Source organism: Baia soyae (genome assembly GCF_004341445.1).
Classification (GTDB): Bacteria; Bacillota; Bacilli; order Thermoactinomycetales; family Thermoactinomycetaceae; genus Baia; species Baia soyae.
In genome coordinates this window covers 1-57671 of sequence record NZ_SLXV01000003.1, presented here as the reverse complement: position 1 = coordinate 57671, position 57671 = coordinate 1, and the positions used below count along the sequence as shown (strand labels likewise).

Here is a 57671-nt window from a genome sequence, read left to right as displayed (position 1 = left end):
TGGTTATGACGGTGCTACACGCAGGCGGTAAATTTGATGGTGAAGGATACAAATTCTCAGGAGGTCTCCACGGAGTTGGGGTATCAGTTGTGAATGCTCTCTCTACTGAACTAGAGGTCCACGTGCACCAGGATGGGAAGATCCACTATCAAAAATATCACCGCGGGGCTCCAGAAGCGGACTTAAAAGTAATCGGTAAAACAGATCTAAGAGGAACTCACATTACGTTTACACCCGATCCAACGATTTTTACCGAAACGACTGAATATGATTTTGATATCCTACAGAATCGCTTACGTGAGCTTGCTTTTTTAAATCGCGGTGTCAACATTACCCTTGAAGATAAACGCGGAGATGGAAAAAAGAAGGAATTTAAGTTTGATGGTGGAATTCAATCATTTGTCGAATATTTGAATCGGAATCGAGAAGCATTGCATGATCCTCCGATTTACGTCGAAGGTGAGCGGGAAGGAATCCCTGTTCAAGTTTCGATGCAATACAATGATTCCTATACCTCGAACATTTATTCGTATGCGAACAACATCCATACACATGAGGGTGGGACGCATGAGTCCGGCTTCAAATCCGCATTAACACGTGTGGTGAATGACTATGCGCGCAGAAATAGTCTGATCAAAGATAGTGATAGCAACCTATCCGGTGATGATGTTCGAGAAGGGCTTACTGCGATCATTAGTGTAAAACTGGCTGATCCACAATTTGAAGGACAGACCAAGACGAAGCTAGGAAATAGCGAAGCTCGTACAGCGACCGAGCAAGTTTTTGGCGAGAAATTGGCTGAATTCCTAGATGAGAATCCGGCTACTGCCAAAAAAGTGATCGGGAAAGCCTTGATGGCCGCTCGTGCCAGGGAAGCTGCCCGAAAAGCGCGTGAACTGACACGACGCAAAAGTGCGCTCGAAGTAAGCTCACTGCCAGGAAAATTGGCTGACTGCACGAGTCGTGATGCGGAGATTAGTGAGATTTACCTAGTAGAGGGAGATTCCGCGGGTGGAACAGCGAAGCAAGGACGCGACCGTATGTTCCAAGCGATCTTACCACTTAGAGGAAAAATCCTTAACGTAGAAAAAGCGCGTTTAGATAAAGCGTTGTCCAACGAAGAAATTCGTACGATGATTACTGCCTTTGGTACAGGAATCTCGGATGATTTCAACATTGAAAAAGCACGGTACCATAAGATTGTGATTATGACTGATGCGGACGTTGACGGAGCTCACATCCGTACTCTGCTTCTTACCTTCTTCTATCGCTACATGAGACCATTGATCGAACATGGTTACGTGTATATTGCACAGCCTCCTTTGTTTAAGATTATGCAAGGGAAAAAGGAATTGTATGCGTACAATGATCGAATGAAAGACGAATTGGTTAAAACCTTAGAAGGAAAAGGGAAAATTGATATTCAGCGTTACAAAGGTTTGGGTGAGATGAACGCTGGACAGCTTTGGGAGACCACGATGGATCCAGAGAGCCGTACCCTTCTTCAAGTATCTCTAGACGATGCGATGGATGCTGATGAAGTATTTGAAATGTTGATGGGAGACCGCGTAGAACCACGTCGTGATTTCATCCAAGAGCATGCAAAACAAGCGAATTTAGACATCTAGAGTGGGTTGATAGAGGAGCGAGGAGTGATGAATTTTGTCAGCAAGTGAACGGGTTCAAGAAATCAATATTAGTCAAGAGATGAAAACATCGTTCCTAGACTATGCGATGAGTGTTATTGTCAGTCGTGCGCTACCGGATGTACGGGATGGACTTAAACCTGTACATCGTCGTATTTTATATGCGATGTATGAAAACGGCATGACACCAGACAAACCTTATAAAAAGTCAGCACACGTAGTGGGAAACGTAATTGCAAAGTATCATCCTCACGGGGATTCCGCTATTTACGATGCGATGGTCCGAATGGCTCAAAATTTCTCCTACCGCTATATGTTGGTAGATGGTCATGGGAACTTTGGTTCTGTCGACGGAGATGCAGCAGCGGCGATGCGTTACACCGAAGCACGTCTAGCACCTATTACGCTAGAGTTGCTTCGTGATATCCAGAAAGATGTTATTGATTATGGTCCGAACTACGATGGTCAATATGAGGAACCGCTTGTATTGCCTGCTAGATTCCCGAATTTGCTCGTAAACGGAGCCGCTGGGATTGCCGTGGGGATGGCGACTAATATCCCACCTCACAACCTGACAGAAGTGATCAATGGATTGTTAATGGTTATCGATAATCCAGAGGTGGAAATAGACGAGCTGATGACAGTTGTCAAAGGACCTGATTTTCCTACCGGTGGGATTATCCTCGGCTATGAAGGAATCCGCAAAGCGTTCCGTACAGGGCGTGGATCCGTACAGATTCGTGCCAAGACGAGAATGGAAGAGGCAAACAACGGTAAGACACGTATTATCGTAGAAGAACTCCCGTATCAAGTAAATAAAGCGAAATTGGTAGAAAAAATCGCAGAGCTTGTACGTGACAAACGGATTGAGGGCATCACTGATTTACGCGACGAGTCAGACCGTAACGGAATGCGTGTGGTCATCGAACTTCGTCGTGATGTGAATCCAATGATCATCTTGAACAATCTTTACAAACATACTACTTTACAAACAAGCTTTGGTGTAAACACATTGGCTTTGGTAAAGGGACAACCGCAAGTCTTAAACCTGAAGCAGATGCTCAGCCACTACCTAGAACACCAAATTGAAGTGATTACGCGCCGTACCCAGTTTGACCTGAATAAAGCTGAAGATCGTGCCCATATCTTAGAAGGTCTTCGAATTGCGCTCGATCAAATCGATGAAGTGATTGCATTGATCCGTGGTTCTCAAACGACTGCTGAAGCTCGTGAAGGCTTGATGGAGAGTTTCGGTCTGTCTGAGAAGCAGGCGAATGCCATTCTCGATATGCGTCTCCAGCGCCTAACTGGACTTGAGCGGGATAAAATCGAAGGCGAGTATCAAGATCTGATCAAACTGATTGCGGAGCTACGTGGGATTTTAGCAGATCCTGCTAAGATATTAGCAATCGTTCGAGAAGAAGCAGTCGAGGTGCAGAAACAGTTTGGTGATGAGCGAAGAACTCGTATCAAGATGGATGAAGGTGTCATTATAGATGAGGACTTGATTCCTCAAGAAGAAGTTTCCATCATGATGACTCATCGTGGTTATATCAAACGGATGCCACTAAACAGCTATCGTGCGCAGAAGCGAGGTGGGCGTGGTGTGACGGGTATGGGAACGAAAGACGATGATTTTGTTCATCATCTATTTGCAACCCATTCCCATAATCATCTCCTCTTCTTCTCTAACAAAGGAAAAGTATATCGCATGAAGGCGTATGAAGTTCCTGAGTTAGGACGAGCTGCTAGAGGAACCCCGATCATTAACTTGATTCAAATTGATCAGGATGAGCGGATTCAGGCAATTATTACAGTAAAAGAGTTTGTTGAGGATAAATATCTCTTCTTTGCTACCCAGCAAGGAGTTGTCAAAAAGACCTCTCTGTCTGAATTTGAAAACATCCGTAAAAATGGTCTCTTTGCGATCAATCTACGTGAAGGGGATGAGCTAATTGGTGTCCACTTAACGGATGGACAGCAAGAAATCTTGATGGGTACGAAGCAAGGAATGTCGATTCGCTTCCCAGAGATGGATGTGCGCATGATGGGTCGTTCTGCTACAGGTGTGAAAGGAATTACCTTAGCTGAAGCTGACAAAGTGATTGATATGGATGTCGTGACCCCGGATCTAGATGTTCTGATTGTCACGAAAAAAGGCTTTGGAAAGCGTACTCCGATCGATGAATACCGTATTCAATCCCGCGGTGGCAAAGGGATTAAAACCATGGGTATCACAGCGAGAAAAGGTGAGGTAATCAGTCACAAAGTCGTCTCTCCAGTAGAAGACTTGATGATTGTTACCCAATCGGGTATCGTGATCCGTCTCAACATCAACGAGATCTCTTCCATGGGCCGTTACGCGCAAGGTGTAAAGCTGATTCGCGTTGATGGTGAGGAAGAAGTGGCGACTGTAGCACGTGTTCAACGTACGGATGATGATGAACTTGAATTGACTCAAGAAAATTCATCAGAAGAAGCTACCGAATAAGGTAAATATACTCCTTGCCGTGTAGTTGATTGAGAATCAGATTGGGAAACTTCCGTTGTACGATGCGAAGCAATTCTTGAATGAGGATTCCTTCCATCGAGGTAGTCGCATCCATTACCTCGGCCCAAAGTGGCGGCTCATAGCGGCTTAGCATGCTTAGGCTAAATAGTAAAAGGTACTCTGCTTCCACTTCCGGAACAGGTTCTACTAGGTGATTATTTCGAATCCAAACGAAATAATCACCTTTTTTATTTCGATATAGATAGGGATGTTTGATCGCTTGATCCTGTTTTCCTGACCAAGTAACCTGAAAATGTTTCTCCTTATCTCCCTCTACCAATAGAAAAAGTCCATCCTGACTCTTGCTGTTTACCCATTCTACAAAACGTTCTTGGCTATATTTATAGTGCTCTAAAACGGCATCTGGAAAGGTAACCAAAACATTTTCCTGAGTGTCCTCGACTCCCACTGGTAAAAAATGATGATACTGTGTAACTTTATATACAGTATCTTGTATATCCGGAATCATCTGCATCAGTTGAATCGGACTGTAGTCTGCTCGATAATGGCTTGAAAAAAGAGCTTGATAGTGAGGAAAAAGCCCATCTTTCTGCACACGTATATCATCCGAAAAGAACCGAAATAGCTCCTTCTTTTTTTTCTTCGTGGAGATTCCGTGTTTTAGAACATGTGAATTTTGCGGATAGTAAGGATCTACCGTTAAAATAAGCGCTTTTAACAAGCTCATCATTCCATAATAAAGATGAGTAGGCTTCATCCAATTCGTGATTTCATGAGCGGACTGAAAGATTTGTCTCGCTTGACGTATGTAAATCAGAAATGGAGTTACATTACGAAAAGAGAGTCGATCAGGATGCTCTACATTCAGTTGTGCGTACTTGTTTTTTAGATAGTCTCGAGCGATCAATTCATTTTCAAAATAAGCTAGTTCTCCCCAGATTGCTCTTTCAGGGGATTCCGTGTATATCTCGACTTTCATGATTAAATCACCTCATCCTCTCTTACTTATCCACATTTATTCACAAGTTATACACAGGGGGACGAAAGAAATATGTGGAACAAAGCTTGGAGTAAGAGATTTTCATTCTTGACGGGGTTAGAACGCTCTGTTAAACTTTCAAAAAATCTTGCTTGCTTCTAGAAAGAAGGGACTTGTAAACATGTGGGATCAGAAATTTACAAAAGAAGGATTAACCTTTGATGATGTGCTATTAATTCCTGCTCGTTCTGAAGTTCTGCCTAACCAGGTAAGTGTTGCAACGAAACTAGGACCTCACATTCAGTTGAATATTCCATTAATTAGTGCAGGGATGGATACGGTTACAGAATCAGCTCTTGCCATCTCGATTGCGAGGCAAGGCGGTTTAGGAATTATCCATAAGAATATGAAGGTAGAGGAGCAAGCAGAAGAAGTAGATCGTGTAAAACGCTCAGAAAGTGGAGTCATTACGAAGCCTTTTTATCTACGTCCGCATCACCAAGTTCATGATGCAGAAGCATTGATGGCCAAGTATCGCATTTCGGGTGTGCCGATCGTAGATGAACAGGTTCGTTTAGTGGGAATCCTGACGAATCGTGATCTGCGATTTATCCACAACTATTCCACATTGATCTCAGATGTGATGACGAAAGATAATTTAGTCACTGCACCGGTAGGGACGACGTTAAAAGCAGCAGAAGACATTTTGCAACGTCATAAGATTGAAAAGCTTCCTCTTGTGGATGATCAAGGAATTCTAAAAGGGCTTATCACCATTAAAGATATAGAGAAAGCGACTCAGTTCCCGAATTCAGCCAAAGATAGTCAAGGAAGGCTTCTAGTAGGAGCAGCAGTAGGTGTATCCAAAGATACGATGAGACGGGTAGAGGCTCTTGTAAAAGCAGAAGTAGATGCAGTCGTTGTCGATACGGCTCACGGGCATTCTATGGGGGTTCTCGAGACCGTTCGCAAGCTACGGGACTTATACCCTGAATTGACCATCATTGCGGGAAATGTGGCTACAGGCGACGGCACAAGAGATCTAATCGAGGCAGGCGCTTCGGTGGTCAAAGTAGGAATTGGACCAGGTTCCATTTGTACGACGCGTGTTGTGGCTGGGATTGGTGTTCCGCAAGTAACAGCCATTTATGATTGTGCTTCCGTGGCCCGTGAGTACGGAGTCCCTATTATTGCAGATGGCGGAATCCGTTACTCAGGAGATATTGTAAAAGCGATCAGTGCAGGCGCAAGTGCTGTGATGTTGGGAAGTATCTTTGCTGGTACGGAGGAAGCCCCAGGGGATACGGAGATTTACCAAGGTCGCCGATTTAAGGTATATCGTGGTATGGGATCGATTGGTGCGATGGAAGCAGGTAGTAAAGATCGCTACTTCCAAGAAAATGAGCGGAAATTGGTACCGGAAGGAATCGAGGGTCGTGTTCCATATAAGGGGCCTCTAGTCGATACAACCTATCAGTTGGTTGGCGGACTTCGCTCAGGTATGGGTTATTGTGGCGCAGCAACGATTCTTGATTTACAGGATAACAGTCGTTTTATTCGGATTACGAGTGCTTCGTTGCGTGAGTCTCATCCACATGATGTGCAGATTACGAAAGAAGCGCCTAATTATCACGGCTAAAAATGTAAGATAAAGATGAGGGTGGGATCTCCCACTCTTTTCTTATTTTCATCGTAAGGAAATTTCGATAGACTGTAATAAAATGGCTATCGGAATAGTAACCCAGCGAGGAAATTTGAACAAATTGCCCTTTTCTAGCTAAAGTCTGGTGGTCAACGAGTGTGATGTTGTAAGATAGTTCTAATTACGTTATTTCGCATTTATATACTTTTATTTTATATTGGAGGACCAATTGTGAAAGTACATCTTAGAAAAAGATACATGAGTCTTACGATTATGCTCCTGCTGATCCTTTGTCCTTATCAGGTATGGGCGGCGCAGTCTCTGTCAACTGTGCAAGCGGAGTCTTATTTCTTAATGGATGCGAAATCGGGTGTCATTTTAGCTGAGAAGGATGCAGAGACCCCGAGACCACCGGCAAGTATGACGAAAATGATGACACATTTTATTGTATTGGACGAGATTAAAAAAGGAACAATAAAGTGGGATGATGTTGTTAAAATAAGTGCTCGTGCAGCGGCGATTAATGAGGGTGGAATTCAACTAGAACCAGATGAAGCGTTAACCGTGAAGGATTTGTTTACCTCTTCTGTGGTGAAGTCGGCGAATGATGCTACGATTGCGTTAGCTGAGCATGTAGCGGGCTCTGAAGCCAAATTTGTAGAGCGGATGAATGCGAAGGCGAAAGAAATAGGGATGAAAAGCACCCATTTCCGAAATACAACCGGCCTGGATATGAAAGATTATGGAATCCATGCACCAGAAGTGCCTGGGGAACATGTGATGGGAGCACAAGATTCTGCCATTCTAGGGGATGCACTCTTAAAGAATCACCCCGAAATTCTAACCTTTACTTCGATTGCGAATCACATCGTTCACAAAGGTCAGAAAGACGTGTCGATCAATAGTTCTAACTTAATGTTACCAGCGCGAAACAAACTGCCTTATGAGGGAGTAGACGGGCTGAAGACGGGTCATACCAGTTTGGCAGGTTACTGCTTTACAAGTACTGCTAAAAAAGGGGATTTACGAGTGATCTCCGTGGTGATGAAAACAAAATCCGATTCAGAGAGATTTGTAGAGACTAAAAAATTATTAGATTATGCGTTTGAGCAATATGAAGAGAAAACGCTTGTGAAAAAAGGCGGGATGGTGCCTGCCCATGAAAATATGGCGTTGCCAAATGGTGTGGATAAGTTCATTGAGGTACAAGCTCAGTCTGATATAACTCTTCCCGTGGAAAAAGGTGCAGATCAAAAGAGCTATGAATATAAAGTAACCTTTACACCCGGTATGAAAGCACCCGTTTCGGCAGGGACCGAAATCGGGAAAGTAGAAGTTCTTCATCAGGGTAAGAGTATACCCGGATTTAAACCAGTCCCATTAGTGGCTTCAAAGAGTGTGGAAGAAGGTAGTTGGGTTCGTCTGTTCTTCCGTTCTATTGGAGACGAGGTATCAAGCTGGTTTTCATAACAGCTTGATCAAAATCTCCTTTTCTTGTCAATGTAGATCATTTCTTATACAATTGATTAATAGTAATGAAGCCAAAAACAATAGTTATATATTTATGTGATAGGTACATACATAGGAGGAAGATACCATGAGTCAAAATCATCAAGTCGGAACAGATCTTGTTAAGCGCGGTATGGCTGAAATGCAAAAAGGCGGCGTTATTATGGACGTTGTGAATGCAGAGCAGGCGAAAATTGCTGAAGCTTCGGGTGCAGTAGCAGTAATGGCTTTGGAACGCGTTCCATCTGATATTCGTAAAGCTGGCGGAGTAGCACGTATGGCTGATCTTCGAATCGTGGAAGAAGTGATGGCGGCGGTATCCATTCCTGTTATGGCAAAAGCTCGTATTGGCCATTTTGTGGAAGCACGTGCTCTAGAAGCGATGGGTGTTGACTACATCGATGAGTCAGAAGTACTCACTCCTGCGGATGAAGTTTATCATATCGATAAAGGGCTATTCACCGTACCTTTCGTGTGTGGTGCTCGTAACCTTGGGGAAGCTCTACGTCGTGTCGGAGAAGGGGCATCGATGCTTCGTACGAAAGGCGAACCAGGAACAGGTAACATTGTAGAAGCAGTTCGTCATATGCGAATGATGCAAAGCCAAATCCGTAAAGTGCAAGGCATGTCCCGTGATGAGCTTATGACAGAAGCAAAAGATCTAGGCGCACCTTATGAGCTACTTCTTCAAATTCATGAGACAGGTAAGCTTCCAGTAGTAAACTTTGCCGCAGGTGGCGTGGCAACCCCAGCAGATGCTGCGCTTATGATGCATCTTGGATCAGACGGTGTATTTGTGGGCTCTGGTATCTTTAAGTCTGAGAATCCAGAGAAATTTGCTCGTGCGATCGTAGAAGCAACCACTCATTACAACGACTATGACCTCATTGTACGTGTATCAAAAGAATTAGGCGGTAGCCCAATGACTGGCTTAGAAATCTCTAAATTACGCCCAGAAGACCGTATGCAAGAGCGTGGCTGGTAAGAGAGACTAGGAGGTACCTTCTTCATGAAAATCGGGGTCCTAGCTCTCCAAGGAGCTGTTCGCGAACATCTAACCCTACTTGAAAAAGTGGGTGTCGAAGCAGTAGCTGTAAAAAAACAAGAACAATTGCAAGATCTGGATGGCCTTATTTTTCCAGGTGGCGAATCAACGACGATGGGAAAGCTAATCCGTAAATATGATCTGCTTGAGCCCATCCGTGACTTTTATCGTCAAGGAAAGCCGTTATTTGGAACTTGTGCGGGTCTCATCTTGTTAGCAAATAAGATCGAAGATGCAGACGAGCCCCATCTGGCTGTGATGGATATGACGGTAAAACGGAATGCCTTTGGTCGCCAAGTGGACAGCTTTGAGGCAAAACTCCCCATCAAAGGGGTCGCGGAGGACTTTCATGCCGTCTTTATACGTGCTCCTCTCATTACCCACGTGGGGAGTGAGGTAGAGGTGCTAGCTGAAGTAAACGGCGAAGTAGTAGCAGCACGGCAAGGTCACATTTTATGCGCTTCCTTCCATCCGGAGCTTACTGACGATGCACGATTCCATCAATTTTTCGTCGATATGGTTCGTGAAGCGGTTGCAATGCGTTAATTTCTGGATATAATAAAATTACGAATCTATATCACAAGAGCGAAGAAGAGACTAGTAACCATTACTTTCAGCCATAGAGAGACGATGTTTGGTGCAAATCGTCCTGAAATGATGGAGAATCCACCTCGGAGCTACACACGATTAAGTGTGATCGGTCTTTGGCCGTTATCTCAATGAAGTGGATGTCGTATTTACGATGTCAATTAGGGTGGCAACGCGGAACCTTTCGTCCCTGGATCGACGAGAGGTTCTTTTTTGTGGAAAAAAGGAGGAAGAATAGCCATGTTAGATTTAAAAGTACTACGAAATCAACCCGAACTGGTACGAGAAGGGTTAAAGAAGCGTAATGCAGACTTATCCGTTCTCGATGACTTTGCAAAGATTGACGATCGACGTCGAGAATTAATCACGTTAACCGAACAATTAAAGAGTGAACGTAATAACGTTTCCCGGGAAATAGCGCAAAAGAAAAAAGCAAAAGAAGATGCAGATGATCTCGTGCTGGAAATGAGAAAAGTAGGGGATCAAATTAAGCAATATGATGACGAAATTCGTCAACTGGACGAGGATTTAGCAGAAATTCTCCTTTCGATTCCTAACATCCCTCACGAAAGTGTCCCAGTAGGCACATCGGAGGAAGAAAATGTGGTCCTTCATCACTGGAGAGAAGGTAAAACACTCGACTTTGAACCAAAGGCCCATTGGGATTTGGCGCAAGAGCTAGACCTACTTGACTTTGAACGTGCGGCAAAAGTAACTGGCTCACGCTTTGTCTTCTACAAAGGATTAGGAGCCAAATTAGAGCGAGCGTTGATGAGTTTTATGCTCGATCTACACACCGAAGAGCATGGCTATACGGAAATGATTCCACCTTTTATCGTAAATGCCAATAGCTTGAAAGGAACAGGGCAATTTCCTAAGTTCAAAGAAGACGTGTTTGCCCTAGCTGACACCAACTATTATCTGATTCCAACTGCCGAAGTCCCTCTTACCAATTATCACGCAGATGAAATCTTATCTGTGGAAGAGCTTCCGAAATACTATGCCGCCTTTAGCGCAAACTTCCGGTCTGAAGCTGGCTCTGCTGGACGTGATACCAGAGGACTCATTCGCCAACATCAATTTAATAAAGTTGAGTTAGTGAAAATTGTGCATCCTGAAGAATCATACGCTGAGCTGGAGAAGCTTTTAGCAAACGCAGAGCGTGTCCTACAAAAGTTAGAGCTCCCATACCGTGTGGCAAGTTTATGTACAGGTGATACAGGGTTTGCATCGGCTAAAACATACGACTTAGAAGTATGGATGCCAAGTGCCGGAACCTATCGGGAGATCTCGTCTTGCTCGAATTTCGAAGACTTCCAGGCACGCCGAGCTAACCTTCGCTTCCGTCCTGATACCAAAGCAAAACCCGAATTTGTTCACACCCTAAATGGATCTGGATTAGCCATCGGACGTACCACCGCTGCGATCATCGAAAACTTCCAACAGGCAGACGGAACCATCTGCATTCCAGAAGTCCTACGCCCTTATCTAGGTGGTCGTGAATATATCGGCAAATAAATGAAAAGAATATAGTTGAGATAGCTTGACAGTTTCTTGTTTTCTACGATACAATAGAAACGTTATTGCTAGACCAACTTTGGAGAGGTGGTCGAGTGGTTGAAGGCAGCGGTCTTGAAAACCGCCGACGTTGCAAGGCGTCCGTGGGTTCGAATCCCACCCTCTCTGCCAAATTAATAATCTAGCCGTTAGCTGGTGAAAAGTGTAATCGGGTTTACTCGGTTACACTTTTTTGATTTATATGAGTCGAATAGGGAGTGGAAGGCCTATGTATGCATACTGAGGGATTTTCTCCCATTCCCAGTCTAGCTTTTGACATAGATAAGAAATTGTTTTTTTCTTACTCACGTTCTTTTTTCCTGTAATGATGTTTCTCATGGTAGCTGTAGTTAATTTTTCATCCATCAGGTCCTTCTGTTTGATCCCCGACTCTTTCATCCGTCTACGAAGCATTATGCAATTTTGTATATTAGCTAGGTGTTTTTATTTGTTTTGGCTTATTTTTCAATTTGCTTTTAGAGTTTCTATAGAATAACCTTTATCTAATGTAAATTAGCATAAAGTATTTGCATCAAATTAGTGATTAAGAAGGTATGTAAAATGATTAAGTGTATATCTAAATTTGTAGATGCTACTGCCGTATCACTCTTTCACTTTAAAAGGAGTAAACAGTCTCAATTCAAGGATGGAGATACAACAAATTATGTATTTTCTACACCTATTTGTCCTGATATCCGATTTCAAGAAAAAGAGAATAGTAGTGGTTATCGATCTGGTTTATATTCTTTTAACAATACTTCCATAAACGGGCTTGTTCGAACTCCAGCCTCTGGCCTTTACTATCAAAAGGAAGATCAAGAAAGCCGAACCCATGTTATTGTGATTCATGGATGGCGCATGGATAATATGGATCGTCTCAAGAATTTATTTCTAGATTCATTTATGGAGTCGGCGTACGAACTATACTTTGTAACGTTACCTTATCACTTTGATCGAGTAGAAGATGGAGATTTCGGTTGGAGAATTTATGGTAACCGCGAATACAAGGCGAACGCTAGAGGCCTTTGGTCAAACTGTTAGCGAAATTCGGTCGTTGATTCGTTATTTAAGGGAGACCTATGGTGAAAAGGTCGTTTTAGTTGGAGTCAGCCTAAGTGGTTTATAGCAAACCTTATAAGTGGAATAGAGGAAGACGTAGACATATTGGTTTCTATTATGTACCCTAATGATTTAGCTCATATAGGTAAATATATTAAGAGAGATCTTGAAGAAAATGGATATAGTTACAGAAGATTGAGAGAAGACCGGAAAGCTTTAGTGGCAGAACATTATAAACCAAATATCTTACTCATATCGGGATTATATGATAAATATATAGACTTAACAGATGCTAATATGCTATGGGAAGCATGGGGAGAGCCTAAGAGGATTTTATATAAGTGTGGACACTCAGGTATTGTGTTAAACCATTCCTCCATTACTGAAGATGTAACTAAGTTTGTTAATGAGAGAATATCCAAAGGAGGACACAGTAAATGCTCATCTTATGGATATTATTGTGGGTGATAGGAACACTACTTCTTACTGCTGATTTTAGAAGTCCAAGCGCTCGGTGGGCCAGTGCAACTACATTTCTTTTTGGTGCAGCAGGAATGTCATTAGTCATTGGAGAACAAATCAAACCGCTTTTTGATAATAATTCGAATATTTTCCAGTATTTCCTTTTAGTAGAAAATATCACATGGTTCATATCTGAATATCTGGCTCCATATGCTTTTATTTTTTTTGCATTAATATACTCTAAACTTATTCCTAGCAAGTATATTAGGGTACTGAAGTTTTTTCTTTTAATTCCCATTATAGGAATGCTTGTGTTTTATCCTGTACATCCGACTTTTATAATCCCGTATCACATCACAACTTTTTGGGTTGTACCCTATATTCTGGTTGGCATTGTACTTCTTATATGGTCCTATATTTTAGAGAAAAATCCTTTCATAAAAAAAAGTAGACTTTCTACTTGTTTGGGCTTTGTCCCTTTTATGATTATTGTATTAATTACTTGTTATTTCCTACGCATTATGGGGATTGAGGAGAGTTGGCGTTATAATTACTGGATTGTGGTTTTCCTTTTCAGTGTTTGCATCACTTCCCTCTTCCGTTTTGGTTTTGTGGGAGCACGTCTGAGAGTCCAACGTCAAAGTCTTAACTATTCCATACAGCGGATTCTAGCAGAAACCTCTGTCATGAACCATGGGGTGAAAAATGATTTAGGGAAGATAAAACTATACTGTGAAAAAATTAAAGAATACGCAATAACTACTAATCAAAGGGAATTACAAGAAAGTATTGATGTCGTTCTTCAAGCGCATGAAAAAATGCAAAAAAACATGATGAGAATACAACAACAAACAAAGGATCAAAAGTTATATATAGAAGAATATCGAGTAATGGATATGGTTGAGAGAAGTTTACATCAATTAGGGATTAAATTAAAATCTACGGATATTGAAGTAGTCAGAAAATGTAGTGATCATTCTCTGACTATGTTGTGCGACCACGTACTGATAGAAGAAGTTATATATAATATTATTTTGAATGCGATTGAAGCTATGCCATGTGGAGGAAAGCTTACTATACAAGTAGATGAGATAAGAAAAGATATTCTTTTAATAATCAAAGACACTGGAATTGGTATATCTAAAGAGCATTTTCCACGGATTTTAGAGCCATTCTTCTCCACAAAATCAAATCCAAGAGAGAACTTTGGTTTAGGTCTTTCCTTTTGCTACAACGTCATAAATAAACATGGCGGAAAAATAGATTTTTATTCAAAAAATAAAAAAGGAACCACTGTATACCTGGCTTTTCCAAAAAAGAAGGGGAGAGTGTTATGGAAAAGATTCGTATCGTAATAGTCGAGGATGATCAGGAGTGGCTAGATGGATTAACTACATATTTAGAGGCGTTTGATGAATTTGAGATTGTAGGACAAGCTCTTTCGAGCGATGAAGCTATTAAAATTGTCTGTCATACATGCCCGGATATTGTATTGATGGACATTATTCTGGAAAATTCCCCGTTAAATGGGATCCAAATTACATCAAAATTAATCGAAGAAAACGAAATAAAAGTAATTATGTTAACTTCGCTGGAAGAGAGTGAATGTATTTATCATTCATATGGATTTGGAGCAGTCGACTATTTGATCAAATCTAATTTTGAAGAAATACCTCATGCTATACGCTCTGCTATTAATGACCAATCGTCAATTCGTCCTAAGATTGCTGAAAAGATCCGCAAGGAACTTAAAAGACTGTTAACATTTGAGAAAAAGACCGAGATAGAAAAGATTCAATCATTACTAACTCCCCAAGAACAGAATATTATTAAGCTTATTGATCAAGGACTTACACAGTCTAAGATAGCAAGGAAATTATTTATTTCGGAAAGGACAGTTAAAAATCATGTAGGGCATATTTTGCGGAAATTAGATGTGAAATCTAGTAGAGAAGCAATTAGAAAATTGAAGGGGAGTGGTGTAATTTAAATTTATATACTATAAAAGTTAGGCTTCTATAAATTGCAATTGGGAGAATGTTGTGATGAAGAGAATAGTAATTATATCATCCATTTTTTTATCGTAATAGTAGGAATGATTATGTATAAAACGATTAACTAATCCTATAGTTATAAAGGATATTAGAAAATTTTATTTAGATCAGCCGGTTTTAGGTAATAAAGAGGTGGCTGTTACCATATTGGAAGTAGGAGATTTCAAGTGTCCATCTTGTCGGGGTTTTAAAGAGGACATATTTCCGCAATTAAAAAAGGACTATATAGAAACTGGGAAGGTTAAAATGGATTTGTTAATTTTCAGTTCTTAGGTGAAGATGCGATTGTAGCAGGTGTTTTTGGAGAAGCGATCGATGTCCAAAATCATGAATTCGAGGAAAAAGTTAGAAGAGACAATCAATTAGTGGAGGAACAAGGTATAAAGAGTGTTCCAGCGCTATTTATTAATGGTACTGAAGTCAGTGCTTCTAGCTACGGAGAAATAAAAAAGGCAATTGATAAAGAAATTGAAAATAATGGTTAGGTTGACAACCCACCCTATCTAATTTTTTGGATTATGATATCTATGTAATTTTAGTAGTTAGAGCAAATATGGACGGTCTTCATTAGAAAATGTCGAATAATCCATTTCTATCAAGGTTGCGCTAAAATACTGAACAGTACCAACCAAAGATAGTACTGTTCTAAATGATAGAAAAATTATATGCTCAAATAAGTAATTAATTTTACAAAAATAGATTTTTTTAAAGAAATACTTAAAGGAGACTAGAAATATGGGCAAAGATGTATTTATGAAAAATCCAGTGCTTAGAAAGAAGGTGTCACCACAGTTTTCTAATCCGAGTGGAGAAGTTCTTGAAGAAGTGAAAGATCACAGTATTGTGGGTGCAGGTTGCACTAAATGGGACTTCTTAGTTACATCACTTGTTTGCTGTGGAGCGAGCTATGTTTTAGGAAATAAAGGGCATTTATGCACTGGAACTGTGGAGTGTCAAAATAACTGTCGTGATTAATTTGTAAGTTATCAGTAGGAGGTGGGTTGTAAGTCTCCTACTGATAAGCAATTACCTCAAGGAGGGGGCTTTTGTGACTAATGAACGAATCGTTTCCTCGATTGATCGAATGGATGTGTTGAATTATTGGTTAGATTTCTATCCGGAGTTGGATAATTCATCAGAACTAGAGGATATCTTACATCGGGTGTCTGGGTCATCGATTAATGAGTTTGTAGAAAGGTTTATGCAAGAAGAATCGGTGGCTTTACGACCTCAATTTAACTATAAAATACATCAATATTTGGAGAGTATGGATTGCGATTTAAATAACTATGTCCCTTTTTATCATTTCTTTACTCCCATTATTAATCATAAATTCGATTTTTTTTACTCCTATATTTCAAATTGTAATATCATCCAAAATACTCCCCTTTTCATAAAGGAAGCGACTAAGTATGTTTTAAATCAAATGTTTGAAATATCATTTCGAACTTTAATCTTAGATGTCCATGTATCGAAAGAAAGAGGCATGCTTTTTGGGGAATCTGCTGAAGGAAGATTTGATTATTACTGTACTAATTTATTAAAAAACCTTGAGCAGATTGATGCGATATACCGTGAAAATCATGTTTTAACTAGTAAACTTTGTGAAATTGTAGATAATTATTTTAATTATGTTATAGAGATTGTTAGAAAAACGAAAAAAAACCTTAAGTCTATAACTGAATCAATAAACAATGGACAAGACTTGGGATACATAGAGAGTATACAAACAGGTTTAGGCGATACACATAAAGGTGGAAAAGCTGTTTCTGTGATTTATTTTACTCATGGGAAAGTAGTTTATAAACCGCGCAGTTTAAATTTGGACTTATCTTTTCAGAAGATGGTTTCTTCACTTGATGATTTAGGGATTACGGATTTAGGGTCTATTCGTCTCTACACTACATCATCGGATGGATGGATGGAGTTCATCGACTACAAAGAATGTTGTAATGTTGAAGAGGTGAAGAGCTTTTATTGCCGTGTTGGTCAATCTATGGCACTGCTCTATGCTTTAAACGCAAAAGATTTTCATTATGAAAATTTAATTGCTCATGGGAGTTCCCCAAGACTCATTGATCTGGAATCTCTATTTCATGCTGAAATTGCTCCTCCTGAAGTTCATGATAAATCATATACAAAAGCTCTACGGATTTTGGAGCATTCTGTTCAATCTACTGGACTCTTGCCTATGAGTTTGCACCAAGAAGTAGATGGGAAGGATGTATCATTAGATGTAGGTGGGATTGGTTTTGATAAAGACCAATTGTCTCCGTTTAAGTCTTTAATGATTGAGAATGGATCATCTGACGATATACGGGTTACCCGAAAAAATGGAATTTTAAAGATCGAGTCGAATATGCCCAAGTTGAATGGCGAAAATGTTAAATCGGAGAAATATGTGCATTCCATTAAAGAAGGATTTGAGAGCGTTTATATCTGGATAATGGAGCATAAAGAAGAGTTTATTAAGATGGTCAACAATCTTTTCCAAAAACTGCAGAGTCGATATATTCATAGGCCAACTTTTTTGTATGGGCAGCTATTAAGAATTGCTAATCACCCTGATATCTTACAGAGTTTTGTCCATCTTGAGGTATTGTTACACCGAATTGGCGTTCATGCTACGGATGATAGCCAGTTGATTTTGAAAGCCGAGTTAGAAGATTTACTGAGATTGGATATTCCATACTTTTTAGCTAATGTAAATCAAACAAGCCTATTTGATTCACAGGGTAGAGAGATTCCAGATGTATTACGACGTAGTCCTATGGAAGATTTTATGGAAAAATTAAGGTCGTTTTCTCGAATTGACTTGTCTAAACAACTTGAGTTTGTTGATATGGCTTTTTTGAATAGAAAAACCAAGGAACAGGACATGACAGAATTGCCCTTTTCTACAGTCTATCATAATAAACTAACTCCAGAAAAATGGTTACATAGGGCTGTAGAGATTGGTGAATACATAACATCGCAAAGTATATATGACCAGGAATCAGAGAAGCCAAGTAGCTTTTGGGTGGGGCCTAGTCTTGTAGGGATAGAGGAAAACATTTGGTCCCCCAATATTCTAAATTTTGATCTTTATAGTGGGAACAGTGGAATTGCCCTGTTTCTGGGATACTTAGGTGAGATTACTCAGAGAAAAGACTTTAAAGAGGCGGCCTATAGGGCCATTCAACCAGTTAAAGAATTTTTTAAGGAAGCAATGGTAAAGCGCCAACCTTTCCTAAATGGAGCACATACAGGCTTAAGTGGTTTTTTGTATTCGCTAGATAAATTGAGTGGTATTTGGGGGGATTACGATCTCGAAAAGTTCGTTGACTCTCGAATTGATTTTTGGGATGATCTTGCACCTAGTGATGAGGTCCTAGACTTTGTCGGAGGTTCTACTGGGAGTATGGCTGTAGCGCTTAGCTTGTGTGAAAGGCGAACAGATGAAGATATAAAGCAAAGAATGATAGAACTTGCAATAAATAATTATGATCACTTGACTAGTAGAGCTAAGTTGACTCCAGAAGGATTATCATGGAAAAAGTCTCCGTTACCAGCTTATGTAGGTTTTTCTCATGGTGTGGCCAGTATGATTGCTTATTTATACAAGTTATATCGCATCACTAAGCGAGAAGATATCTATGAAAATATGAAATTAGCATTAGCCTTTGAAAGAAGTCATTTTTCTACTAGACATAATAATTGGTTTGATTGTGAGAAAAAAGATGGAGTCAGCTATGCTTGGTGTCACGGAGCTCCTGGCATCCTACTAAGCAAATTAATGTTACAGGATAGTGGTTATAAGGATGAGCTTCTGGAGAGGGAAATTCAAATAGGGATTGATATAACGAAATCAAAAGGCTTTGGAAATAATCCGACTTATTGTCACGGTGATTTAGGAAGCTTATCCATTCTAGAGTACGGTGCAAAGGTTTTGGGAGACTCCGAGTTGAAGAACCAATGCTATAGTACTTATCAAAGCCTGTTTGAAGAAGTTTTATCAAAATCTAATTTGAAAGAACGTTTTAGGCATGCACACTCGTATAGTCTGATGATTGGTTTATCTGGATTTGGTTATTCAATGTTACAACACTATGCACCAGATGATGTGCCTGATTTCTTAAGGTTGCAGTAATAAGATAAATTTCTATGAGGAGGTGAGAATAATGACAGAGAAAAATAAAATAGATCTTATAACTGGCTATATTGATGAAAATGAGTTAAATCAATTGGTAGGAGCTGGAGACGTTACTCCCAACTCCACTTGGTGGTGTGCAACTATCGGGATAACCTTAAGTGCAGGCCCTTGTCCAACTTCTGCATGTACTAAAGATTGTTAGTAGTAGGGTTTTGTTTTTAGTGTTGTTTTTACCTTCTGATGAGAGTTTAGTTGCTATCTGAGCTTTCATCAGAAATTCTAGATTAGTAGAGGAAGGAATATTATGGTAAAAATATACAATGAAAAGATAGAAAAAAAAATGGTATCTATCATTTCTAGGTATCTAAATGAAACGAATTCTACTCCGATAGTTGTTAGGAAGATAAGTGATGTTTATAGGGATCGATTTGGTTCGTTTCTTTTACCTTTTCTCACCTATTTCCATGACTGTATAAATAAAATGTTTTGTCAGATTGAAAATAAATCTGATGTTGTCTTTAATAAAAAAGAAATGATAAAAAGCGCTCTTAGTTCTCTTGCTAATGATTTGTTGAATATTAGCATTAGAACATTAATATATGAACTATACTGTCAGAAGAGTATGGGGGAATTAAGGGGGGCAAATCCACATGAACGTTATAAATATTTTAATCAACAACTCATAGAGAGAAAGGTTACTAGGAACATTTTACAAAAATATACTGTGCTTTCTTTTTTGTTATACATAAAAATACATAGTAAATTAGAATATTTGAGTGAAGTTATCATGCATCTAGAGGAAGATGCGTCTCTGATTAAGAAGCATTTCAAAATATCATTTTCAGAAGTAGCCAATATTGAGATGAGTAGTGGAGATTCCCATAATGGTGGGAAGAGTGTACTAATTGTAGTTACAGATGAAGGCAAAATTGTATATAAACCGCATACTCTTTCTCCAGATAGGTTATTTAATGATGTAGTGGATTTTGTAAATGAGAAGAGAGTGTTACGAACCGATTTAAATCAAATTGAGAGCCTAGACTTTGGTTCCTATGGTTGGCAGAAGTATCAGTCACATGATAGATGTAAGACTGTTCAAGAGGTTGAAGATTATTTTTATAGAATTGGCGCACTTCTATGTGTCTTCCACGTATTGAAAACAGAGGATATTCACTGTGAGAATATTATTGCTTCTGGTTCATCTCCTTCTATTATTGATTTAGAGACATTGATTAAGAACGAAAATCAAATTAGGCTTGAACCGAGTTTGCATGAAGTATTTAATAACCATGTGAACAACTCAGTATTGGGAACATTGTTATTGCCCCTTAATCTGAAGTATTCTATGTTCGATTTTGATATGGGGGGAATAGCTAATTCTTCTGATATTTCTGATATATGGAAGTCATTCTATATAAAGGATGAAGGTACGGATGAGATTAGGTTAGAGGAGAAGGCAACTGTACTTGAACAACATAGGAATTGTGTGAATCTAGTGGATGAGGTTATGGAACCTATTGATTATGCGGAGTCCATTCAAGAAGGCTTTAGAGATTGCTATCAGTTATTCTTAAGTAGTGGAGATGAAGTTACAGATATATTAAAAATGAGTGGGGAAGTAGAGATAAGGCAAGTACTGAGAGCTACTAGTGTCTATGGCCGATTTTTAAAAGCATCGACTCACCCTAAATACCTTAAAGCATTTGAAGATAGAGAGAAATTGTTTTCGAAATTATATTTGAACAACGAGTTGAGCCCACTAGATATCAAGAGAGTAGATGCCGAAGTAAAGGCGCTTATAATTGGCGATATACCATACTTTTCTCAGAAAATAAGTTCAGTAGAATTGAAGTGTAATAACAAAGATAGTATTCCTCAATACTATGACCAAGATCTAAATGATGTAGTTCGATATAGAGTAGAAAATTTAAGTGCTGACGGTCTTGAGAAGCAGCTTCATTATATTAGGATGTCATTGCTTACGACAGTAAAGGATCCTTGGGATCAGGATAGTCATCATCTCCCTACTGTAAAATATTTTAATAATAATGATGACTACCTCGGTAAGGCGAGAGAGATTGGCGATTGGTTGAGTAATCGGTCTATTTGGAATATGAACGAAACAGCTGGTACTTGGTTGATCCCTTCTTTATCGTCAATTGGACGTATGAAGCTTTCTCCTGTGGAATCAGGGCTTTATGAAGGTGGAGGTAGTATCTTGTTCCTTGCTCAATTAGGTGCGGAGACAGGGGATAATAAATATCTGCAGTTAGCAAAGGCAGCTTTGGAAGGAATTGAAGAATTTAAAATTGAAAGAAAGAAACATATACTATCTAGTCTTTCCTTATTTGATGGATGGGGTTCTCGTGTATATCTCTATTACACTATGTATTCGATTACTGGAGACCAAAAATATTATGAAAAATATTTAGACTCTATAGATGAGATAGGTAGAGTGGATTTTGAGAGAGAGAGTAATCTAGACATTATTGGCGGACTATCTGGAGTACTCATTACTTCCCTCAATATTTACAGAAATGACTCTAACGATAAGTTGAGAGTTATTTGTGAGGAATTAGCAGATCAGCTACTTAGCAAAGTGAACGAGTCTAGTGAAACCTTATTGGCGGGACTTTCCCATGGAATTTCTGGAATTTCTTGGGGGTTGATCTCTTTTGGTTCACAATTCAACAAATCTAATTATATTGAGAAAGGTCTGAACCTGATTACGCTAGAGAATCAATTTATTGATGAAGAAAGATTGAACTGGAAGGATCTACGGGAAGGGGTAGTTTCTAATTCAGATCCTGTTTATTGGTGCCATGGAGCCCCTGGTATTGCATTAGCGAGAATGAATATGATGAAGTTATTAGATCAAGAAAATGAAATGCTTTCTAGAGATTTACAGCTAGCTATTCAAAAGACTGTAAAAGATGGTTTTTCTGATCAAATGGATCATAGTCTGTGTCATGGCATATTTGGGAACATTGATATTTTATTAGAGATAAGCAACTACTTGAAAGATAGAAAGTTGAAAGATATTGCTTACTCACAAGCAGATAGAGCATTGAAATCCATCAAAGAGGAGGGGTTCAAAAGCGGAATAAAAGGTGGTTTTGATATTAGTACATTTATGTTAGGGCTTTCAGGCATTGGCTTCTCCCTATTGCGTCTACATAATCCACAACTTCCCTCGCTACTCTCCTTGTCAATTCCTAGTTTGAGAGTTAGGAGTAATCGAGATGGATATAAAAACTAGACGATCAGTTCCGATGATTATGCAGATGAATCAGACGGAGTGTGGCCTATGTTGTTGTGCTATGATACTCAGATTTTATAAGAGTAATGAAAGCTTATTTGAATTAAGAGAGATGGTAGAGGTTGGTAGAGACGGCTTAAACTTTAATCAATTGAAGGAGATATTTGAAGGAAAAGGGTTTGATACTAGGGTATTTAAAGGGTCTTTAGAAGGAATCAGATCAGTGCCTTTGCCTGTCATTGCTTTTTGGAACCAGGGACATTTTGTTGTTATAGAAAAAGTGTCTGATCTCTATGTACATGTGGTAGACCCCGAACTTGGACGTAGAAAGTTGTCTATGCATGAATTCAAAGACTCTTTCTCAAATTATATACTAGTACCTACACCAACAGAGCGATTTAAAGCTAAGAAAGAAAAGCCTAAAAATGTGTGGGTAGATATAATTGCAAATTTAAAGGATCGAAAACCCCTTTTTGGTATTCTGCTAACTCTCTCTCTAGTGAGCTATCTATTAGCTTTAGGGGCTCCCATACTTGTACAGAAGGTGATTGATTATACTGTCATAGAACAAGGAAATATTGATTTAAGTGTGTTTGTCATAGGAGTTGTTTTTGTAACTGTGCTATATTGTCTCACTCTTCTAGCAAGAGGCTTAAAATTGATAACGATGAATGTTTTTTTAAGTCGTAGATTAATGATGGGGACATTTGGACATTTGCTAAAGCTGCCTTATAAGTTTTTTGACTTGAGATCTCCAGGTGACTTGCTCTTCAGATTGAGTAGTGTGAATGGCGTTAGAGAGTTGATCTCAACTCAAGTGGTTTCGGGGGTAATTGACGCAGGAGCTTTACTGATCATAACCTTCTATCTATTTTCTAAATCAGTTTTTCTTAGTGTCATAACAGTTGCTCTTTTTGCTTGTATTACATTGTTTATGTTTTTAATTAGACCTTCGATATCAGAAGCGATCAATAATGAGATCTCAGAACAGAGTAAATCACAATCTATGCAAGTGGAGGCCCTATTTTCAATTGCATCTGTGAAGATGTCAGGAATGGAAGATGAAATCTTTGCTTTGTGGAAGCAACAGTATAAACAAGTGTTAAGGCAATTTAAAAAAAGATATGTGTTGCAGAATATTTATGACACGGTTTTAGGAACTGTTCAAACCGCATCTCCTCTAATTATCTTACTTGTTGGAGTTTATTTATTTTCACAGGATGTTTTATCATTAGGAGAAGTTGTAGCTTATCATGCTTTGTCTACTTCGTATTTTGGATTAGGAAGAAGCCTATTTGGTTCCTATACACAGTATGTACTAGCTACATCTTATTTAGAACGGATTGCAGATATTACATATTCACCACAAGAGCAAAGCCCAACCAATCCTATAGACCACAAGATAACAGGAGAGTTGGAGCTAAGGAATGTTTCCTTTTCGTATACTAAGCATTCAAATGATGTGATCAAGAATGTCTCTGTGAAAATTAGAAGTGGAGAAAAGATTGCATTGGTAGGTCCTTCAGGTTCAGGGAAGACGACACTAGGAAAGATTTTAGTTGGTCTATATTCTCCTAATGGAGGGACGGTTATGTACGATGGGATACCATCAGAAAGATTTATGAAGAAAGATCTATGTAGTCAGATGGGAATAGTCCCTCAAGATATCCAACTATTTAATAAAACGATCCTTGATAACATTCGTATGAACAAACGAGAAGTTAGCATGGAGAAAATTCGAGAAGTAGCAAGAGCGGCTCAAATTGAAGAAGATATTCAATCATTACCTATGGGGTATCAAACAATCGTATCAGAAATGGGAATGAATTTTTCAGGTGGACAACGACAAAGAATTGCATTTGCTAGAGCACTACTTGGGGATCCCAAAATTCTAATATTGGATGAAGCAACAAGCTCTTTAGATAATGTAAATGAAGCTCAAATATCTGAATATCTGAGTAGTATTGGTTGTACAAGAATTGTAATTGCACATCGTCTATCTACTATTAAAGATTCCGACTGCATATATGTAATGAATAATGGAGAAATAGTAGAGCAAGGTACTCATAATGAGCTTTTATCGAGAGAGGGATTCTATAAAGAGCTGTATGATTTGTCTGGAGATAAATCTATCGAATCCATTAGCATCTAAAAAGGGAGGATATAAATGAAGCCTATTCTATCCTTGAAAGAAGTGAATAAGAATATTGGTCAAGATCATATTGTTAAGGACTTATCATTTGATATAAATCCTGGTGAAATATTTGGTTTTTTAGGTCCCAATGGTGCAGGTAAAACCACTACCATTCGAATGATTGTTGGGCTAACGAGTGTAACATCAGGTAGTATTACTATTAATGGATGGGATATTAGTAAAAATTATAAACAAGCAATTGCACAAGTTGGAGCAGTAGTAGAAACACCTGAATTGTACAATTATCTTACTGCTGAAAAAAACCTAATTCACTTTGGGCGTATGAGCGAGAATGTAACCAAAGAAGATATCAAGAATCGCCTTGATTTAGTAGGGCTACGGGGTGTAAGGCAACAAAAGGTAGGGAAGTTTTCTTTGGGAATGAAGCAACGGTTGGGGATTGCCCAAGCTTTGTTACACAAACCGAAACTGTTAGTGTTAGATGAGCCTACAAATGGACTAGATCCTGCTGGAATTAGGGAAATGCGTGATCACTTTAGAAAAATTGCCCAGGAAGAAAAGATTGCAATTATGATTTCTAGCCATTTATTGTCTGAAGTGGAGTTAATGTGTGATCGCTTTGCGATTCTACAAGAAGGTAGAATGGTGAAGACTGAAAAAATTTCGGAAGATAGAGATGATAAGATCGGTTTATATGAGTTGGAAGTGGACCAAATAAATCGTGCTACGGAAATCCTTTTAAAACAATTCCCTCAATTGAGTGTAAATGTCACCCAAGAAGAGAAAATTCAACTAAGGGTGACGAAAGAACAACTAGGTGAAATTAATGCTTTATTGGTAAAGGAACAGATCGTTTTGTATCAAACTACTCTAGTTAAACAATCATTAGAAGAGCGCTTCTTAAAAGCAACAAACCAGGGGGGATATAGATGATATTTAAATTAATTCAGAATGAGTGGATGAAAATCTTTAATCGTGCTAGCACGTATGTGATGCTTGCTCTAATGGTTGTATTTATCGCTGGAACAGCTACTTTTACTTATTATACTCAACCAGAACATGGCGTGGTTCCGAGTAAAGAAAAATGGACTTCAGAGTTAAACAAGAAGAATGAGCAATATGATAAAGAAAAGACACATGCCAACTATTATGTTCGGAAAAATGCTGTGAATCAACAAGCAATTAATAATTACCGGCTACAGCATGATGTGTCCCCATACGAATTAACAAATGTATGGAAATATATGGAGACGAATAAAAATTTAATTGAGGTACTAGCCATATTTTCTATTTTTATGGGAGCATCAATCGTTGCTCATGAGTTTAATCAAGGGACCATGAAGTTATTACTCATTCGCTCTGCTTCTAGAACACAGATATTATTAGCAAAATATTTGTCCACTCTTATATTTGTAACAGGATTTTTGATAGTGCTGTTCGGATTATCCTACCTGATAGGAAGTATACTATTCGGCTTTGAAGGACAGTCCGTGTATTTAACTTCTGTCAATGGAGAGGTAATTGAGAGATCGAGAATGCTATTTATAGGAGCTAGTTATTTAAATAGCTCTATTGAGTTGTTGATGCTTACTTCCTTTGCATTTATGATTTCAACACTGTTTAGAAGCGAGACAGCTTCTATTGTTATTTCTATTCTGTTTTTGTTTATGGGAGAGAGAATTACTGACATACTTGCTTTGTTTACAGATTGGGCTAAGTATCTGTTATTTGCTAATACGGATTTAAATGCCTATTTTGAAGGGGGACCTCCAGTAGCAGGTATGACTTTAACCTTCTCATTGATTGTATTAGCCGTTTATTTATTTATATTCATGTCGCTATCCTTCTACTTCTTTAAGAAAAGAGATGTAAGTATTTAGTTGTAAAAATAGCGTGGAAAATAAGCTTTATTATGGAGTTCAACACCTTATTATGATGGACGAGAATTCTAAATGAACAAGTAAGTTAGTCTGATATAGTCTCGTCGTCATGTTTAAATTATATTCTGAATGTGGGGTTCTTATGGGATCTTTATTAAAGAAATTCTGTTTAAATTTGTTGGTTACTTGTCTAATTATTTCTGCCTCCCCTTTCTTTCTTATAGAGAAGGGAGAGGCGAAAGAAAATAGAGAGGCTTATAATAAACTAGTCATTTTCAAAGATAGTAAAATACCTAGTGAGATTGAACTGCATGAAGAATCTGATATTAAAATGACTAGGATTCCAGAAATCGGAGCACTAAAAATTGAATCTAATCATAAGTCTAACTTAGATCAATTTATTCTTAAATTGAAACGATATCATAATGCCGAGATAGCTACAATCGGAGAAGACGTAAAGGTGTCAATACCTAGCGAATTTACCCAATTTGTTCCAAAATATAAGGATAAAATGTCTCATATACCTACTAATACTGTTTCTGAACCTAAAGAAAACTCTCTTCATCACAGTTGGGGATGGGATATTAAAAAGGTAACCGCCGGTGGGGCAAGTTATCAGATTGAAACAGGAAATCATCAAGTTAAAATAGCAATCTTAGATAGTGGAATTGATTTTGATCATCCAGATCTAAAAAATAACATCATTTCTCAGGGTAGATCATTCGTTCCAGGTGTGGAGACAGCAAAAGATGATATGGGGCATGGCACAATGGTGGCAGGAATGATTGCTGCTAATGGTAAATTATTAGGAGTTGGACCGAATTTGGGACTAGTCCCCTATAAGGTGATGAGTCAAGGAGATGGGGAATCTTCATGGGTTGTTCAAGCGATTATCCAAGCAACAAAAGACGATGTAGATGTGATTAATTTAAGTCTAGGTACTTATAAATCTTTAATAAAACAAGAGGATCAAGCTGTATTAGAATTGTATAAACGCGCTGCACGCTTTGCGTCGAATAAAGGCGTTATCCTAGTAGCGAGTTCGGGAAATGATGCTCTTGATCTAAGTAATCCGTCGGAAGTTGCTAATAAATTTGGGAAAGAGGGAGACCAGCTGGTACATGCTCCAGGTGGTGATATTCCCCATGTAATCACTGTTTCCTCTACTAGTATCCATAACCTACTATCTAAGGAATCCAATTATGGGCAACAAATTCTTTTTACTGCTCCTGGAGGGGAATTCGATTTTTCATCGGGAGATACAAAAGCCCTCTGTCTTACTACTTATCCTACGTATTTACAACAATCTCCGATCAATGAATATTTTAACCTTCCAGCGGGATATGTTTTTACTGCAGGAACTAGTCTCTCGGCACCAAAAGTATCTGGAGCTATTGGAGTATTAATTGCTCATCAGAAAAAAACTAAGAAGAGTCCTCTAACAACCGATAATATGATAAAAATTCTTCAAAATAGCGCAGAGGATTTAGGTGAGAAAGGCAAAGATCTATTTTATGGATTCGGGCTTGTGAATTTGCACCAAGCATTGAAGGTACTAGATAAATAGGGTGAGGAGAGGACAGATGGGCAGGCGCTATCATAACTATTAATGTACAGGGATATAAAGGTTTTATGTGGCTAAGTAATGGGAAAGATGGGAAGAATGACAGGATTGAGAATTGTTGCAGATATTCGTATGGGCTACTATAGTAGGGGGTAGGTATAATGAAGAGGTTCAAACTATTTGTTGACATTCACAAAGAAGAAGTTTGGCTAAACGAGCAACTAAAACAGGGTTATGAATTAGTAAGAGTAAGCGGCGTTGGAAAATATTACTTTAAAAAAATCACCAATACGAATCAAGTCATTCGAGTAGCTTGCCGATCATTGAAAAAGGGGGAGCTGATATCGTATATTAAGACATATACAGATCTTGGTTGGAAACGTGTCCCTAACAGTCAGTATCATCCCATTCATTATTGGATTAAAGAAAAGGATGGTCACGATGATTTGTGCCAAGATATAACATTATTATCTAATGAAATGCTCGAAAAAATTACTAGTAGTTATCTACCTATATTCTCCCTTCTTGTCGCAATATTCCCCCTCCTACTTGCGCAAGGGAAAATATTCTACTTGAATCCCAAAGGCGCATACTTTACCCCTGATCTATGGGAAAAAGAGGATGGTCAATTTATCCTATCCTTTTTGTTTGAAACTCCTTTTGCATTAGGACGCTTTGCTTTCCCATGGCTGTTAATTATAATGTTAGTATTCTTTGTACTCAAGATAGGATTTTTTACAGTCAAATGTCGAAGAATAAAAAAATAGGCGGTACATAGTGCCGGCTTGGAACACTATGTAAGCATGTTTTACTATTACATCAAAAAAACGAGCTTCTTCATTATATACACTTATATGAAAGTCCTGTCTAACTTCTTCGATCAAATTGCTAACAAAACTGCTAATGACTTTGCTAACAAACCATAGCAAATGAGGTGAACTGAGGTTATACTATATTTCATGAAACCCCGTTGTGTTCAGGAATATTGCACTGTCTTACACTGTATAAGGTAGATTCCGTGGTCTTGAAAACCGCCGACGTTGCAAGGCGTCCGTGGGTTCGAATCCCACCCTCTCTGCCAAATGAATAATCTAACCGTTAGCTGGTAGAAAAGTGTAATCGGGTTTACTCGGTTACACTTTTTTAATGTGTATTAACAAGTGATGAGAAATTGAGTAGGGAGAGGCGGACAAGTCCATGTATGAATACAAAGTGATTAAGGTCTGCCAGTGCTGACCCAAAGGATTATGAAACAGTGATGAATCACATGGAGGAAGATGGCTGGCGTTTGAGTCAGATGTGTTACCATTAAGTATTTCTATTTGAGTATTATCGAATAAGGAGGTATAAAAATGATCGATTATATATCTAAATCTGTTGATGATCTTGCCGTATGCCTTTTTTATCTAGAAACAAGTAAACAGTCTCGATCTAGGGATGAATGTACAATGAATTATGTATTTCCTACACCTATATGTCTAGATCTCCAATTTCAAGATAAAAAGAAGAATAGTTATCTATCTATTCTATATACTTTTTGTAGTATTACGATCCCTAGTATATCCATAGGAGGAATACGGTAAATGCTCCTCCTATGGATATTGATGTGGATGATAGGAATATTGCTTCTATTGGCTGGTTTTAAAAACACTAGTGCGCGGTGGGCGAGTGCCACTACTTTTTGTGGTGGTGTAGGAGGATTATCAGTAGTCATTGGGGAACAGATTAAACCGCTCTTTGAAAGTAATTCTGATGTTTTTCAGTATCTACTTTTAGCTGAAAATATTACAGCGTTCGTATCTGACTATCTGACCCCTTATTCTTTTATATTTTTTGGATTGTCATACTCCGAAATTGTTCCTAGAAAATATATTAGGATGCTGCAATATTTCCTTTTTATTCCTGTGATAGGGATGATTATGTTTTATCCTGTATATCCAACTTTCGTAGTTCCATATTCCTTAGCGACTTTCTGGGTTGTGCCATATATTTTGGCGGGTATTATACTTCTCATATGGTCCTATATTATGGAAAAAAATCCATTCACTAAAAGAAGTAGATTTTATACCTGTTTGGCGTTTATCCCTACTATGATTTATGCGGTAACTACAAGTTATTTTCTACGCATTATGGATATTGAGGAAGGATGGCGTTATAATTACTGGATTGCTCTCTTCCTTTTCGTGGTTTCCATCACTTCCCTTTTTCGTTGTGGCTTAGTTGGAGTCCGTCTACGGGTTCAGCGTCAGAGTCTTAACTATTCTATACAGCAGTTAACAGCGGAAACATCTGTGATGAACCATGGAATGAAGAATGATTTAGGACTCATCAAACTATATGGTGAAAAAATTAAAAATTATGCAATGACTACTAATCAAGTGAACTTGCAAAGCGACATTGACATCATTCTTCAAATGCACGAAAAAATGCAAAATACGATGATGAGAATACAACAACAAACAAAGGATCAAAAGCTATATATAGGAGAATATCGAGTAGTGGATATGGTAGAGAGGTGCTTATACCAGTCAAAAGCCAAGTTAAAAGATTCTGGCATCAAAGTAATGAATAGTATGAAATGCGATCTGACTATTTGTTGCGATCGCCTACTAATAGAAGAGGTCATAAATAATATTGTTTCTAATGCGATAGAAGCTATGCCGACTGGAGGGGAGCTTACTATAGGCATAGCTAAAAATAGAAAGAATGTTATTCTTATAATCAAAGATACGGGAATTGGTATACCTAAGGAGCATTTTACACGAATTTTGGAACCCTTCTTCTCTACAAAATCAAATCCTAAGGAAAATTTTGGTTTAGGACTTTTGTTTTGTTACAATGTTGTCAGAAAGCATGGAGGCAAGATAGACTTTTATACAAATGAAGGGGTAGGAACTACTGTATACTTAGCTTTTCCTAGGATCAAGGAGAATAGATAATGGGGGAAGGGTTGATTACAATAGGATCATAACCGAGAAGCAAAATCCACTACATAAACTAAGAAGCTACGAGACAAAATAAGTCCGAAAGGACGGGATTCGATGAAATCATACGAAAACTCCACCACAACTCCCATTCATTCGGAGGGAACGAGCAAAGGGAGAGATGAACGACTTGCAGATCAAGGGACTCCACTGGGGGAAGCCGTGGAAGCCAATAAAGAGAAGAAGTTAAAGGGGCCTAATGCTCCGGCTACATAGAAGAGATATGGGAAAAATTCCCTAAGAACATTTCCAACAAACAACAAGGTGCAATCTAGAGAATACCAGATTGCACCTTGTTGTTTGTAACCTAATTTTTACAGCATATTTTCGCCTAACAGAACTAATCGTCGAGTGATTTCTCCGCCAACATAGCCGTTCTCACGGGAAGTAGTGTCTGCTCCAAGTTGAACACCAAATTCAGATGCAATTTCGTTCTTCATTTGATCCAGACTGTTTTGAACTTGATTGTTATGTGTGTGTTTCATTTCCAAAAACACCTCCTTATTGCACCTTAGTATGGTCGGGAAGAAAGAGAATATGACTAACTTATATTTCCAAAACCATTAGATCATTGCTCTTTATAAAAATTTTGATTGAGTATAAAAATATTTTATTATATTCTCGATAGGTAAGGATATTGTGTTGAAAAAAGACTTGATGGGTATATAGCAGAAATATCTGCTCTTCAATTAGCCGAAGGAGGAACAATCCATTGGAATCGATCGGATCATTAATAGGTTATCTCATCATGGGTTTTTTTATCATCGTGTTTGGTGGAGTCATTATTTTCTTTATCTCTATTTCCATTCGGGGTTTATTTAGATGGATTCGTAATAACCATCAACCTGTGCAAGCGATAAACGCTAGAGTAATAAGTCGACGTGCCATCAAACAATATACCTTTATCGCATTCGAAGGGGAGAATGGCGATCGAATGGAGTTCCGTATGAGTAGATCTAAATCTGTGTTAGTGGTAGGAGACACAGGTGTACTTACGTTTCAAGGCACTCGATTTAAGGGATTTCAACGGACTAGACTATGAATCACTACACAAAGGAACAGAAGAAGGTGTAAATTTGGATACATTTCCGAAGTATATATATGCTGAAATAACGGCTCTTCGTGATCCTGTCAATCGAATGGATCGGGATTCCTCTAAAGAAGGAGATCACGCCTTCATGACGTGGGATCTATGGAAGAAAATCGTCGATGAGTGTAGTCAACAGGAGGATGTAATACTTGAGCCATCTTGGGCAGGAGAATCCATGCTCCATCCGCAATTTCAGGAGTTTATGGCTTATGCAACTACAAAGCTAGGTGAAAGAATACGTCTAACTACCAATGGTACACTCATTAGTGAACAAAACATAGAACTACTTAGAAGCCTAAATTGGATTACTGTGAACGTAGATAGTGATAAGGGATTCGCAAATGCAGTATGGCTGAAAAACGAACGACAAGTAGATAAAGAACATACATATCTCACCCTTGCCTTTGTTTCGGGTAATGAGGCTACAAATAAGTATTTCAATTATATAATTGGGGATCCATATCAGGAATTTCGAGGATTTGATTTTGTTGTCTATTATTACGAATTAAAAGAAGGTTCCCCGTACCATGATCCGTATGTAGGAAAGACGATCTTGATCGATTCAGAGGGATCTGTTGCGCCCTATTTGCATCCCTATCAGGGTCAAAAGGAAGCGAATCTAGTTACAACCACCCTATCAGATATTTGGCATCGCTTGGATCTAACAGATTCTCCTGAACAAATTTATCATTTCTGTGCGACTCGTAATCGTTATAGAAGCCAATTCTTTCATCCAGGTAATGATTATAGTAAATCGGTCGACTGTGCCAAATGTGGTGGTTTCCTGTCTCGGAATGCTACGTTCTGCCTAGATTGTGAGAAGCAAGATGAAATAGAGAAGCTAACATCTCAAATCCAAGGTATTACAGAAAGCAAGATTTTGTCTGGTTATAAGATTTTTCGGATTAGTCCAACCGAGTTTGAAGCATATAAAGTAGAAAATCTCGAGGAAGACGATGAGGGGCCATATAGCTATTGTGATTGGAATGGTGATGCGCATGAGGTGGCTGACTACATCCAAGGTGTGATTACTTCGGATATGGACAGCGGGCAGCATGTTTGTTCTGGATGTGAAGCGCCGATAAATCGTAATGAGACAATATGTATGGGCTGTTATGAAAATGAAGAAATAGAGAAAATTACATCTCAAATTATTAAAATTACAAACAGTGGGATCGTCTCTGATGCAATGATTAAACGAATCAGCTCTACTGAATTTGAAGTATATAATGATCAACATGTGTGCAAATGTAGTGGAGATGTACAGAAAGTAGCTGAATACGTCTACTTTTTCTACCCCTATTAAATCTAAATTATATAGAAAAGAAGTCGTCTAGTTACTGGACGGCTTTTTTTATGAAGATGCATTTTTTAATTGCCCCATTTATGCCATATATATAGACTTGAAAAGTATTTAAAGTTGTAGTGAGATAAGAGAGAGTGAGGGGGATTATGAATTTGTCTAAGCAAATCTTAATCGTAGATGATGATAAAGAAATCGTAAACTTAATCGATATCTCTTTACAAAACGAAGGTTTTACTACAGTAAAAGCGTATAATGGGGAAGAAGCCCTTGCAATCTTACAAGAGAATTCGGTTCATTTGATTATTCTTGATGTCATGATGCCTAAAATGAATGGGCTGGAATTTTGTCAGCTTGTTAGACAACATGATAATACTCCTATTCTGATGTTAAGTGCCAAATCCGAAGATATGGATAAGATTACAGGGCTGATGACAGGTGCGGACGATTACATGGCCAAGCCATTTAATCTATTAGAAATGATGGTACGTGTGAAAGCGCTTTTACGAAGGGCTTATTACTTTAATCATCAGACTCAAGAGGATAAAGAGATGATTCGCTTAGGAGAGCTGATCATTAATCGAAAAACATACTCTACTTCTGTTGGATCAGAAAAAATAAATCTAACATCGAAGGAATTTGAAATCCTATATTTTCTGGCTACCCATCTGGGCCAAGTATTTAATTCGGAAGAAATATTTCGCTCCGTTTGGAAGGAAAAATATTATGAAGCGAACAATACGGTTATGGTGCATATCAGTAATTTGCGAGATAAATTGGAAAAAAATTTAGGTTATAAAGTGATTCATACCATCTGGGGAGTGGGTTACAAGATTGAGGGATAAAACGTATTATCGGATTCTATCGAAAATTGCAGTGGTCTTTATTTTTAGCTTGTGGGCTTCCCTGTTTATTTCAAACTTTGTTTATAGTTTATTGAAAGAGTATACTCCTAACTTAGAGGCTATCGAAAATCTATTGCCGATCCATATAGAGTATGTATTGGTAGGTCTGTTTGGCATTATCATATTCTTATTATTTATTGGGAGCTATATTCGATACTTTATTCAAATCTGTCATGCGGTTAGTGAGATTGCGCAAGGGGACTCGAAAAAGAGAGTGCCTGTTAAATTTCAAAACGAATTTACCAAGCTGGCGACTCGGGTCAATTTGATTTTGGAACAATTACGTACAGCCGTTGAAGAGGAACGCTTAGCGGAACAGACGAAAAATGAGCTAATTACGAATGTTTCCCACGATCTACGTACTCCATTAACCTCCATTATGGGTTATTTGAGTTTGATTGATCGCAATCAATACCAAGACGAAGTAGAGCTTCGATACTATACAGACATTGCTTATCAAAAAGCACAGCGGTTGGATCAATTAGTGAACGATCTATTCGAATACGTTCGGACTAAAAATCCAAAGATGAGCTTACAGGTGAAAGCAATTAATTTAAAGGAATTGTTGAAGCAGATCGCGATCCAGTTCCAAATTCAGCTTAAGCAAGAAAAAATGAAGTCACGGCTCTCTTTACCAGAAAGCTCTGTTTGTGTGGAGGCAGATGGTGACCAGTTAGCGAGGGTATTTGAAAATATTATCTCGAATGCGATGAATTATGGAAAAAAAGGTATATTCGTGGATATTACGCTCGAAGTACATGATCAGCTTGCAGTTGTAAAAATCACGAATTACGGAGATAGCATCCCTAGGGCCGATCTTCCCTACCTGTTTGATCGCTTTTATCGAATTGAAAAATCAAGGTCCGTGTATACAGGAGGGTCAGGTCTAGGGCTTGCTATCACGAAGAATATCATTGAACTCCATCAGGGCTTTGTTGAGGTTAAAAGCGATGAAAAGGAAACAAGTTTCCACATTTGTCTCCCTATTTTCAAGTAAGAAACTTAGATCGAGAGGGAATTTCCCATCTACGGTCTTTTTTAGCATGACAATTAAATTTTTGACTATTCAATTAGACATAACCTTACAAAAATGTAAGGATGATATAATGAGATATTGTTGTATAATGAAAAGTGTGAATAAATATAAAAGTTATATTTTTATATTAAATCAAGGGGATGATGTCGTGATTAAGTGTAATTGGGGTGCGGGGGCTTTATCTGTTGTTCTGGTAGCCTCACTCCTAGCCTTTCCTAGTATGACGGAGGCAAATATGGATAAAAAAGGGACAGCCTCAGCTAAGCCTGCTCGCTTTCTATCCGAGTTGGCTCAGTTAAAACAACAAGTGAAACAGCAACAAAAGTGGCTGAAGAGCAATGGAATACAGAAAAATGCCCAGAAAGAGTCTGTGCAAGAGGTTCTATTTAAAGGAAAGCTAGATTGGTACCAAAATCATACTTATCGCATCGTAGTAGAAAAGGATGGAGTCCTTCGGATTAACGAAAAGAACGCAAACGACAAAGTGAAATATAGTCTCATGGATGCAAATAGTTTCGAAGAAGTGAGTAATGGAGCTAAGATGCCTGCTGGAGAGTATTTCCTCTCTGTGTGGTATGATCGAGAACTCCCTTCTTCAGAAAATGACGTATCTTATGAGGTAAAAGTCAGTGGGGTTTCCATGAATTCAGTAGACAATACAGCTCCAGAGCTTCAAACCACTGCACCTATTAAACACGAATTACGGCTTACGACGGAGGCGAAAAACTTTCAGCTTAAGGGTTCTGTTAAGGGAGCAGACCGCGTTGATATTACTGCTAACAGTACCACCTATGGCTTGAAAGGATTCACGTACTCGGAAGCGTTGCCTTTCAATCCAGGGAGAAACTCCTATCAAATAACGGCCCGAGAGATGTCAGGAAATATGGCGAATGAAGTATTCGAAGTAGTAAAGCCACATCTTCAGCGATATAACAGTACAAATCCGGCGGCTCTTTCTGCTCAATTGAGCAAGAAACGATATCCTAGTGGTGCTGAGACCGTTATTATTACTAATTCCCATTTCGGAGCAGAAGCCCTTACGGCGAATACCCTTTCCTCTGTTCAGAATGCGCCAATCCTTTTTACGGATGCGAACCAATTACCAGTAGGAGTAAGCACCGAAATCAAACGGTTGGGGCCATCCAAGGCGATCCTTTTAGGTGGTGATAAGGTTGTTTCAAAAGCAGTAGAGGAGCAACTAAAAAAGATGAACATAAAGGTTGATCGTCGAGTAGAGAGTAATCCATTTATCAGTACTTCGCAGCTGGCCGAAAAGATCTTAAAAGATAGTGAGATAGACTCAGTGTCGATCGTAGAGGCTTCTGATTTTGCGAGTGCGATGTATATGAGTGCGGGCTATAGCTCTCCTATTTTACTGGTAGAAAAAGACCGGATTCCTGTTGAAACAAAGGCGGTATTAAAGAAATATCCCCAGATTAAAAATCTTCTAGTGGTGGGACCAACAGGCCAAATCTCGGAAGCGGTGAAAAAGCAACTAGGCTCATACGGTAAAGTAGCAGAAGTGACTGGAAAAGATCGTTTTGAGGTAGGAGTAAATGTAATTCGTCATTTCAGTAAGATAAATGAAGTAGATGCAAGTGAGTTCGTCATTGTGAAGGATCAGGATTATGCATCTGCTGTATTAGGTGGAGGATTTTATGCACCTATCTTGTTTACTCCGGCCCATTCTTTGGACAAGTCCGTTTCTACCTATTTCAACGAGAGTAAACCAAATGTACTACATCTCTTAGGTGGGAAAGAGGCCATTTCGACACAAGTAGAACAGCAGTTGAAAGGAAAATTGAATTAGAGTTCAATCCAACGTAACCAAAGGGGAGAAACAAATGAAATTTTCAAAAGTTATGCTAGCTGGAGCTTTAACTTTGCTTTCTGTTGTCCCACCGACGGTTTCATCAGCTGCGCCTGCGCCTAAGAGTGACTATACGTTAATGGTTTATATGGTTGGTTCTGATTTAGAGAGTGGTGGCAATTACGCTTCAACTGATTTGAAAGAGATGATGAAAGTTGGATCGACGAAAAATGTGAATGTAGTGGTCGAGACAGGTGGCTCAAATGATTGGGCAAATGGGAAAATCAGTAACAAAGAAAATCAACGCTGGCTCGTCAAGAAAAATGATATTCAGAATGTAGGAAATATCGGAGACAAAAACATGGGGAAATCGGAATCATTGACCGATTTTATTGATTGGTCGATGGAGAAGTACCCAGCTAAAAAGTACGGAATTGTCCTTTGGAATCATGGTGGAGGGTCTGTGGCTGGGTATGGAGCAGACGAGAAGCACGATTACGATGCGTTAACTCTATCTGAACTACAGAAAGCATTCGATAAGTCGCAAGCGAAGACGAATAAGTTTGATATGATCGGATTCGATGCTTGTCTCATGGGAAATGTGGAAGTCGCTAAGTTATTGCAGCCGTACGGCAAATACTTGGTCGCTTCTGAAGAGTTGGAGCCTGTTCATGGATGGGACTATACTCCATTCCTAAAAACGTTGACCACCTCCTCTAAGAAAACAGGTGATGTGGTTGGAAAAGTGATTGCGGATGCATACGTCAAACAATCGGAGGACTTCGGTACCGAAGATGACATCACTTTGTCCGTCGTGGATATGGATAAAACACTGGACATTACCAAAAAAGTAGAGAGCTTAGCGAAGAAACTACAATCCGATATGGAAGATGATGAGGCATTACAAGCCATCGCAAAAGCACGCTTTCGGTCAGAAGATTATGGTGGCTCAGGAGGGGCTGGGGATACCGATATGGTAGATATCGTAGATCTAGCAGATCAATTATCCTCCTTATATCCAAAAGAGACGAAAGCATTAATTAGCTCAGTCGAAAAGTCAGTGATTTATAACATCAATAGCTTGGGGAATCCGCGGGCAAATGGATTATCTATCTATTTCCCATCGGAGGATCGACCAAGCTTTAAATCGAATGTTGTGAAATACGATAAAAACAATTTTTCTGAAACATACGAAAAATTCCTTAAAGGGTATGTGGATCAGTTGTTGAGTGAGAGCAAGGGCATCAAGTCAGAGAAGCTACCTCTTAAAAAATCAGTTCTGACTCAAGCTACTACAGGCTTTGAAGTGAAAGTAAGCCCTGAAGATGCCTCCTCATTGGTAAATGTGAAAGGGATTGTAGGCCAATATGAGGCAGGATCTACCAGTAAAATTCGTGTTCTCGGTGCCGACAATAGCCATGTGAAGTTGGACGAGAAAACAGGCATCATCAAAGGACAGTGGAATCAAGGTTGGCCGATGTTATCCGGACAAATGGTCCCGATGTTTATGACCAACCAGACAGATCAACAGGCAAACTATGTAATACCAGTCAAGATAAATGGTGAAAAAATGGAGTTAGTCGTCCTCCAAAACAAGCAAGCGAATACGTATGACATTTTGGGTGCATGGCGTGGAGTTGATCCGAAAACAGGTGTACCGGATCGTAATCTCCATCAAGTGAAAGAGGGAGATAAGATTGCTCCACTATACCCAACTATTGACAAGAAAACCAATGAGCGCGGGATGGTAGATGGAGAAGAGTTTACTGCCGGGAAAACAGTAAGTCTCCAGTGGCAAGGACTACCAAAAAATCCGAACTTCCTGTATGGATTTGATCTCACCAGCTTTGCACAAAATCACTCTATTTCGGATTTTACTGCTATAAAGTAAGACGAGCAAACCTGCCCACCACTATATGAGAGAGGGCGGGTTTGTTTTATATAGGATGAGCTGTGTTCAGATTAACAGATTAACAGAATACTTCACTAATAAAAAACAGGTATTAGTTAAAAGTTTTATATTTAAGAAAGACCTCTTTTTTAATGTCTATCAAGCCACAATAGTATGCAATGATCCCAATTTGAACACGAGATGTTATATGCCATTTACTCTTAATAGAAGCAATAATTTCTCCTACTCTACGCCTGCTAATGTATAGAGATAAAGCAATTTCGCTATCTTTGTATCCTTTTGCTACTAAAATTGCAACTTCAATCTCCTTGCAAGAAAGCAAATAATCCATATCGACATCTCCTTGTTAATCAATAAAATAAAAATGATATATTTATTATTTTAACATAACCCGAATTAAAAATTTAGTGAGAGATAAAGGAAGGTACCCGTCTAATCTGATCAGATTAGACGGGTACCTTATGTGTCTTGACTTGTGTAGAGAGTGTGATAAAAACCTCTCTGCTCTAGCAATTCCTCATGAGTTCCGCTCTCGACTAGCTTGCCCTCATGCATTACAAGGATCCGATCACTATGTTGGATGGTACTTAATCGGTGGGCGATTATGATTTGTGTACAACGAAGTTCCGATAAGTATCGTTTCACATTCGACTCCCGAACATTATCTAAGGCTGAGGTAGCTTCATCTAACAAGAGTATATTAGGTTGGTGGAGCAGTGCTCGAGCCAGTAGTAAACGTTGTCTTTGGCCACCTGAGAAGTTACTACCACCCTCGGAGACCATCGTACGATAACCTAAGGGTTGCTCTAGTATATCCTGATGGATATCAGCCATATGAGCAGCTCTAATGATCATTTCCATGGGAATTTTTTTATCAAAAAGGGAGATGTTATCCTGAATCGTTCCATGGAATAAACGGGTCTCCTGTAAAACGACGCCTACTTGCTGACGTAAGGATTGTATATTGATATCATTTAGCTGCTTATGATCGAATAAAATCGTTCCTTCTTGAGGCTTATAAAGTCCAATTAGAATTTTGGCCAATGTGCTTTTTCCAGATCCTGAGGCTCCGACGATGGCTACCTTTTCCCCTGGACGAATATGAAGCTCGATATCGGACAGTACATTTTCGCTAAAATAACCATACTTAAACGATACATCTCTTAACTCGATCTCCCCAGAAAGTGGAGAAATGATCTCTCCTTTATTTTCCTCTGGCTTACTTTCAATTACATCTTGTAAGCGTCGGATATAGGAACTTAAGATGATAAATTGGGAGTAGGAAGAACTGAGGGATATAATGGGAACCATGAAAGCACTAGAGAGGGCACTGATTCCTAACAGCTGTCCGAGAGTAAGATTTCCACCAAGGACGAAACCAGCTCCCATCCAGAGGATGAGCAATGGAGTGGTAAATTGAATGCCGCTACTAATGGTATCAAAGGCAGATGTTAAGAGGCTGTGTTTCTTGTTAATGGCTAGTTGATTGGTAAACAGATCATGCCAATGATGGCGTACTTTTTCTTCCGCTCCGAGTACTTTCACATCACAAATACCAAATATATTCTCTGTTAAATAAGCCTGTGTTTTGGTTTGTGCAGAAATTTGTTGATCCGTTAATTTACGTGTCCACCGTGCACTTAATGTAAGGATTAAAAATAAAATGAGACTTAATAAGGTGATGACAAGACCTAAGTGCCACTCTTGATAGAAGAGAAGGCAAGCATAGGAAACAACCAAAATACTATCAATGACGAGAGAAACGGTTTTGCTAGATAGTATTTGCCTGATATAGACATTGGAGTTGGCGCGAAAGACCAATTCGCCACCTTTTCGATTTTCAAAAAAGGAAAAGGGAAGGTGAAATAACTGGGTAACAAACGTGGTCATCAACGCTAGGTCCAATTTTGTTTGTAATAGAACGATAAAATAGCTTCGTAGAAATGAAAATAATTGATGGAATAGAAACAGTCCTAAGATCCCGATTCCAAAAATCGTTAGGTATTCACTTTTACTTGGTAAGATGACTTGATCTGTGATCCATTGGGTTAGTTGCGGAATGAGAAGCCCTAATCCTTGCAATAAAAAGGAGATCAGAATGAGACTGACTAAAAATGATGTTTGTCCCTTGAGAAAAGAGAGTAGAAATCCCCATTGAGACTTTTTCTTCCGAATCTCGAAGCCCTCATCTGGCTCTGCTTGGAACAGATAGCCGGAATATTTTTTCTCTAACTCTTCTATTGAAATCTTCCTTCTACCACTATCAGGGTCCACGATCGTGGAGTAGTTCTTGCCTAGTTGCTCTAAGACTACATAATGACGATTTTCCCAATAAAGGATCGCGGGCATTGAAAAAGGAAGTTCAGTTAGCTTTCCCTTATAAACATTGCATTTCAAATGAAAATCATTTCCTATTTCTAGTAGATTACCCAGAGAGAGGCCTCTTTTTGACACTCCATAGCGCTCTCGAATTTCCGTTAGAGTAATTTTATGACCATAATAGTTTAAGATCATCGCTAGCGAGGCTAATCCACACTCGCTATGTTCCATCTGTTCAATAAACGGTACACGTCTAAACATCAAAACGCCTCATTTATATATAAAATAACCTGAAATGGTGGGTGTGCATTTCAGGTTTTGGTTTTATTTTTTGACTGGCATTTGTAAGGATAACACTGATGGGATTTGATCTGGATGAGCTAATCGTAGTAGTTGGTACCCAATTCCTGATAAGCCAACCAATAGCCCTGGTGTTTCTAGAAAATGAGAGATTCCAGTGAGATAGTTACCTTTCGATTGCTTATATTGAATGGTATGATGTCCGATCTGCCTGGACATCTCTATCCATTGTTGTTGTCCCAGTGCATCTCCAGCCATGAGTAGTAGGTCTGAATTGCCTAAATCACCGTGACAGAGCGATTGGGAATAACCAAATCCGTTCTGAAGGGTAGCTTGTACGGATGCATGGATCTCTTCCTCCAATTGTTTGTCTTGTAAATAAGGCATACATAAAACTCTGCTGACTCCGATGCCAGATGCACCATGACACCATTGGGCTGGAGAAGAAGATGTACCATTTGTCCGCATATCAAGCCAATTCTGTAAACGATTATCATATAAGGAGCGATCATACCGGAGTGCTTTTAGACCCCATTCGTGATACTTCTCTTGGCTGGTGGCACTTGCTAATCTAAATAATGTCCAAGCAATTCCGCTCGTTCCATGCGAGAAGCCGCCTAGTAGAGTCTCCCTATTTTTATTCGTTCGCCATGCTACTCCCTTTTCTGTTTGTACCGCATGTTTAATCAAGTGCTCGCCATAGGCCTGAGCCACTTGTGCAGGATATTCCCAGTTACATTGCTGAGCAACATTTAGCAAGACATGGATGATGCCTGAACTACCATGGATGAGATCGTAGTGTTGATCTTTGTCTACTTTTTCCCCAATGGATTGAATGAGCTTTTCCATATAGGAAGTCCATTCTGCCTTTTCTCCGTATAAACCGGTCATGTGGGAAAGCGTATATAAAATGGATGATTGTCCCATAAAAGCATTTGCATCAGCTACATGTTCTCCAGTATGCAAGGCGGTTTGCAAGGCTGAGTGTGATAAGTCTCGAAACGTACTATTTTGACAGATTTGATCCAAGTATCCATAGAATAATGCTACGCCACAAACACCACTGTATAGACCGAAATCCATGGGTGCTAGTGTCCATAAGTTATTAGAAGTAGGTGATGGACTGATCCATGTTACATCGTCTTTAACTCCATATATAGCTTGTTTGGATAGATGTAGCCCGATTTCTTCTGCCGCTGATATAAGAGGTTGAACAGGTAAATGTTGGGCAGTAGGTTCAGGAGTGAAATGGTACTGCTTCACTTGCAAATGGTCCTTGGACTCAACGTTTCCGAGAATAGATGCATGTATATAGCTAGCCTGCTGTTCGACTTCTTCAGAGGTTAGGGACTGGATTCGCTTCAATACCTTCTGATAGCTGGATTCTGGGAAGAAATGAGGAATTATCTTACCAGTACTAGAGATTAAATCGGTGCTATCAACTATGGATGTAAAGAAAGGAATATCACCTTCTAATAGATCTTCAATCTCATGGATAGTGGATCCATTCTCTTTTCTTCTATACCATAGGCGATCTAATATTTTTTCACGCTCTATCGTATCCTCCATATAGTCGGGGTGTTGGGACTCTAGAAGGAAATCATAGTAGAACTGTGTATTACGTAGAACAATGCGTACCTTATCTTGCTTAAACTGTGCTATGGGCCCCTCGTCGTGGAGAAGATCTGCTCGATGCTCTAACATGATTTGATTAGCTTGGTTGAAGCCATTTATGATATCTCTCACGTAAGGAGTAATTTCTACAAACTGACCGTTTAACTTAGGTAGGTTTTCTTTGAGTTTGACAACGGCATTTTTGCGAACATACCTCATTTGATCTGTTCTAGAATTTTCTTCTTGTAAAATAGGTGTCGGATATTCTTGCTCCAGTCCCCCTAAACCACTCATATCTACCCCTGACTCTTCCTTTCCAGAAAATAGAATGAGAGGGAGTATACCGGTGATTAGTACAGACTCACCAATGCGTTTATTTGCTCTGACTTGGGCAAACTCTTCCAGTGATATGGGAACCTCATTATGGAAGAGTGTTTCTAAGTCAATTAAAGTTGGATATTCTCCTCGGGCAATGATATTTTCGTAATGGAAGTCGACACCATATAATGTATGAACGATTGCTAGCAAGCCGCCCAAACGATGATAAAACCGCTCTATCTCTTCTTCCGAAGTACATCCTTCAGAAGGTACAAACTCTTCCCATGTATAATCGTTTTTACCTAACACACGATAACCATTGAGTGGTGGAGTAAAACCGTGTTGATTAAACCAGTGTAGTAATTCATGAAAATGGTCAGATACCGAAAGGGATTTTGGTTTATAGATGACTCGCTTGGAATCAAACTGAAAGTGCATAACAGTTCTACCTTGTTGATGCGAGTCTCCCATCCCAGCAGAAATGCCAGTAAGTGGTTGATTCGGGTCTATGTGAAATTCTTGGTGAATTTGCTTTCGATCGCTAATATATCGTGTGATAGCTTCTAAGAGTGATTGGATAAAATAATGGGTCCGTGTTATTAAAAGTCGAGCAAGTGTAGGATATTCGTTATAGATGAATTCTAGTTGATCAGGATTCATTATTTTTTGCTTAATAAAAGATTGGAATCGTGCTTCCGAATGATCGCCCTCTAGTTCTCCCATTTCTCTAGCGATGTGCAGCTCTAATACGAGAGTTCTCCCAGCTATGGAGATTAACCCGTCTACCAAATCAAATAAGATAGAATCTAAAACCGAATTTGTTTGTATCATTTGATTTATTTGCGGGATGTGTTGGAAGAAGTCTTCTACTCTTTTTTTTGCCCATAAATGAAATGGGCGTACAGCTAGATGCAAATCCATTTCTGTATCTTCTAAGGGAGTGGATCGGTTCAGTTGTAGTGCTTCATCTAACCAATTCATCCATTCATCATTTTGTTCAGTTTCGATGTTAGTAGCGCACAATATCTTTCCAAATGCGTCTCTATCCAATTGAATAGCACGTAGTTTTTTTTGTAGTGTTGGTTCGTCTAGAAGGGAAACTTCTTGCCATGATTGCAATGCTTCTTCAATCTCTTTTTTTGGTATCTGCTCATGTTCTAAGCTAGTGCAGAATAATTTTGTTCTCTCTTTTAATGTTAGAGACTTATTTATTTGTGGTAGACTCAACTTTATTGGGATGGAGTTAGTATTCATAATTCCCCCTTGGATCGGTTAATCTTGTAAAAATAATAGCGTTATAGCATATTGAAATTTTCAATATGCTATAACGTCCATTTATATCATTCTTAGCATCTTTTACATGGAGTAGCCCATGAGCTCTTCATTCCGCAACCTTCAGCAGCGGTTGTAACGATGATTGTGGTGATGACACGACAAACCGTACCGATACAAGGGTCGCTGTCGCTCAAGCCACCGCCACTAATACGGTTTAGCTCCTCTTGTGAAACTTCAATGTCCTTTTGGCCAGCAGGGTGATCTGCCTTCAGTGCAAGCTTGATGTCTTTACGTGACATATGGATCATCTCCTCGGGATAGTTTGGTCAATAAATTATTATATTGAACACATTTTTATTATAAATTTAAAAATAAGAAACAAACACTTCACAAAATAGCATAAATGGCAAAGAGCACTGTCCTTCGCTTTTCGAAAGACAATGCTCTTTTGTACTTAAGGCAACTTTATAGGTATTGAGTGGAGACATAAAAATTGGCTTAACACAACTTTTTTAGTGTTGTGCAATTTCATGATACCACAAGAAAATGGAAAAGTCTATTTTCTTTCGTCAATCAAACGAGTCATGGAAAATTCCCTGTTTTGCTACATATACATACATTGATACTGCTTAGGGGAGGAAGACGGATGTGTGGAATTGTAGGGTGGATGAATTACGAGGAAAATTTGAGCTATCAGACCAAAATCATTGATCTCATGAATAAACAACATGCCGAGCGAGGCCCTGATTCGGAAGGGACTTGGATCGGCAAGCATGTGGCATTGGGGCACCGGAGATTAAGTGTGATGGATCCAGAGAACGGCTTACAACCTATGGTGAAGCAGTTTGGCAACCAGCAGATGGTGGTTACGTACAACGGCGAGCTATACAATATGGCTGAGCTCCGGACGGAATTGGAGACCCTCGGATATCGTTTTACTACTCAGTGTGATACAGAACTGCTTCCGGCTGCTTACCAAGAGTGGGGAGTGGATGCGCCTAAACGAATGAATGGTATATTTGCATTTGCGATCTGGGATGAATTAAAACAAGAACTATATATCGCAAGGGATCGAATTGGGGTTAAACCTTTATTTTATGCCCATGTGAAGGATACCTTTGTATTTGGATCTGAAATAAAATCTTTGTTGCAACATCCAGATATTCGTCCTGTCATAGACGAGCAAGGGTTGGCCGAAGTGCTAATGATGGGACCAGCTAGGACCCCAGGTGAAGGTGTGTTTCGTGATATTAAGGAATTAAAGCCAGGGCATTGGTTGAAGATATCTAGGCAAGGCATTCAAATCCATCCATATTGGCAGTTAGTGAGTCGACCTCATGAAGATGACTTTGAAACAACCATTACGAAGGTAACCGAGCTGTTTGAGTCTTCGGTTCGAAGACAATTAATCTCAGATGTCCCGATTGGAACGATGCTTTCAGGGGGGCTGGATTCGAGTGCGATTTCCGCGGTCGCAGCAAAGGTGTTTCGTGAAGAAGATAGAGGTCCGTTAACTACATTTTCGATTGACTATCAGGATAATGATCAGTTCTTCGAGCAAAATGAATTCCAACCTAATGCGGATTCCCCATGGGCACAGTTGATGGCCGAGTTCTTGCAGTCTGATCATCATGTTGTATACCTGAATAATCAAGAGTTGATAGATTATATCCCCAGAGCACTCATCGCCAGAGACTTTCCTGGGATGGCGGATATTGATAGTTCGTTGATGCTATTTTCCCGAGAGATTAAAAAGGATTTAACCGTTTGTCTTTCTGGAGAGTGTGCAGATGAAGTATTTGGGGGGTATCCTTGGTTCCATCGTGAAGAGATGGTTCAAGCAGATATTTTTCCATGGGCACGCTTAACACATGAGCGGATTCCTTTTATCCGAAAAGACGTGCAAAATAAAATTCAGCCAAAGGAATACGTGGAAATGCGATATCAGCAAGCGCTAGAGGAAGTTCCACGATGTGATCAAGACACTCCGAAAGAGGAGCGGATGAAAGAGCTATTTTACATGAATTTAACACGCTGGATGCCCACTCTTCTGGATCGAAAAGATCGCATGAGTATGGCTTACGGATTAGAGGTTCGAGTCCCGTTTTGTGATCATCATTTAGTTGAGTATGTATGGAATATTCCTTGGGAGATGAAAGCGCATAATGGTAGAGAGAAGGGCTTATTACGCCATGCATTAAAAGGGATTTTGCCAGATGAAATTATCGAACGGAAAAAGAGTCCCTATCCTAAAACACATCATCCTCTTTATCTTCAAACCATGCAAAAGAAAGTGAAAGAGTTACTCCTTGATAAACAAGCACCTATCTGGGACTTCCTTGATCATCGAGTTGTTCAACGCTTTGTAAGGCAAGATCTACAACAGAAGCATCTTCCCTGGTTCGGGCAATTGATGAATGTCCCGGCCCTACTAGCCTACTGGCTACAATTTAATCAGTGGCTCGTTCATTTTCAAGTTCAGTGGCGTTAACGAAGATCCCCTGCTCTTATTGTGAGTAGGGGATCTTCGTTATATAATGGATGGAGATTAGAAATTGTGCTATGCGCCCGTAGCTCAGCAGGATAGAGCACTAGTTTCCTAAACTGGGTGTCGGAGGTTCGAGTCCTCTCGGGTGCGCCAATGTTATCAAGGGGTTTCGAGGATTCTGTCATCGGGGAAATGATGTCAGAGCCTTTTTATTTTAAAGGATGAATTTTCAATAATGAGACAATGAGGTGTTTGTAGAATGATGACTGAATGGTTTGGTTTCATTTGGTTGTTAGCGTGTGTATCTATTTTTGCATTATCTGTTGTTGCTCTCGTTTTGCTCATCCGTGTTTTATCTGTAGCATTGCCTATATTGAAAAAGTTGAATGAAAGAATAAAGTAGCAGATGTAAGACTTGAGGGTAGGGATTCCGTATAGATGACTAAATTATTTCCCAGAAAATGATGGGGTTTATCCAGTTGTTTTAAGGTAATCATTAGAGTTTTAAATTTTCCCTTTGAAAACGTTTGCATTTCCATGTAAGATGTTCTTACATCGAACGGATACAGGAGAGTGCTTACCATGCGCCATCAAAAAGTGGATGTTATACTTCAAGCGGCTGTAGAGGTATTTTCTGATCAAGGCTTTGACCAAGCGAAGATGGATGATATTGCACAGGCGGCAGGTGTAGCAAAGGGAACGATTTATTATCATTTTAAGAGCAAAGAGGATTTGTTTACCGGATTAATGGACGAGGGTATGGAAAAGTTGATTGGTTGTGCAAAGCGCCATATCGATAGTGAGGATTCCCCAGTCGATCAGATGCACGGATTGATCCGGGCTCACAGTCAGTTTTTTATGGAGAATGGGAAATTGGCGAAGTTACTTCTGAATGAAGCATTTGGAACCAAGGAGCGACAACAGAAGTTTCGTGCGAGTATTCGTGAGTATATTCAGCTAATCGAGTTGCTGATTGAAAGAGGGATTGCCACTGGCGATTTCCAATTTGATTATCCTTCTGAGATGGCCATCGCAATCTTTGGAGCAGGGAGTGTATTGGTTTTGCATAAACTATATGCTCTCGAAGATAATGCATGGACTTCTGAAGAGTCAGAGGAAGTTACTCAGATGATCATTCAAAGTTTGAGTCAGCTCGTTTTCCGTAGTTTGTTAATAAAATAGATACTATTTTGAGGCACAAAGTACTTCCTTTGTGCATATTTTTATACTACAATAGGCATTGACTGACCAGTCAGTTTTTAAACCATAAACAATGCTTTTTTATATATGAAAATAAAGTTTTTCCGACTTGAAGGGAATGTATGTAATGTCCAAACGAAAAAACGCGAAAGCTCTTCTCCTTGAATACTCAGACTTTGCGAAGATCTGGCAAAATAAATCGATGCGATTAGCCATGCTGGGTGTATTGGCATTGCCTCTGGTATATAGTTTTATTTATTTGTGGGCCTTTTTTGATCCATATGAAAATGTGAAGTATTTACCAGTAGCTGTGGTAAATGAAGACGTGGGTGCACATAAGTCTGATCGCACTGTAGAAGCAGGAAAAAAGATAGTAGATAAGCTGAAAGATAATTCGAAAGTGAAATGGGAGTTTGTGAATCGTGAGCAGATGGAAAAAGGATTTAAAGATGGATCGTATGCGCTTGCACTCATTATTCCGAAGGATTTTAGTGAGAAAGCATTAACAGTGGATAGCCCTGAACCGCTTCAAAGCCTGATCGAATATCGTTCTGATCCGAGTCAAAACTATTTAACGAGCCGATTAGGGAATAGTGTGGTTCAAACATTAAAAACGGATATAGGAAATCAGCTGACCAAAGAGTTTCTAACAGAAATGTTTGCTGAGCTGCATAAGAGCACGGACAGACTTCAAGAAGCGGCTGATGGAGCGCAAACGTTATCGGATAAGATACAAGAAGCGAAAGATGGCACTGATACAATTGTTGCTAAGACAGAATTAATTAAAAATGGTGCTAAAGAGGTAGCGTCAGGAAATGCGAAGCTTGTCTCGACACTTCAACAGACAATTAAAGAGGTAGAAGAAGGGTTAAAAAAGCTCGATATTACTGAGGACAACATTAAGAAGATACAGAGTAAAGTACATGAATATAACGATCTTATTCAAAAAAAGGAAGATAAGATAGATAATGGAGAAAGGAAAGATCTATTTCCCGTTATTAAGGGTTTGAAGGAAGAGTTTCAGTTACAGGGGAAAGCGAGTCAAAATCTAGATGATTTGATAAAAAAGCACCCTGATTTAGCTAACGAACCCAGTGTAAAAAGTCTCCAAGATACCCTTCATTTACTCCAAGAACGGAATACAGGTAGTCAAAATGAAGCCAACAAACTAGATAAGCAATTAAAAGAGCTGTCTTCCCCTTCTTCGTACAAAGAATTTGCGAAGTCTTTTCAGACACTGACAACTAGCTTTGATGCCGAGATCGCGAAGCTAGAAGAGAAGAAACGTAAGATCCCGGAAGGATTGAAAAAAGCACAGGAATTAGCAGATGGTAGTGCTAAGCTAGCAGATGGAGTCACTCAACAGAAAGCTGGTTTGGAGAAGCTGTCTAAAGGCTTAGATAAAATCATCAATGAGGGTTCAGACAGACTAGCTTCTGAGTTGCAAGACGGTGTGGATAAGGCAAAGGAATCATTGGTTGCTGATACCGAGAAGGAATCTGTTATGTCCGATCCAGTTGATGTTAAGGAAAACGAGCTCCATAAGGTAACAAACTATGCGACTGGGTTTGCGCCCTACTTCCTTTCCCTTTCCTTATGGGTAGGGGCGATGATTCTCTTTACTATCTTTGATATTTTCCAATTCTCATCCAAGATCTCGTATCGTCCAGTACGACTAGGGATGGTAAGTATCGTCGGGATGATCCAAGCGGTTATTACTTCGTTAGCCCTAACGCAAGGATTGGGAATTAAAGTGGAACTACCGATCTGGTTGTACGTCTTTACGATGTTAATGGGAGTTACATTTATCGCTATTAACCAAATGCTAGTGACGTACCTTGGTAATGTTGGGCGTTTTATGGCGATTGTGATTTTGATGTTCCAATTGGCATCAAGTGGAGGAACATATCCGATTGAATTGACCCCGGACTTCTTCCAGATGATCCACCCATTCTTACCGATGACTTATACGGTACACGGGTTACGAGCTATCTTATCGAGTGGTAACGAGGCCGTTGTATATCACGATGCATTGATTGTATTGGGGTATTTCGTTGGAGCTGTTATCTTGACACAGATAGGTGGAAGATACCTAGGGAAGAAAAAAGCAGCGAAACAAGAGTCATCTATGAAACCACTAGCTAGTTAATAGTAAGGATGCATAGCAATTTTATAATTTGTTGACATGCTGAAGCCTGCGTAGAGCGGGCTTTTTTCTTACTATTTTTGTTAGGTGTCTGCAATTACGGAAATAATAGATGAAGTGAAAGATGTAATAAAGAACATTTAAAACGTAATATTTACGATTTACATTCTTTCATCCCTTCCTATATAATGATGTTACTTTATACAATGAAAGCTTCTGGAGGAAAATAGGTATGAGAAAACAGTATCTTTACGGAATAGTAGCGTCTTGTCTTTTTCTAACTTCTGTAATAGGTTGTTCGTCAAAGGAATCGAAGGATAGCACCAATCAGAATGGTTCGGTATCGATTGTGACGACATTATATCCACTAGAGGACTTTGCTAAGAAAATTGGTGGGAGTCATGTTCAAGTGACCAATATCGTTCCAGCGGGAACGGAAGCTCATGATTTTGAGCCATCTGCAAAAGATTTAGCGAAGTTAAGTAAAGCAAATATTTTTCTATACCATGGATCTGGGTTTGAGTCATGGACGGAGAAGGCAGCTTCCAATCTAGGTAAAAACAAGACGAAAATTGTGAATGCATCGGAGGGGCTGGCGTCAGAAGAGGTTTCGAAAGAGAGTGAAACCAAGGGGGAGCACGATCACGAGCACGATCATAAAGGGATGGATCCACATGTGTGGCTAGATCCTACTTTGGCTAAGAAAGAATCCCGTAAGATTTATGATGCTCTTGTATCGGCTGACCCAACGCATAAAGAGGAATACACTAAAAATTTTGCTGAGCTTGAGAAACAATTTGATCAGTTGGACGGGGAGTTCCAAATGATGGCGAAAAAAGCAACAAAGAAAGAATTTGTTACTTCTCATGCCGCGTTTAGCTATCTAGCTCATCGTTATGGCTTAAAGCAGATTTCGATATCAGGGCTTTCCCCCGAGGATGAACCAACGCCGAAAGAGCTAAAAGCGATTATAGATGAAGCGAGGGAGCATCAAGTAAAGTACATTTTTTTCGAAACATTGGTTAGTGGTAAGATCGCAGATGTAGTGAAAAATGAGGTTAAGGCAGAAGCGCTTATCTTAAATCCACTAGAGGGATTAACAACTGAAGATATTAAGAACAAGCAAGATTATTTTAGTGTGATGAGAAAGAATAAAGAAAATCTAGCGAAAGCATTAGGTGCGATGTAACATGAGTACTCCTATACTAAAGGTGAGCCATCTCCATTTTTCTTATGGGAATCAAAAGGTGCTTGACGATGTGTCTCTGTCTCTCGAAGAAGGGGAATTCCTAGGAATTGTGGGGCCAAATGGCTCTGGAAAGTCCACTTTGATGAAAATTATACTGGGATTGATGCCGTCGCAACAAGGAGAAATCGACCTCTTTGGTTCTCCGATTGCTCATTTTAAGGAGCGCTCAAGAATTGGTTATGTCTCACAAAAGGCAAATAGCTTTAATCTAGGATTTCCAGCTACGGTTCGGGAGGTTGTAGCATCTGGATTGGCAGGAAAGCTTGGGTTATTTCGAAGATATAAAAAGTCAGATTGGCAACGTGTGGATGAAGTGATTGAGCAGGTGGAATTATCTCATCTAGCTAATCGGAACATCGGGAAACTATCTGGCGGACAGCAGCAACGAGCCTTTATTGCGAGGGCTTTAGTGGGGAATCCGCAGCTATTGATATTGGATGAGCCTACTGTTGGAGTGGATGTAAAGTCAACCACTCAATTTTATGAATTGGTGCGGTTTCTTCATCAAAACCAAGGATTATCCGTTATCATGGTTACACATGATATTGGTGTCATTTCTTCTTATGTGGATCGAGTGGCCTGTCTAAATAAGAGACTCTTCTTCCATGGAGAGGCATCCGAATTTCAGCGCCGTCAGAAAGAAATTCTCTCAGCGGCGTATGACTATGATATTCAGCTAGTAGAGCATCATCATCACTAGAGTGGAGGGAGGTAAGCGGTTTGGTCCAGGATTTTTTACAGTATGATTTCTTACAACATGCACTCTATGCAGGGCTTTTAATCGGATTGATCTCTCCGTTGATCGGTGTATATTTGGTTGTGAGAAGGCTTTCGCTAATTGCAGATGCGTTATCCCATGTTACGTTAGCAGGAGTTGCGGCAGGTTTATTTCTTCAGAAGAAATTAAATCTATTTACAGAGATTAATCCTATTTACATGGGGATGGGCTTTTCGGTAATGGGTTCTCTTTTTGTAGAGCGATTGCGACGGATGTATCGTTCGTATTCGGAGATTGCGATTCCTATTATTATGTCTGGAGGCGTCGGACTAGGGGTTGTGCTAATTAGTGCTGCGGACGGGTTTAATGTGGATATTGCAGGTTATTTATTTGGAAATATTTTAGCAGTACGAACGGATGAATTGCAGATGATTTTAATGGTGGCGACAATCACACTATTGGTACTGATTTTATTTCGGAAGGAATTATTTGCTTTGTCGTTTGATGAAGAAAATGCGGTTTTAACAGGTGTAAATCGTTCGATGGTTCATTTTCTGTTTATTGTAGTGGTTGCGCTTGTCATTGCTTCTTCTATTCGAGTAGTTGGGATTTTATTAGTATCGGCGTTAATTACGCTACCTGTAGCGACTGCTTTACAACATACGAATAGCTTTCGACATACATTGATTGCTTCTATTTTATATGGAGAATTATCTGTTATTTTAGGACTAGTGGCTGCCTATCGCTTTGACCTAGCTTCTGGTGGGGCCATTGTGTTAGTTTCTATCATGATTTTGTTATGTGTGTTTTTGATCAAAAAAGTTGTTTATCTGATCGCACGGTGATTTCCATAGATTCGTGATAGGGGCGATTGTAAAATGGATTTACAAGGGGCACTCGAGATACTGAAGAGAAATGGCTATAAATATACGGGTAAGCGTAAAAGGTTAGTTGAAGTTTTTTACCGCGAGAGTCGTTATCTTAGTGCGAAAGAGGTTTTGGATTATATGCAGGAAGATTATCCAGGCCTCAGCTTTGATACGATTTATCGCAACCTAGCTTTATTTGAAGATATCGGCATAGTGGAAACAACTGAGTGGCAAGGGGAAAGGCGTTACCGCTTTTGTTGCGGAGGGGATGAGCATCATCATCATCTCATATGTACGTTTTGTGGGAAGACGCGGACGCTCCATGTTTGTCCGATGAATGCAATTTTAGGAAAGCCTGAAGACTTTGATATAACAGGGCATAAATTTGAAATCTATGGCACGTGCTCAACGTGTAAAGCAGATGTAGCTGTATCTAAAATGTAAGAAAAAGACTTAGGAATGATTCTAGGTCTTTTTTTATTTTTAAAGGAAAATGCGATTAAGAAATGAATTATTTAAATAAGATTTGAATCCTTGTTCGGGAGGAACCTATGGAGCACATAGCTAAGTTCGCAATTCAAGAGGCTGAGAATCTAGGCGTAGAATATATGGATGTTCGTGTTTCCCAATTCATTAAAGAGGAAATCGAAATCCATAATGGGGAGTTAGAGAAGCTTCTGTATCATGAGGATCAAGGGATTGGGATTCGGGTTTTGGTAGAGGGAGGATGGGGGTTTGTTAGTACCCCGAAGCATTGTGAGCAAGAGGTTCGAAAATGTATCGTCCAAGCAATCGAGCTAGCGAAAGCAAGTGGGTCCGTCCGCCAAGAAAATTTGGCATTAAGTCCAATTGAAAAAGCAGTTGCGGAATATCGTACTTCCTTAAAGAGGGATCCGTTCGATGTTCCCTTAGCAGAGAAGATGGAGTTGTTAGAGCAGGCTAATGCGGCCTTACGGGTACAGCCTGAGGTGACGGTTGCCAAATCGATGATGTATATGCATCGAGAAGAAAAGCTCTTTTTAAATAGTGTAGGCTCTCACATTTATCAGGAGACAACGGTTGTGGGTGCAGGAATCCAGGCGATTGCTTCTGATGGGAAAGATGTACAAGTTCGATCTTATCCGAATACGTTTCAAGGTAACTTTCAACAATCGGGTTATGAATATATAGAAGGTTTGGGATTAGTAGATGAGGCAGAGCGGGTGGCACAGGAGGCGGTGCAACTTTTACAAGCAGATGATTGTCCAGAAGGTGTTCAAACTCTGATTCTGCATGGTTCCCAGCTTGCGCTTCAGATTCATGAGTCGTGTGGGCATGCTGTCGAGTTGGATCGTGCTCTCGGTGAGGAATCCGGCTTTGTAGGAGAGAGCTTTCTTACATCGGATTGCTTGGATCATTTTCAGTATGGTTCGGAGATCGTTCATTTAACAGCAGATGCTACCACGGAAGGCGGAGTGGGCACCTATTTGTATGATGATGAGGGAATCGCTGCACAACGGACTCCTCTTGTGGAGGATGGGAAGTTTGTTGGTTATTTGAGCGGCAGGGATACGGCTCCTCGTATTCATAAAGAAAGTTCAGGGGCGATGAGAGCAGTGGGATGGCAGAATGTGCCGATCGTACGAATGACTAACGTTCATTTAGAGCCAGGTGATTTTACGGTTGACGAGATTATTTCCACCACAGAATCGGGGATTTACATGGAAGGTATCAAAAGCTGGAGTATCGATGATATTCGGTATAACTTCCAATTTGGTTGTGAAATTGCTTGGGAGATTAGGGATGGGAAACGGATTAGAATGCTAAAGAATCCTTTCTATACTTCGAATAGTCCTGAATTTTGGTCTCAGTGTGATGCGATTGCCCATGATGATTGGCAATTATGGGGGGTTCCAAACTGTGGAAAAGGTGAGCCGTTTCAAACCATTTTTGTGAGTCACGGTGCATCGACTGCTAGATTTCGTCAGGTACAGATTGGAGTGAGCTAGATGAAAATTCAAGAGCATACGGTAGCGAAAGCTTTTCTACAAGCGTGCGACTTTGTGATTAATACTGGACAAGGGTTAGCAGATCACATTGCCTGTTTTTTATTGGGAGACCAACACACTTTAACCCGGTACGCCAACAATCAAATTATCCAAAATGTACGCAAACAAGATCATACGATGATTGTAAAGGTGATCTTATCTGGACGGATCGGGATGGCATCTTGTAATCAATTTGATGAGCAAACCTTGTATCGCACCGTAAAACAAGCGGTAGAGTTGGCCAAATTTGCACCGATTCACCCTACAGTGGCTGGGTTCCCTGAGCAAGAAATCATCCCTCAGGTGAATGGCTGTGATGAAGCGACAGAACAAGTAACGGCAACTGAGATGGCTAAAATGGTAGAAATGATTGTATCAAAATCAGTAGCGAATCACCTAAGAGCTGCGGGAGCCGTTCAGGTTCAAGTGATGGATCAAGCAGTAGCCAATAGTTCGGGAGTAAGGGTTTATGGAAGGCGGACGAAGGCCGAGGTTCATGCGGTTGTGCTAGGGAAAACAGGATCCGGCTATGCATCAGATACGAAAAGATCCTTTTATGATCTACAAGCAGAAGAAGTGGTACGCGTAGCGATTGAGAAGTGTCAATTAAGCGAAGGTGCAATCGAGTTACCTGCTGGTGATTACCCTGTTATATTAGAACAAAAGGCAACAGCAGAGTTACTATCCTATTTAGGCGTGCTTGCTTTCAACCCTGTTACGTATCATCAAGGGAATGGATTCCTATCGAATCGGATGGGATACCGTGTACTAAGTGAGCAACTTTCCATTAGTGAAGATCCATTGGGAAAAGAAGGATTGCCTGATGGTTTTGATTGGGATGGGCTTCCAAAACAAAAGGTTTCGTTGATCCAAGATGGAGTCGCGACAGGTATGATTTATGATGATGCAATCGGCAAGAAGTATGGGTGTAAATCAACCGGGAATGCGAAGTATCCCTTGAGTCCATCCTTTATGGAGATCTGTCCTTCTCATCTTCATATGGAAGCAGGAAAAACGTCTCGTGCGGATATGATTGCACAGATGGAGCGAGGAATCCTCATTACACGCTTCCACTATGTGGGGGTACTTCATTCAAAGGAGATCTTACTTACAGGCATGACACGCGGTGGGACTTTTTACATTGAAAATGGTAAAATTGTTTCACCAGTTAAGAATCTGCGTTTTACGGAGAAGATTTCAAGTGCTTTTAATCAGGTAGTGGCTGTGGGGGATGAATCGAAACTGCACAGTTGGCCAGGCTCGATGAGTACGGTGAAGGCACCTGATTTAATGTTGTCGACTTTTCATTTTAATGGTGCGGCGAGTCATTAAAAGTAGTGGGGGAGTCTGCTTCCCCACTAGCATGTTGTTTATGACACCGAGAGGAAAATGATATGGAAGAGTTTTATATGAAAGTTGCGATTGAAGAGGCAAGAAAGGCCGAGAAGATTGGCGAGGTCCCTATTGGGGCGATCGTGGTGTTTCAAGGTGAAATTGTAGGGAGAGGTTATAATCTACGAGAAAAGGATCAAGACCCTACTGCTCATGCGGAGATGATTGCGATTCAGGAGGCGGCGGAGCGGTTAGGTAGTTGGCGTTTGATAGACTGTGACTTATACGTTACGTTAGAGCCTTGCCCGATGTGTGCGGGAGCTATCATTCAATCAAGAGTGAAACGGGTCATTTTTGGAACCTTAGATCCAAAAGCAGGCTGTGTGGGATCCTTGATGAATCTGCTTCAGGATACTCGTTTTAATCATCAGACAGAGATTCAATCAGGCGTGCTACAACAAGAATGTAGCGATCTACTCACTCAATTTTTTCGGGGGATTCGTGAAAAGAGAAAAGAGGCTAAAAGAAACCGAGTATTAGATCAATCCAATGCTTGACAAGGGAAATAGATGCACATAGAATTGTATATTGTAGAGATTTTTAATTTGGAGAGGTGTCCGAGAGGCCGAAGGAGGCAGACTCGAAATCTGTTGTACGTCTTCCGGCGTACCGTGGGTTCAAATCCCACCCTCTCTGCCATATCAAGGGTTTGGGGCTTCGACTAACAAGTAAA

At 39.6% G+C, this 57671-nt stretch carries 45 protein-coding genes, 3 tRNA genes and 1 other annotated feature (1 of these 49 running past the window's edge); of the genes, 42 read left to right on the top strand and 6 right to left on the bottom strand.

Going from position 1 to position 57671, the window contains the following annotated elements; genetic code table 11:
* Both gyrB and gyrA read left to right on the top strand, forming a co-directional pair.
* On the top strand, positions 1-1628 hold the 3' portion of the coding sequence (gene gyrB, locus EDD57_RS01750) for a DNA topoisomerase (ATP-hydrolyzing) subunit B (RefSeq protein ID WP_131847815.1). 283 nt of this gene lie to the left of the window's left edge; the window shows 1628 of its 1911 coding nt (coding positions 284-1911); its start codon lies off the left edge, out of view; its stop codon occupies positions 1626-1628.
* A gap of 31 nt (positions 1629-1659) precedes the next feature.
* On the top strand, positions 1660-4137 hold the full coding sequence (gene gyrA, locus EDD57_RS01745; protein ID WP_424205122.1) for a DNA gyrase subunit A: 2478 nt from the start codon (positions 1660-1662) through the stop codon (positions 4135-4137).
* Here the strand turns inward: gyrA and EDD57_RS01740 are convergent.
* A complete protein-coding gene (locus EDD57_RS01740) occupies positions 4127-5137 on the bottom strand; it encodes a YaaC family protein (protein ID WP_131847737.1) in 1011 nt (336 codons plus the stop codon). The two genes, gyrA and EDD57_RS01740, sit on opposite strands and share 11 nt — an antisense overlap.
* A gap of 181 nt (positions 5138-5318) precedes the next feature.
* Between EDD57_RS01740 and guaB the strand changes: the two genes are divergently transcribed.
* From guaB to EDD57_RS14285, 22 genes are all read left to right on the top strand, one after another.
* A complete protein-coding gene (gene guaB, locus EDD57_RS01735; protein WP_131847735.1) occupies positions 5319-6776 on the top strand; it encodes an IMP dehydrogenase in 1458 nt (485 codons plus the stop codon).
* Positions 6777-7010: 234 nt separating this feature from the next.
* On the top strand, positions 7011-8249 hold the full coding sequence (locus tag EDD57_RS01730; RefSeq protein WP_131847733.1) for a D-alanyl-D-alanine carboxypeptidase family protein: 1239 nt from the start codon (positions 7011-7013) through the stop codon (positions 8247-8249).
* A gap of 127 nt (positions 8250-8376) precedes the next feature.
* A complete protein-coding gene (gene pdxS / locus EDD57_RS01725; protein ID WP_131847732.1) occupies positions 8377-9273 on the top strand; it encodes a pyridoxal 5'-phosphate synthase lyase subunit PdxS in 897 nt (298 codons plus the stop codon).
* Between the two features lie 24 nt (positions 9274-9297).
* Entirely contained in the window at positions 9298-9879 is a 582-nt protein-coding gene (gene pdxT / locus EDD57_RS01720) for a pyridoxal 5'-phosphate synthase glutaminase subunit PdxT (protein ID WP_131847730.1), read from the top strand.
* Between the two features lie 33 nt (positions 9880-9912).
* Positions 9913-10116, top strand: a binding site (T-box leader).
* A gap of 45 nt (positions 10117-10161) precedes the next feature.
* Positions 10162-11439 carry a serine--tRNA ligase gene (serS, locus tag EDD57_RS01715; protein ID WP_131847728.1) on the top strand — a complete coding sequence of 426 codons (1278 nt, stop codon included), beginning with the start codon at positions 10162-10164 and terminating at the stop codon, positions 11437-11439.
* Between the two features lie 81 nt (positions 11440-11520).
* A tRNA-Ser gene (locus EDD57_RS01710) sits at positions 11521-11610 on the top strand.
* 429 nt (positions 11611-12039) lie between these two features.
* Positions 12040-12519, top strand: coding sequence for a hypothetical protein (locus EDD57_RS01705; protein ID WP_131847726.1), 480 nt, complete (start codon positions 12040-12042; stop codon positions 12517-12519).
* 455 nt (positions 12520-12974) lie between these two features.
* Positions 12975-14354 carry a sensor histidine kinase gene (locus tag EDD57_RS01700; RefSeq protein ID WP_131847724.1) on the top strand — a complete coding sequence of 460 codons (1380 nt, stop codon included), beginning with the start codon at positions 12975-12977 and terminating at the stop codon, positions 14352-14354.
* The gene (locus tag EDD57_RS01695; protein ID WP_131847722.1) at positions 14333-14989 is read left to right on the top strand and encodes a response regulator; all 657 of its coding nucleotides are present in this window, start codon (positions 14333-14335) and stop codon (positions 14987-14989) included. Before EDD57_RS01700 ends, EDD57_RS01695 begins: the two co-directional genes overlap by 22 nt.
* 115 nt (positions 14990-15104) lie before the next feature.
* Positions 15105-15326, top strand: coding sequence for a thioredoxin domain-containing protein (locus EDD57_RS14700; protein ID WP_131847814.1), 222 nt, complete (start codon positions 15105-15107; stop codon positions 15324-15326).
* Between the two features lie 11 nt (positions 15327-15337).
* Positions 15338-15538, top strand: coding sequence for a thioredoxin domain-containing protein (locus EDD57_RS14695; RefSeq protein ID WP_131847720.1), 201 nt, complete (start codon positions 15338-15340; stop codon positions 15536-15538).
* A gap of 250 nt (positions 15539-15788) precedes the next feature.
* A complete protein-coding gene (locus EDD57_RS01680; protein WP_243649402.1) occupies positions 15789-16028 on the top strand; it encodes a plantaricin C family lantibiotic in 240 nt (79 codons plus the stop codon).
* Between the two features lie 73 nt (positions 16029-16101).
* Entirely contained in the window at positions 16102-19182 is a 3081-nt protein-coding gene (locus EDD57_RS01675; protein WP_131847718.1) for a type 2 lanthipeptide synthetase LanM family protein, read from the top strand.
* A 31-nt stretch (positions 19183-19213) separates the two neighbouring features.
* Positions 19214-19387: a class II lanthipeptide, LchA2/BrtA2 family gene (locus tag EDD57_RS14290; protein WP_165873634.1), complete on the top strand. Its 174-nt coding sequence runs from the start codon at positions 19214-19216 to the stop codon at positions 19385-19387.
* Positions 19388-19489: 102 nt separating this feature from the next.
* Complete coding sequence (locus EDD57_RS01670; RefSeq protein WP_131847716.1) at positions 19490-22444, top strand: type 2 lanthipeptide synthetase LanM family protein; 2955 nt, start codon at positions 19490-19492, stop codon at positions 22442-22444.
* A gap of 13 nt (positions 22445-22457) precedes the next feature.
* Positions 22458-24596, top strand: coding sequence for a peptidase domain-containing ABC transporter (locus EDD57_RS01665; protein ID WP_165873633.1), 2139 nt, complete (start codon positions 22458-22460; stop codon positions 24594-24596).
* 15 nt (positions 24597-24611) lie between these two features.
* Entirely contained in the window at positions 24612-25532 is a 921-nt protein-coding gene (locus EDD57_RS01660) for an ABC transporter ATP-binding protein (protein ID WP_131847712.1), read from the top strand.
* A complete protein-coding gene (locus EDD57_RS01655; RefSeq protein WP_131847710.1) occupies positions 25529-26479 on the top strand; it encodes an ABC transporter permease in 951 nt (316 codons plus the stop codon). Before EDD57_RS01660 ends, EDD57_RS01655 begins: the two co-directional genes overlap by 4 nt.
* 142 nt (positions 26480-26621) lie before the next feature.
* Positions 26622-28046 carry a S8 family serine peptidase gene (locus tag EDD57_RS01650; RefSeq protein WP_165873632.1) on the top strand — a complete coding sequence of 475 codons (1425 nt, stop codon included), beginning with the start codon at positions 26622-26624 and terminating at the stop codon, positions 28044-28046.
* Positions 28047-28204: 158 nt separating this feature from the next.
* Entirely contained in the window at positions 28205-28810 is a 606-nt protein-coding gene (locus tag EDD57_RS01645; protein WP_131847706.1) for a DUF2812 domain-containing protein, read from the top strand.
* 816 nt (positions 28811-29626) lie between these two features.
* The gene (locus EDD57_RS01640; protein WP_131847704.1) at positions 29627-30982 is read left to right on the top strand and encodes a sensor histidine kinase; all 1356 of its coding nucleotides are present in this window, start codon (positions 29627-29629) and stop codon (positions 30980-30982) included.
* A gap of 102 nt (positions 30983-31084) precedes the next feature.
* Positions 31085-31243 (top strand): hypothetical protein, encoded by a 159-nt coding sequence (locus EDD57_RS14285; RefSeq protein WP_165873631.1) that lies wholly within the window; start codon positions 31085-31087, stop codon positions 31241-31243.
* A 98-nt stretch (positions 31244-31341) separates the two neighbouring features.
* On the opposite strand, the gene EDD57_RS01635 is transcribed toward EDD57_RS14285, so the two are convergent.
* The gene (locus tag EDD57_RS01635) at positions 31342-31512 is read right to left on the bottom strand and encodes an alpha/beta-type small acid-soluble spore protein (protein ID WP_131847702.1); all 171 of its coding nucleotides are present in this window, start codon (positions 31510-31512) and stop codon (positions 31342-31344) included.
* Positions 31513-31739: 227 nt separating this feature from the next.
* On the opposite strand from EDD57_RS01635, the gene EDD57_RS01630 reads away from it, so the two are divergent.
* From EDD57_RS01630 to EDD57_RS01605, 6 genes are all read left to right on the top strand, one after another.
* Positions 31740-32069, top strand: coding sequence for a DUF2500 domain-containing protein (locus EDD57_RS01630; protein ID WP_131847700.1), 330 nt, complete (start codon positions 31740-31742; stop codon positions 32067-32069).
* Positions 32014-33423: a radical SAM protein gene (locus tag EDD57_RS01625; protein WP_165873630.1), complete on the top strand. Its 1410-nt coding sequence runs from the start codon at positions 32014-32016 to the stop codon at positions 33421-33423. The genes EDD57_RS01630 and EDD57_RS01625 overlap by 56 nt, the downstream gene beginning before the upstream one ends.
* Before the next feature lie 152 nt (positions 33424-33575).
* Positions 33576-34265: a response regulator transcription factor gene (locus EDD57_RS01620; RefSeq protein WP_131847696.1), complete on the top strand. Its 690-nt coding sequence runs from the start codon at positions 33576-33578 to the stop codon at positions 34263-34265.
* Positions 34255-35322: a sensor histidine kinase gene (locus EDD57_RS01615; RefSeq protein WP_243649401.1), complete on the top strand. Its 1068-nt coding sequence runs from the start codon at positions 34255-34257 to the stop codon at positions 35320-35322. Before EDD57_RS01620 ends, EDD57_RS01615 begins: the two co-directional genes overlap by 11 nt.
* 187 nt (positions 35323-35509) lie before the next feature.
* Positions 35510-37171 (top strand): cell wall-binding repeat-containing protein, encoded by a 1662-nt coding sequence (locus EDD57_RS01610; RefSeq protein ID WP_165873629.1) that lies wholly within the window; start codon positions 35510-35512, stop codon positions 37169-37171.
* A gap of 34 nt (positions 37172-37205) precedes the next feature.
* Positions 37206-39062 carry a clostripain-related cysteine peptidase gene (locus EDD57_RS01605; protein ID WP_131847692.1) on the top strand — a complete coding sequence of 619 codons (1857 nt, stop codon included), beginning with the start codon at positions 37206-37208 and terminating at the stop codon, positions 39060-39062.
* Between the two features lie 112 nt (positions 39063-39174).
* Here the strand turns inward: EDD57_RS01605 and EDD57_RS01600 are convergent, their stop codons facing one another.
* The 4 genes from EDD57_RS01600 to EDD57_RS01585 all read right to left on the bottom strand — a co-directional run bounded on the left by EDD57_RS01600 (position 39175) and on the right by EDD57_RS01585 (position 45208).
* Positions 39175-39414, bottom strand: a complete 240-nt coding sequence (locus EDD57_RS01600) for a response regulator transcription factor (protein WP_131847690.1) — start codon at positions 39412-39414, stop codon at positions 39175-39177.
* 128 nt (positions 39415-39542) lie between these two features.
* Positions 39543-41663, bottom strand: coding sequence for a peptidase domain-containing ABC transporter (locus tag EDD57_RS01595; RefSeq protein ID WP_131847689.1), 2121 nt, complete (start codon positions 41661-41663; stop codon positions 39543-39545).
* Between the two features lie 63 nt (positions 41664-41726).
* Positions 41727-44888: a type 2 lanthipeptide synthetase LanM family protein gene (locus EDD57_RS01590; RefSeq protein WP_131847687.1), complete on the bottom strand. Its 3162-nt coding sequence runs from the start codon at positions 44886-44888 to the stop codon at positions 41727-41729.
* 92 nt (positions 44889-44980) lie between these two features.
* Positions 44981-45208, bottom strand: coding sequence for a hypothetical protein (locus EDD57_RS01585; RefSeq protein WP_131847685.1), 228 nt, complete (start codon positions 45206-45208; stop codon positions 44981-44983).
* Between the two features lie 347 nt (positions 45209-45555).
* On the opposite strand from EDD57_RS01585, the gene asnB reads away from it, so the two are divergent.
* From asnB to EDD57_RS01525, 12 genes are all read left to right on the top strand, one after another.
* Positions 45556-47400 carry an asparagine synthase (glutamine-hydrolyzing) gene (gene asnB / locus EDD57_RS01580; RefSeq protein WP_131847683.1) on the top strand — a complete coding sequence of 615 codons (1845 nt, stop codon included), beginning with the start codon at positions 45556-45558 and terminating at the stop codon, positions 47398-47400.
* Between the two features lie 73 nt (positions 47401-47473).
* A tRNA-Arg gene (locus tag EDD57_RS01575) sits at positions 47474-47550 on the top strand.
* Between the two features lie 429 nt (positions 47551-47979).
* Positions 47980-48579, top strand: a complete 600-nt coding sequence (locus EDD57_RS01570; protein WP_131847681.1) for a TetR/AcrR family transcriptional regulator — start codon at positions 47980-47982, stop codon at positions 48577-48579.
* Between the two features lie 145 nt (positions 48580-48724).
* Positions 48725-50746, top strand: a complete 2022-nt coding sequence (locus tag EDD57_RS01565) for a YhgE/Pip domain-containing protein (protein ID WP_165873628.1) — start codon at positions 48725-48727, stop codon at positions 50744-50746.
* A gap of 229 nt (positions 50747-50975) precedes the next feature.
* Positions 50976-51932: a metal ABC transporter substrate-binding protein gene (locus tag EDD57_RS01560; RefSeq protein ID WP_131847677.1), complete on the top strand. Its 957-nt coding sequence runs from the start codon at positions 50976-50978 to the stop codon at positions 51930-51932.
* Between the two features lies 1 nt (position 51933).
* Positions 51934-52692 (top strand): metal ABC transporter ATP-binding protein, encoded by a 759-nt coding sequence (locus EDD57_RS01555; protein ID WP_131847675.1) that lies wholly within the window; start codon positions 51934-51936, stop codon positions 52690-52692.
* A 20-nt stretch (positions 52693-52712) separates the two neighbouring features.
* A complete protein-coding gene (locus tag EDD57_RS01550) occupies positions 52713-53555 on the top strand; it encodes a metal ABC transporter permease (protein WP_131847673.1) in 843 nt (280 codons plus the stop codon).
* 33 nt (positions 53556-53588) lie between these two features.
* A complete protein-coding gene (locus EDD57_RS01545; protein ID WP_131847671.1) occupies positions 53589-54023 on the top strand; it encodes a Fur family transcriptional regulator in 435 nt (144 codons plus the stop codon).
* 107 nt (positions 54024-54130) lie between these two features.
* Entirely contained in the window at positions 54131-55567 is a 1437-nt protein-coding gene (locus EDD57_RS01540) for a TldD/PmbA family protein (protein WP_131847669.1), read from the top strand.
* Positions 55568-56938: a TldD/PmbA family protein gene (locus tag EDD57_RS01535; RefSeq protein ID WP_131847667.1), complete on the top strand. Its 1371-nt coding sequence runs from the start codon at positions 55568-55570 to the stop codon at positions 56936-56938.
* A 62-nt stretch (positions 56939-57000) separates the two neighbouring features.
* Positions 57001-57495 (top strand): tRNA adenosine(34) deaminase TadA, encoded by a 495-nt coding sequence (tadA, locus tag EDD57_RS01530; RefSeq protein ID WP_131847665.1) that lies wholly within the window; start codon positions 57001-57003, stop codon positions 57493-57495.
* Positions 57496-57545: 50 nt separating this feature from the next.
* A tRNA-Ser gene (locus EDD57_RS01525) sits at positions 57546-57637 on the top strand.
* Positions 57638-57671 lie beyond the last annotated feature (34 nt).

Excerpts from the sequence above, each read along its gene's own strand:
- EDD57_RS01740 (WP_131847737.1), bottom strand. The coding sequence starts at position 5,137 with ATGAAAGTCGAGATATACACGGAATCCCCTGAAAGAGCAATCTGGGGA.
- guaB (WP_131847735.1), top strand. The coding sequence starts at position 5,319 with ATGTGGGATCAGAAATTTACAAAAGAAGGATTAACCTTTGATGATGTG.
- pdxS (WP_131847732.1), top strand. The coding sequence starts at position 8,377 with ATGAGTCAAAATCATCAAGTCGGAACAGATCTTGTTAAGCGCGGTATG.
- pdxT (WP_131847730.1), top strand. The coding sequence starts at position 9,298 with ATGAAAATCGGGGTCCTAGCTCTCCAAGGAGCTGTTCGCGAACATCTA.
- serS (WP_131847728.1), top strand. The coding sequence starts at position 10,162 with ATGTTAGATTTAAAAGTACTACGAAATCAACCCGAACTGGTACGAGAA.
- EDD57_RS01705 (WP_131847726.1), top strand. The coding sequence starts at position 12,040 with ATGATTAAGTGTATATCTAAATTTGTAGATGCTACTGCCGTATCACTC.
- EDD57_RS01700 (WP_131847724.1), top strand. The coding sequence starts at position 12,975 with ATGCTCATCTTATGGATATTATTGTGGGTGATAGGAACACTACTTCTT.
- EDD57_RS01695 (WP_131847722.1), top strand. The coding sequence starts at position 14,333 with ATGGAAAAGATTCGTATCGTAATAGTCGAGGATGATCAGGAGTGGCTA.
- EDD57_RS01680 (WP_243649402.1), top strand. The coding sequence starts at position 15,789 with ATGGGCAAAGATGTATTTATGAAAAATCCAGTGCTTAGAAAGAAGGTG.
- EDD57_RS14290 (WP_165873634.1), top strand. The coding sequence starts at position 19,214 with ATGACAGAGAAAAATAAAATAGATCTTATAACTGGCTATATTGATGAA.
- EDD57_RS01670 (WP_131847716.1), top strand. The coding sequence starts at position 19,490 with ATGGTAAAAATATACAATGAAAAGATAGAAAAAAAAATGGTATCTATC.
- EDD57_RS01665 (WP_165873633.1), top strand. The coding sequence starts at position 22,458 with ATGATTATGCAGATGAATCAGACGGAGTGTGGCCTATGTTGTTGTGCT.
- EDD57_RS01660 (WP_131847712.1), top strand. The coding sequence starts at position 24,612 with ATGAAGCCTATTCTATCCTTGAAAGAAGTGAATAAGAATATTGGTCAA.
- EDD57_RS01655 (WP_131847710.1), top strand. The coding sequence starts at position 25,529 with ATGATATTTAAATTAATTCAGAATGAGTGGATGAAAATCTTTAATCGT.
- EDD57_RS01650 (WP_165873632.1), top strand. The coding sequence starts at position 26,622 with ATGGGATCTTTATTAAAGAAATTCTGTTTAAATTTGTTGGTTACTTGT.
- EDD57_RS01645 (WP_131847706.1), top strand. The coding sequence starts at position 28,205 with ATGAAGAGGTTCAAACTATTTGTTGACATTCACAAAGAAGAAGTTTGG.
- EDD57_RS01640 (WP_131847704.1), top strand. The coding sequence starts at position 29,627 with ATGCTCCTCCTATGGATATTGATGTGGATGATAGGAATATTGCTTCTA.
- EDD57_RS14285 (WP_165873631.1), top strand. The coding sequence starts at position 31,085 with ATGAAATCATACGAAAACTCCACCACAACTCCCATTCATTCGGAGGGA.
- EDD57_RS01635 (WP_131847702.1), bottom strand. The coding sequence starts at position 31,512 with ATGAAACACACACATAACAATCAAGTTCAAAACAGTCTGGATCAAATG.
- EDD57_RS01605 (WP_131847692.1), top strand. The coding sequence starts at position 37,206 with ATGAAATTTTCAAAAGTTATGCTAGCTGGAGCTTTAACTTTGCTTTCT.
- EDD57_RS01600 (WP_131847690.1), bottom strand. The coding sequence starts at position 39,414 with ATGGATTATTTGCTTTCTTGCAAGGAGATTGAAGTTGCAATTTTAGTA.
- EDD57_RS01595 (WP_131847689.1), bottom strand. The coding sequence starts at position 41,663 with ATGTTTAGACGTGTACCGTTTATTGAACAGATGGAACATAGCGAGTGT.
- EDD57_RS01590 (WP_131847687.1), bottom strand. The coding sequence starts at position 44,888 with ATGAATACTAACTCCATCCCAATAAAGTTGAGTCTACCACAAATAAAT.
- EDD57_RS01585 (WP_131847685.1), bottom strand. The coding sequence starts at position 45,208 with ATGTCACGTAAAGACATCAAGCTTGCACTGAAGGCAGATCACCCTGCT.
- asnB (WP_131847683.1), top strand. The coding sequence starts at position 45,556 with ATGTGTGGAATTGTAGGGTGGATGAATTACGAGGAAAATTTGAGCTAT.
- EDD57_RS01570 (WP_131847681.1), top strand. The coding sequence starts at position 47,980 with ATGCGCCATCAAAAAGTGGATGTTATACTTCAAGCGGCTGTAGAGGTA.
- EDD57_RS01565 (WP_165873628.1), top strand. The coding sequence starts at position 48,725 with ATGTCCAAACGAAAAAACGCGAAAGCTCTTCTCCTTGAATACTCAGAC.
- EDD57_RS01560 (WP_131847677.1), top strand. The coding sequence starts at position 50,976 with ATGAGAAAACAGTATCTTTACGGAATAGTAGCGTCTTGTCTTTTTCTA.
- EDD57_RS01555 (WP_131847675.1), top strand. The coding sequence starts at position 51,934 with ATGAGTACTCCTATACTAAAGGTGAGCCATCTCCATTTTTCTTATGGG.
- EDD57_RS01545 (WP_131847671.1), top strand. The coding sequence starts at position 53,589 with ATGGATTTACAAGGGGCACTCGAGATACTGAAGAGAAATGGCTATAAA.
- EDD57_RS01540 (WP_131847669.1), top strand. The coding sequence starts at position 54,131 with ATGGAGCACATAGCTAAGTTCGCAATTCAAGAGGCTGAGAATCTAGGC.
- EDD57_RS01535 (WP_131847667.1), top strand. The coding sequence starts at position 55,568 with ATGAAAATTCAAGAGCATACGGTAGCGAAAGCTTTTCTACAAGCGTGC.
- tadA (WP_131847665.1), top strand. The coding sequence starts at position 57,001 with ATGGAAGAGTTTTATATGAAAGTTGCGATTGAAGAGGCAAGAAAGGCC.